General features: G+C 72.8%; 31 protein-coding genes and 1 pseudogene. 9 read left to right on the forward strand and 23 right to left on the reverse strand.

Annotation, left to right across the window (positions count from 1 at the left end; genetic code table 11):
- Positions 1-137 precede the first annotated feature (137 nt).
- The 4 genes from ACFY1P_RS33530 to ACFY1P_RS33545 form a co-directional block, all read right to left on the reverse strand.
- Positions 138-1,139 carry a helix-turn-helix domain-containing protein gene (locus ACFY1P_RS33530; RefSeq protein WP_390752784.1) on the reverse strand — a complete coding sequence of 334 codons (1,002 nt, stop codon included), beginning with the start codon at positions 1,137-1,139 and terminating at the stop codon, positions 138-140.
- Between the two features lie 373 nt (positions 1,140-1,512).
- The gene (locus ACFY1P_RS33535; RefSeq protein ID WP_390752785.1) at positions 1,513-2,733 is read right to left on the reverse strand and encodes an NADP-dependent isocitrate dehydrogenase; all 1,221 of its coding nucleotides are present in this window, start codon (positions 2,731-2,733) and stop codon (positions 1,513-1,515) included.
- A 259-nt stretch (positions 2,734-2,992) separates the two neighbouring features.
- Entirely contained in the window at positions 2,993-3,400 is a 408-nt protein-coding gene (locus tag ACFY1P_RS33540) for a DUF3017 domain-containing protein (protein ID WP_361534306.1), read from the reverse strand.
- Positions 3,390-4,259, reverse strand: a complete 870-nt coding sequence (locus ACFY1P_RS33545; RefSeq protein ID WP_361534303.1) for a bifunctional methylenetetrahydrofolate dehydrogenase/methenyltetrahydrofolate cyclohydrolase — start codon at positions 4,257-4,259, stop codon at positions 3,390-3,392. The genes ACFY1P_RS33540 and ACFY1P_RS33545 overlap by 11 nt, the downstream gene beginning before the upstream one ends.
- Before the next feature lie 163 nt (positions 4,260-4,422).
- On the opposite strand from ACFY1P_RS33545, the gene ACFY1P_RS33550 reads away from it, so the two are divergent.
- Entirely contained in the window at positions 4,423-5,103 is a 681-nt protein-coding gene (locus ACFY1P_RS33550) for an RDD family protein (protein WP_390752786.1), read from the forward strand.
- A 69-nt stretch (positions 5,104-5,172) separates the two neighbouring features.
- Here ACFY1P_RS33550 and purH read toward each other — a convergent pair whose 3' ends face one another.
- On the reverse strand, positions 5,173-6,753 hold the full coding sequence (gene purH, locus ACFY1P_RS33555; RefSeq protein WP_361534297.1) for a bifunctional phosphoribosylaminoimidazolecarboxamide formyltransferase/IMP cyclohydrolase: 1,581 nt from the start codon (positions 6,751-6,753) through the stop codon (positions 5,173-5,175).
- Complete coding sequence (gene purN / locus ACFY1P_RS33560) at positions 6,750-7,382, reverse strand: phosphoribosylglycinamide formyltransferase (protein ID WP_361534294.1); 633 nt, start codon at positions 7,380-7,382, stop codon at positions 6,750-6,752. The genes purH and purN overlap by 4 nt, the downstream gene beginning before the upstream one ends.
- Positions 7,383-7,680: 298 nt before the next feature.
- On the opposite strand from purN, the gene ACFY1P_RS33565 reads away from it, so the two are divergent.
- Positions 7,681-8,532: a hypothetical protein gene (locus ACFY1P_RS33565; RefSeq protein ID WP_390752787.1), complete on the forward strand. Its 852-nt coding sequence runs from the start codon at positions 7,681-7,683 to the stop codon at positions 8,530-8,532.
- A gap of 295 nt (positions 8,533-8,827) precedes the next feature.
- Here ACFY1P_RS33565 and ACFY1P_RS33570 read toward each other — a convergent pair whose 3' ends face one another.
- The 6 genes and pseudogenes from ACFY1P_RS33570 to ACFY1P_RS33595 form a co-directional block, all read right to left on the reverse strand.
- Positions 8,828-11,242, reverse strand: a complete 2,415-nt coding sequence (locus tag ACFY1P_RS33570; protein WP_390752788.1) for a DUF6350 family protein — start codon at positions 11,240-11,242, stop codon at positions 8,828-8,830.
- Between the two features lie 138 nt (positions 11,243-11,380).
- On the reverse strand, positions 11,381-12,265 hold the full coding sequence (sucD, locus tag ACFY1P_RS33575; protein WP_361532585.1) for a succinate--CoA ligase subunit alpha: 885 nt from the start codon (positions 12,263-12,265) through the stop codon (positions 11,381-11,383).
- A gap of 20 nt (positions 12,266-12,285) precedes the next feature.
- Positions 12,286-13,461 (reverse strand): ADP-forming succinate--CoA ligase subunit beta, encoded by a 1,176-nt coding sequence (sucC, locus tag ACFY1P_RS33580; protein ID WP_361532588.1) that lies wholly within the window; start codon positions 13,459-13,461, stop codon positions 12,286-12,288.
- Between the two features lie 240 nt (positions 13,462-13,701).
- The gene (locus ACFY1P_RS33585; protein ID WP_390752797.1) at positions 13,702-14,598 is read right to left on the reverse strand and encodes a VWA domain-containing protein; all 897 of its coding nucleotides are present in this window, start codon (positions 14,596-14,598) and stop codon (positions 13,702-13,704) included.
- A gap of 594 nt (positions 14,599-15,192) precedes the next feature.
- Positions 15,193-17,469: pseudogene (locus ACFY1P_RS33590) on the reverse strand (DUF5682 family protein); the annotation flags it as partial.
- Complete coding sequence (locus tag ACFY1P_RS33595; protein WP_390752789.1) at positions 17,427-18,554, reverse strand: AAA family ATPase; 1,128 nt, start codon at positions 18,552-18,554, stop codon at positions 17,427-17,429. The gene ACFY1P_RS33595 and the pseudogene ACFY1P_RS33590, both read right to left, overlap by 43 nt.
- A gap of 128 nt (positions 18,555-18,682) precedes the next feature.
- Here ACFY1P_RS33595 and ACFY1P_RS33600 point away from each other — a divergent pair, with 128 nt between their 5' ends.
- Positions 18,683-20,050, forward strand: a complete 1,368-nt coding sequence (locus tag ACFY1P_RS33600) for an SWIM zinc finger domain-containing protein (protein ID WP_390752790.1) — start codon at positions 18,683-18,685, stop codon at positions 20,048-20,050.
- Positions 20,051-20,057: 7 nt separating this feature from the next.
- On the forward strand, positions 20,058-21,740 hold the full coding sequence (locus tag ACFY1P_RS33605) for a DUF5691 domain-containing protein (protein WP_390752791.1): 1,683 nt from the start codon (positions 20,058-20,060) through the stop codon (positions 21,738-21,740).
- A gap of 79 nt (positions 21,741-21,819) precedes the next feature.
- Here the strand turns inward: ACFY1P_RS33605 and ACFY1P_RS33610 are convergent, their stop codons facing one another.
- Entirely contained in the window at positions 21,820-22,227 is a 408-nt protein-coding gene (locus ACFY1P_RS33610) for a cobalamin B12-binding domain-containing protein (protein WP_361533297.1), read from the reverse strand.
- Positions 22,228-22,620: 393 nt separating this feature from the next.
- Between ACFY1P_RS33610 and ACFY1P_RS33615 the strand changes: the two genes are divergently transcribed.
- Both ACFY1P_RS33615 and ACFY1P_RS33620 read left to right on the forward strand, forming a co-directional pair.
- On the forward strand, positions 22,621-23,499 hold the full coding sequence (locus ACFY1P_RS33615) for an esterase/lipase family protein (RefSeq protein WP_390752792.1): 879 nt from the start codon (positions 22,621-22,623) through the stop codon (positions 23,497-23,499).
- 252 nt (positions 23,500-23,751) lie between these two features.
- Complete coding sequence (locus tag ACFY1P_RS33620; protein WP_390752793.1) at positions 23,752-25,254, forward strand: M23 family metallopeptidase; 1,503 nt, start codon at positions 23,752-23,754, stop codon at positions 25,252-25,254.
- 394 nt (positions 25,255-25,648) lie between these two features.
- On the opposite strand, the gene pcrA is transcribed toward ACFY1P_RS33620, so the two are convergent.
- Together pcrA and ACFY1P_RS33630 are read right to left on the reverse strand one after the other, a co-directional pair.
- Positions 25,649-28,129: a DNA helicase PcrA gene (pcrA, locus tag ACFY1P_RS33625; protein WP_361533288.1), complete on the reverse strand. Its 2,481-nt coding sequence runs from the start codon at positions 28,127-28,129 to the stop codon at positions 25,649-25,651.
- Positions 28,130-28,228: 99 nt separating this feature from the next.
- The gene (locus ACFY1P_RS33630; protein ID WP_361533285.1) at positions 28,229-28,582 is read right to left on the reverse strand and encodes a hypothetical protein; all 354 of its coding nucleotides are present in this window, start codon (positions 28,580-28,582) and stop codon (positions 28,229-28,231) included.
- A 360-nt stretch (positions 28,583-28,942) separates the two neighbouring features.
- On the opposite strand from ACFY1P_RS33630, the gene ACFY1P_RS33635 reads away from it, so the two are divergent.
- Positions 28,943-30,025 (forward strand): C40 family peptidase, encoded by a 1,083-nt coding sequence (locus tag ACFY1P_RS33635; protein ID WP_361533282.1) that lies wholly within the window; start codon positions 28,943-28,945, stop codon positions 30,023-30,025.
- 276 nt (positions 30,026-30,301) lie between these two features.
- On the opposite strand, the gene ACFY1P_RS33640 is transcribed toward ACFY1P_RS33635, so the two are convergent.
- The 4 genes from ACFY1P_RS33640 to ACFY1P_RS33655 form a co-directional block, all read right to left on the reverse strand.
- Complete coding sequence (locus ACFY1P_RS33640; RefSeq protein WP_361529913.1) at positions 30,302-31,414, reverse strand: alpha/beta hydrolase-fold protein; 1,113 nt, start codon at positions 31,412-31,414, stop codon at positions 30,302-30,304.
- A gap of 145 nt (positions 31,415-31,559) precedes the next feature.
- Positions 31,560-32,243: a response regulator transcription factor gene (locus ACFY1P_RS33645; RefSeq protein ID WP_361529910.1), complete on the reverse strand. Its 684-nt coding sequence runs from the start codon at positions 32,241-32,243 to the stop codon at positions 31,560-31,562.
- Positions 32,240-33,508, reverse strand: coding sequence for a PspC domain-containing protein (locus ACFY1P_RS33650; RefSeq protein WP_361529907.1), 1,269 nt, complete (start codon positions 33,506-33,508; stop codon positions 32,240-32,242). The genes ACFY1P_RS33645 and ACFY1P_RS33650 overlap by 4 nt, the downstream gene beginning before the upstream one ends.
- Before the next feature lie 68 nt (positions 33,509-33,576).
- Positions 33,577-35,256, reverse strand: coding sequence for a protein kinase (locus ACFY1P_RS33655; protein ID WP_390752798.1), 1,680 nt, complete (start codon positions 35,254-35,256; stop codon positions 33,577-33,579).
- A 238-nt stretch (positions 35,257-35,494) separates the two neighbouring features.
- On the opposite strand from ACFY1P_RS33655, the gene ACFY1P_RS33660 reads away from it, so the two are divergent.
- A complete protein-coding gene (locus tag ACFY1P_RS33660; RefSeq protein ID WP_390752794.1) occupies positions 35,495-36,811 on the forward strand; it encodes a PspC domain-containing protein in 1,317 nt (438 codons plus the stop codon).
- Positions 36,798-37,037, forward strand: coding sequence for a hypothetical protein (locus ACFY1P_RS33665; RefSeq protein ID WP_361529898.1), 240 nt, complete (start codon positions 36,798-36,800; stop codon positions 37,035-37,037). The genes ACFY1P_RS33660 and ACFY1P_RS33665 overlap by 14 nt, the downstream gene beginning before the upstream one ends.
- A gap of 30 nt (positions 37,038-37,067) precedes the next feature.
- Here the strand turns inward: ACFY1P_RS33665 and ACFY1P_RS33670 are convergent, their stop codons facing one another.
- The 4 genes from ACFY1P_RS33670 to ACFY1P_RS33685 all read right to left on the reverse strand — a co-directional run bounded on the left by ACFY1P_RS33670 (position 37,068) and on the right by ACFY1P_RS33685 (position 40,685).
- On the reverse strand, positions 37,068-37,598 hold the full coding sequence (locus ACFY1P_RS33670) for a DoxX family protein (RefSeq protein WP_390752795.1): 531 nt from the start codon (positions 37,596-37,598) through the stop codon (positions 37,068-37,070).
- 127 nt (positions 37,599-37,725) lie between these two features.
- Positions 37,726-38,751, reverse strand: a complete 1,026-nt coding sequence (locus ACFY1P_RS33675) for a L,D-transpeptidase (RefSeq protein WP_361529892.1) — start codon at positions 38,749-38,751, stop codon at positions 37,726-37,728.
- A 184-nt stretch (positions 38,752-38,935) separates the two neighbouring features.
- Positions 38,936-39,724, reverse strand: a complete 789-nt coding sequence (locus tag ACFY1P_RS33680; protein ID WP_390752796.1) for a class II aldolase/adducin family protein — start codon at positions 39,722-39,724, stop codon at positions 38,936-38,938.
- A gap of 88 nt (positions 39,725-39,812) precedes the next feature.
- Positions 39,813-40,685 carry an alpha/beta hydrolase gene (locus ACFY1P_RS33685; protein WP_361529887.1) on the reverse strand — a complete coding sequence of 291 codons (873 nt, stop codon included), beginning with the start codon at positions 40,683-40,685 and terminating at the stop codon, positions 39,813-39,815.
- Positions 40,686-40,775: the final 90 nt, after the last annotated feature.

Consider the following 40,775-nt stretch of genomic DNA (forward strand, 5'->3'; position numbering starts at 1 on the left):
CCGGGCACGGGTCCGGGGCGGAGCCCCGGCCGCGGCGGAGCCGCGCATCAGATGCTGCGGGAAGGGGCGGGTAGGGGAAAAGCCCGCCGCAGGCGCCACGCACCCGCACCCGGGGGACGGGAGGGCGGAGCCCAGGGTCACCGCACCGGCTTCGTGCACCCCCGCGCCCCCGCCAGCAACGTCGCGCAAGCCGTCGCCTGATCAGGAGCCGAAACCGTCACCATGGGCGTGTAGCCATCAGCCGTATGGCCGGGCGTGGCCCCGACACGCCCGGCCTCCGTGCGGGCCGGGGAGGAAGCGGACGGGCGGGCGTTTATGCGGATGGCGTCGCCGCTCGCGGCCTGGGTGATGCGGCCCCACGCCGCCCGGCAGACCTCGCTGTAGCGCACCTCGACGTACGACGTGCCGACCGTCGCGGAGCCGGCCGTCGTCGCGCGGGCGCCGCCGCAGCCCATCGCCTCGGGGTCCTTGCCCGCGCAGCTGTCACCGGCGCACTTCACCCCGGCCGGCAGGTCCGTGGAGGCGACGGCGGCCGGCGTGGTGGCGGGCGGCGTCTGCGCGCCCTTGTGCTTGTCGCCGCCGCCCGCCCCGAGCAGCAGCGCGGCAGCGGCGACGACGAGGAGGGCGCCCACGACGCCGGTGACGAAGAGCGCGGCCCGGCGGCGCGGCCGCTGCCCGACGGGGATGGCCTTGGCGCGGTAGTCGGGCGGCCCGGGCGAGCGCGGCACGGACGGGGCACGGGGCTCCGGGGCCTCGCGGCAGAGCGGCGGCGCCGGCTTCGCGGGCCGCGCCGGCGGGCCGAACTCGCCCAGCGCGGCCCGCGCCTGGGCGATCCGGACGGCTTCCATCGTCACGTCGTGCCGCAGCTCGGAGCGGCTCCAGGCCCGTTCGGCCAGCTCCCACATGGTGCTCAGGTGCCCGACGTCGGCACCCGTCACGTCGGCGAGTGCCTCGGCGGCGCCGAGCGGCGGCAGCAGCCGCCCGTTCAGATACCGCTCCCAGGACGTCTTGCTGTATCCGGTGCGGTCGGCCAGGGCACCGAGGCCCAGCCCGCTGCGTTCGACGAGTCTGCGCAGCTGTTCGGTGAATTCGCCGACCTGCGGATCGAGTTCTTCCGGTAGCGCCCTCCAGCGAGGCATTGCCGTCCCCCTGTTCCCCCGATGCGTACGGTTGTCCCCCGCGGTCCCGGTGCTGGCTACCCAAGGGGATGCCACACATCAGCATGGCAGTTCCCAACGCAGGGGCGCACGGTGGCATTTGGGGCCAACGGGCGGGCGGTATGCACCCTTGTCACGCCGGGGGCGCAACTGGTACGGAACGGAGACGTCGTCCCAGAACCGTCACTTCCCGGCCACAACAGGCTTGAAGATCTTGCCCGGGTCCGTGCCGAACATGATTCTCGTAACGGGCGGTGTCCCGTCTTCCCACGGGGGTGGAAGACAGGGCACCGTGGCCGCTCACCAGCGGGAAGGCGGGCCGCACGGCGTGCGGCCCGCCTTCCGCGCGAGGGGTTCAGCGGGTGGCCATCCGGCCCCTGAGCTTCTCGTCCAGCGCGTCCAGGAACTGCTCCGTGGTCAGCCACGGGGTGTCCTTGGAGATCAGCGCCGCCAGGTCCCTGGTCATCCGGCCGCCCTCGACGGTCTCCACGCACACCCGCTCCAGTTCCTCCGCGAAGGCGGTGACCTCGGGGGTGCCGTCCAGCCTGCCGCGGTGGGCGAGGGCGCGGGTCCAGGCGAAGATCGAGGCGATCGGGTTGGTCGAGGTCGGCTTGCCCTGCTGGTGATGGCGGTAGTGGCGGGTGACCGTGCCGTGCGCGGCCTCGGCCACCAAGGTGCGGCCGTCGGGCGACATCAGGACCGAGGTCATCAGGCCCAGCGAACCGAAGCCCTGCGCGACGATGTCGGACTGCACGTCGCCGTCGTAGTTCTTGCAGGCCCAGACGTAGCCGCCGGGCCACTTCAGCGCGGCGGCGACCATGTCGTCGATGAGCCGGTGCTCGTAGGCCAGCCCCGCCCGCTCGAACTCCGCCCGGAACTCCGCGTCGAAGACCTCCTGGAAGAGGTCCTTGAACCGCCCGTCGTACTTCTTCAGGATCGTGTTCTTCGTGGAGAGATAGACGGGGTAGCGGCGGGCCAGGCCGTAGCGGAAGGAGGCGCGCGCGAAGTCGCGGATCGAGTCGTCGTGGTTGTACATCCCGAGCGCCACTCCCGGGCCCGGGAATTCGTGCACCTCCACCTCGACCGGCTCGGAGCCGTCCTTCGGGGTGAAGGTCATGGTGAGGGTGCCGGGGCCGGGGATCTTGAGGTCGGTCGCGCGGTACTGGTCGCCGAAGGCGTGACGGCCGACGACGATCGGCTCGGTCCAGCCGGGGACCAGCCGCGGCACGTTCGCCATGATGATCGGCTCGCGGAAGATCACCCCGCCGAGGATGTTGCGGATCGTGCCGTTGGGCGAGGGGTACATCGCCTTGAGGCCGAACTCCTCGACCCGCGCCTCGTCCGGCGTGATCGTCGCGCACTTCACGCCGACGCCGTGCTCCTGGATGGCCTTGGCGGCGTCGACGGTCACCTGGTCGCTGGTGGCGTCGCGGTGCTCGATCCCCAGGTCGAAATACTTCAGCTCGATGTCGAGGTAGGGAAGGATCAGCTTGTCCTTGATGAAGGACCAGATGATGCGGGTCATCTCGTCGCCGTCGAGCTCGACGACGGGGTTGGCAACCTTGATCTTGGCCATGGGGAGATCTTCGTCCCGAGGACCCGGCCAGTCACGCACCCCACGCGCGCTTTCCGCTGGGTGCGGCTCGCTCGACGACCGGACGGGGCAGGGTCAGGACCACATCAGCCACATCCAGCCCGTTGGGGGCACCTCTGGGGGCACCCCCGGACGGAGTCTGGGGGAGGTAGCTGGGGGAGATTGAGGACACCGCCGCGCAGCGGTGGTGCGGCACACGACAACCCGCGGACGACAACGCGCCGCCGCACAGACACACCGCTCACACAGTGAAGTGCAGGACGTCCTCCAGGAACGGGATCTTCACCCACGCGTGCGGCTGCGCCATCAGCGTGAGCAGGACGATCACCGTGCCCAGCCCGCCGTACGTGACCATGTCGGTGAACCGCGAGCGCACCGCCAGCATGCCCACCGACGGCAGCGCCCAGCGCAGCACCGCGCCGCCGATCATCGCCACGCCGATCAGCAGCGTCCCGACCCGGAAGACGTCGAACGCGACGAGCAGCAGGCCCAGGCCCGTCAGCCCCAGCACGGCGAGCAGCGGCCACTGGCGGGCGGGTGCGGGCGCGTCACCGGGGGCCGCGCGCCCGCCCCCTTCGGGGCGGGCCGTGTCCCGGGTGAGCTGGAAGCGGCGCGACTTGCCTGGGGCGGCGCTCATCTCAGCCCGCATTGCCGATCCCGGCGGCGCGCTCGGCGGCCTCCACGACGTTGACCAGCAGCAGCGCGCGGGTCATCGGGCCGACGCCACCGGGGTTCGGGGAGATCCAGCCGGCGACCTCGGAGACACCCGGGTCCACATCGCCCATGATCTTGCCCTCGCCGTCCCGGCTGACGCCCACGTCGAGCACGGCGGCGCCCGGCTTGACGTCCTCCGGCTTGATCAGGTGCCCGACGCCCGCCGCGGCGACGATGATGTCCGCCTGGCGCAGCTGGGCCGGCAGGTCGCGGGTGCCGGTGTGGCAGAGGGTGACGGTGGCGTTCTCGGAGCGGCGGGTCAGCAGCAGTCCGATGGAGCGGCCCACGGTGATGCCGCGGCCGACGACCACGACGTGCGCGCCGTTGATCTCCACCTTGTGGTGGCGGAGCAGCTCGATGATGCCGTTGGGGGTGCAGGGCAGCGGGCCCGGCACGCCCAGGACGAGGCGGCCGAGGCTCATCGGGTGCAGGCCGTCCGCGTCCTTGGCCGGGTCCATCAGCTCCAGCACGCGGTTGGTGTCGATGCCCTTGGGGAGCGGGAGTTGGACGATGTAGCCCGTGCACTCCGGGTTGTCGTTGAGCTCGCGTACGACCGCCTCGATCTCCTCCTGCGTGGCGGTGTCGGGCAGTTCGCGCTGGATCGACGCGATGCCGACCTGGGCGCAGTCGCGGTGCTTGCCGGCCACGTACCACTTGCTGCCGGGGTCGTCGCCGACGAGGAGGGTGCCGAGACCGGGCGTGACGCCTTGGGCCTTCAGGGCTTCCACGCGGGTCGTGAGTTCGGACTTGATCGCGGCTGCGGTGGCCTTGCCATCGAGAATCTGGGCGGTCATGACACCCATACTCCCGGATGGACCGGCGCTCGTTCCAATCAGGTCACGTCCTCAGGCGCGCCGTTCATCACGCGTTCGCTGTGCCTACGATGATCCGCGCCGTGGCGGACGCCGCGGCAGTCCCCATGCAACAAGCCCGGCACCACCGCTCGAAGGACCCCAGGTGACCCACCCGAACCCGTCCGGCCCGTACCCGTCCTACCCCCAGCAGCAGCCGGGCCAGCCCTACGGGCAGATCCCGCAGCAGCCGTACCCGGGCCAGCCCTACCCCGGCCAGCCCTATCCGGGGCAGCAGCCCTACCCGGGCCAGCAGTACCCGGGCGCGGGCTACGGCTACCCCGGGCAGGACCCGTACGCCATGCAGCGCCCGCCGCTGGCCGGCTGGGGCTCGCGCGTGGGCGCCTCGCTGCTCGACGGCCTGATCAGCGGCGCGGCCCCGATGCTCCTCTTCATCATCGGGATGGTCATGACGGTCTCCTCGCAGACCGACAGCAGCTGCTCGCAGTTCAGCGCCGACCAGGGGCTGTGCACCCGGAGCACCGGCTCGCCGATGGCCGGTGTGATCCTGGTGCTCCTCGGCGCCGTCCTGGGCATCGTGCTCGGCTTCTGGATGCTCTACCGCCAGGGCAAGACCGGTCAGACGCTCGGCAAGAAGATCGTGGGCATCAGCGTCGTGCGCGAGCGCGACGGCATGCCGACCGGCTTCGGCATGGCCTTCGTCCGCAACCTCTGCCACATCGCCGACGGCTTCTTCTACCTCGGCTACCTGTGGCCGCTGTGGGACGAGAAGAAGCAGACCTTCGCCGACAAGATCGTCAGCACGGTCGTCGTCCGCACCAAGTGACCGCCTGATCACGGCAGCACGAGGCCGCGCCCCGGGTCTTCCGGGGCGCGGCCTCGTCATTCATCGGGATCAGTGGAAGAAGTGCCGCGTGCCCGTGAAGTACATCGTCACGCCCGCCGCCTTCGCGGCCTGGACGACCTGCTCGTCACGGACCGAACCGCCCGGCTGCACCACGGCCTTGACGCCCGCCTCCAGGAGGACCTCCAGGCCGTCCGGGAAGGGGAAGAAGGCGTCGGAGGCGGCGTACGAACCGGCGGCGCGCTCCTCGCCCGCGCGCTGCACCGCGAGCTTCGCCGAGTCGACGCGGTTCACCTGGCCCATGCCGACGCCGACCGTGGCACCGCCCTTGGCCAGCAGGATCGCGTTGGACTTCACGGCGCGGCAGGCGCGCCAGGCGAAGGCCAGCTCGGCCAGCTCGCCGGCGGCGAGCGCCTCGCCCGTGGCGAGCGTCCAGTTGGCGGGGTCGTCGCCCTCCGCCTGGAGGCGGTCCTTGGCCTGGACGAGCGCGCCGCCCTCGATCGGGCGGTACTCGCCGACCGCGCCGGGGGCGTCGGGGCAGCTCAGCACGCGGATGTTCTTCTTGCGGGCCAGCACCTCGACCGCGCCGTCCTCGTAACCGGGCGCGACGATGACCTCGGTGAAGATCTCCGCGACCTGCTCGGCCAGCTCCACCGACACCGGGCGGTTGACGGCGATCACGCCGCCGAACGCGGAGAGCGAGTCACAGGCGTGCGCCTTGCGGTGCGCCTCGGCGACGTCCGAACCGATGGCGATGCCACAGGGGTTGGCGTGCTTGATGATCGCGACGCAGGGCTCGTCGTGGTCGTACGCCGCCCGGCGCGCGGCCTCGGTGTCGACATAGTTGTTGTACGACATCTCCTTGCCGTGCAGCTGCTCGGCGACCGCGAGACCGGTGCCCGTGCCGTCGGTGTAGAGCGCGGCGGGCTGGTGCGGGTTCTCGCCGTAGCGCAGGACCTGCTTGCGGCTGAGGACGACACCGGCGAAGTCCGGCCAGGGGCCCTCGTCGGCGGCGTAACCGTCGGCGAACCAGGCGGCCACCGCCACGTCGTACGCGGCCGTGTGCTGGAACGCCTCGGCCGCGAGCCGCTTGCGCGCGGTCAGGTCGAAACCGCCCGCGCGCACGGCGTCGAGCACGTCGGCGTAGCGGTCGGGGTTGACCACGACGGCGACGGAGGGGTGGTTCTTGGCGGCGGCGCGGACCATGGAGGGGCCGCCGATGTCGATCTGCTCCACGCACTCGTCGGGCGAGGCGCCGGAGGCGACCGTCTCCTTGAAGGGGTAGAGGTTGACGATCACGAGCTCGAAGGGCTCCACGCCCAGCTCGGCGAGCTGCTCGCGGTGCGAGGCGAGCCGCTGGTCGGCGAGGATGCCGGCGTGTACGCGCGGGTGGAGGGTCTTCACCCGGCCGTCGAGGCACTCGGGGAAGCCCGTCAGCTCCTCGACCCTGGTGACCGGGACGCCCGCGGCGGCGATCCGCCCGGCAGTCGAACCGGTCGACACGAGCTGGACGCCGGCCGCGTGCAGCCCCTGGGCCAGCTCCTCCAGCCCCGTCTTGTCGTAGACGCTGACCAGCGCGCGGCGGATGGGCCGCTCAGTGCCGTTCGTACCGTTGGTGCCTTCGGCGGTCACGGGATTCTTACCTTTCGTCCCTCTATGCGGTAGCCGTTGTGGGCCAGACGCCCCACGACATCGACGAGCAGCGCTCGCTCGACTTCCTTGATCCGCTCGTGCAGCGCGGATTCGTCGTCCTCGTCCCGGACCTCGACCACGCCCTGGGCGATGACCGGGCCGGTGTCGACGCCGTCGTCGACGAAGTGGACGGTGCACCCGGTCACCTTCGCGCCGTACGCGAGCGCGTCACGCACGCCGTGGGCGCCGGGGAAGCTGGGCAGCAGGGCGGGGTGCGTATTGATGATCCGCCCCCCGAAGCGGGCCAGGAACTCCTTGCCCACGATCTTCATGAAGCCGGCGGAGACCACGAGGTCCGGGGCGTACGCCGCCGTCGCCTCGGTCAGCGCCCGGTCCCAGGCGTCACGCGTCGGGTGGTCCTGCACCCGGCAGACGAACGTCGGCAGCCCGGCGCGCTCGGCGCGCTCGAGGCCGGCGATGCCGTCCCGGTCGGCGCCCACGGCCACGATCCGCGCGCCGTAGCCGTCCGGGTCGGCGGCGATCGCGTCGAGCAGGGCCTGGAGATTGGTGCCCGAGCCGGAGACCAGCACGACGAGCCGGGCGGGCAGCGCGGGAGGCGGGGAGGCCACGGTGGGGCCCTTTCTCGCGGGTGATGCGGTTTGTATGGTCGTACAAGCCGGAGGGGTCCCCGAATACGGGGGACTCTACGAAGCCGCCGACCGCCAGCAACGATACCGGCACACGGAACGGCCCCCACGGGACGGGGGCACGCGCGGGAGGTAGCGTCTGGAAGCAGCGCACGGAAAGCGCGGGCCACGCGCATGGAATCCGCGCGCGACGCCGTACGTTCGGTGTGCAGTACGTCATGGCGTGCGGGACACGCCTGCGACGTGCGGGACGACGACACAAGGGGAAGACACACTCCACATGCCGGACCGACGCCTCCACGCGGCTCACCGCTTCCCGCTGTCCACCGAGTCCGCCGAGGACTCCCGGGGAGCGGCGGCGCGGTACGCCCGCATGGCGCACGAACGCCCCTCGTCGCCGTCCCCGGACGGGCGGCCGTCCCTGGAGAAGCGGCCGCCGTCGCCCTCGTCCTCGCCTTCGTCCTCGGACGATCAGGACAATCCGTTCGCGCCGCCGCCTGAGGACCGGCCCGACCGGCCCTGGGAGCCGCGCGAGCGGCCCGAGGGGCGCGGCGGGGAGGACGAGGACTCCAAGGAGGGCGGACAGCCGCCCGCGTGGGGCAGCCAGTGGAGCAGCCGGCAGCCCGGCCCGCACGGCGGCGGCTTCGGCGGCGCTCCCGGCGGGCAGGGCCAGCGTCCCCAGGCCGGGCCGCCGGGCGGCGGCGGCCTCCGCTGGGACCCGACGGACCCGGCGCAGCGCCGGGCGCGCTACGCACTGCTGGCCGGCCTGTGGGGCTTCTTCTTCGCCCTCTTCAGCATCCCGCAGGTCGCGCTGCTCCTGGGCGCCCTGTCCGTCTACTGGGCCATCAGCTCCCTGCGCGCGAAGCCGCAGCAGAAACAGCGCACGGACCCGGACATCCCGCCCCCTCCCCCGCCGGCCCCCGGCTCTCCCCGCCCCCAGACCACGGCGGCCGTGAGCGGCCTGGTCATGGGCGGCCTGTCCCTGGCGATCGTGGCGGCGACGTTCGCCTTCCAGATCGTCTACAGCGACTACTACACGTGCGTGGACGACGCTTTGACGCAGACGTCCCGGCAGGCGTGCGAGTCGCATCTGCCGAAGCAGTTGCGGCCGTTGCTGGGGGCACAGGACTGACCTCGCCGCGGGTTCGTCGGCTGACGCGCAGCGCCTGCGGCGCTGGTCCTCAAACGCCGGACGGGCTGATTGTGCTGGTTACGGTCAGCACAATCAGCCCGTTGGGGGCACCTCTGGGGGCACCCCCGGACGGAGTCTGGGGGAGGTAGCTGGGGGAGTTTGAGGACAGCGCGCGAAGCGTGCTTCGGGGGTCTGGGGGCTTGCCCCCAGTTTCGGGAAGGGGCGGGGTAGGGGAACAAAGCCCGCCGCAGGCGGCAACCGAGCCGCACCGGGGGCCTGGGGCCCGGGCCCCAGGTCAGGGACCCTCCGACGGCCGCCCCAGATCCCGCGGCTCGAACTCCGGCACCAACCCGCCCCCCGAATCCCGCAACGCCGCCCACCGAACCTGCCGAGCCCCCGTCTCGTGCCAAGCCGCCACCCCCGCCGAGTCGTACGCCCCCACGACCACCCCCTCCACCGGCACCCCGTCCGGCGCGGCCGCCGCGTGCTCCCTCGGTCTCCGGCCCCGCCCCTTCCGCGCCGTGGCCCGGCACCACCAGCCGCGCGCCCGTGACCACTTCGGCTCGCGTACGGCGTCCAGCAGGGTGGTCGCGGCCCGCTGCCGGACGGCGGGTCCGGGCAGCGGCAGGGGCGCGGGCGACAGCCCGGTCCGGACCGGCAGTTCCTCCACGGCCTGAACCCCCTCGGGCTCAGCCGCGCCGGTCCCGCACACGCCGGGCCGCCGGGTCTCCGGTCCACTCACCCCACGCCGACGAGCCCGGGGCTCGGGACCGGCCGCCTCACACGCCGCGGCCCCACCCTCACGATCCGCAGGTTCAAGAACCCCGGCCTCACACCCCTCAGCCTCACGATCCACAGGCTCAACCCCCTCCCCCTCACGAACACCCGCACCCTCACGCCGCCCCCGCCCCCCGCGTCCCCGCCGTTCGCGCCTCGCGGTCCCGCGGGCCGCCGACACCGACACCGCCCGCCGCGCGGCCCCGCCCGCCGCCGGCTCGCGATCGGGCACTTCCTCGACCGGAGCCTCACGCCGTACGGCCGGCACATCCTCGGCGGCGATCCCGGAGGACGCGGAAGCCGCATCCGCCCCCTCCGCGGACTCCTCGCCCTCGTCCCCCGCCTTCTCGGGCGCGGCGAACCCCAGCCACGCCCCCGCCGCCCGAACCGCCGCCCCGCCCGGGACCCGGCGCGGGCGCGGCTCCGGCTCCTGCTCCGGCTCCTGCTCCGGGACCGCGGCCGGCTGCTCGCCGGAGCCCGGCGGGACCAGGCCCAGCGCCGCCACGGGCCCCTTGCACCACGTCGGCACCAGCTCCGGCTGTCGTGTCCGGCGCGGCGCGCTCGTCGTCGCCACCACCGCGCGCGGGGCCGGCTTCGGGCGGGCGCGGCGGCGGACCCAGCGCAGGATCAGCGCGCCCGGCACGCCGAGGCCCGTCGTCCAGACCAGTGCCGCGCCGCCGACGAGCCACCAGGGCGGGCCGAAGTCGGCGAGCGTTTCCTCGCCGAGCGGGCCGGACGCCATATAGGACAGGGCGGACATCAGCACCGCGCAGAGCACCCCGCCCAGCGCCGCGGTCGCGGCCGTGCGGCCGGCCTTCGAGCGGCGCAGCGCCTTCGGCTCCCGGGGGACGGTGGCGTACGCGATCGCCACGCCCGCGCCGGCCGACAGCGCCGAAGCGAACGCCAGCGCCACGGGCCCGGAGGGGCCCGGTGGCGGCAGGGCCGCGAAGAGCGGGAAGCGGGGCAGCAGCGGGTAGTCGGCCACCCCGAGCGGGCCGACGACACCGTCCACACCGACCATGAACCCCGGCCCCAGCCCGTACGCCGCCGCCCACACGACCGCGTTCGGCAGCAGTGCCACGCACAGGAGCAGCACGGCGACGCGGCCGGACCACGCGACGGTCATCTGGAGCAGCGACTGCTGGGCCACGGTCACGTGCAGGACGAGCGAGCCCGCCAGCAGCAGCGCCCCACCGCCGAGCAGCGCGCCGGTGCCGACGGCCCCGGTCCGTACGACCTCCGTCAGCCGGGGGCGCGTGAACCAGCGCCGTACGCCCCTGGGGAGCCCCTCCAGCGTCCGGCGCGCGAAGGGCGGCGGTGTCATGCCGGGGAAGCCCGCCGCCGCCCACGCGCCCGCGCCCACGGCCACGCCGGCGAACAGCGGCAGGTGGAGCAGGGCGCTCAGGGCGTCGACCGGGAGGGGTCCTGAGGAGGCGTAGAGCGCGGCGGCCGTGGCCACGGAGAAGTAGCCGCCGAGCAGGGCCGCGATCGCCTTGCGCGGGGTCAGGACGGCGTGGCCGGCCGCGCCGTCCCGCGCCGGGGCGTCGGGCGTGTCGTCCGACGGCTGGTCCTCCACCGGGTCGAGCGCGTGCCGGGTCGCCCGGTAGAGCAGCCAGCTCGGCAGCACGGTGAAGAGCAAGGGCGTCAGGCCGATCGGCGCCGGGGCGCCGGTGAGCGTCTCGGCGCGGACGAGGTGGGCGCCGTGCGCGAGCAGCCACAGGGCGGCGGCGACGCGCAGGGCCGTCGCGGGGCCGCTGTCGGGATAGGGCGAGGAGATCCAGAGCGACAGGACGACCACGGCGAGCGTGCCGAGCCCGAGACCCGCGGCGACCATCCCGCCGAGGAACACCGCGCCCGCCATCGGTGGTGGCCCCGCGGCGGTGGACCTGCTCCGCGAAGGCAACTGCGGGCTGTGATCGGCAAAAGAGGTCACGGCCCCATGCTGCCAACAAGATGGCTTTCGTACGGGTAGCGGGCAAATAGCCGTCGTGTCGCCCGCATTCGCTTATGCACCTTTTAAGCCTGACGAGTGGACGGCTTCACCCGGACGGGCCCGCGGGAACCGTACGGCTCAGGCGGACAGCGCCTCGCGCGCCAGCAGAGCGGTCTCGGACGGCGTCTTGCCGACCTTCACGCCCGCGGCCTCGAGGGCCTCCTTCTTCGCCTGGGCGGTGCCGGACGAACCGGACACGATCGCACCGGCGTGGCCCATCGTCTTGCCCTCGGGCGCGGTGAAACCGGCCACGTAGCCGACGACCGGCTTGGTGACGTTGGCCTTGATGAAGTCCGCGGCCCGCTCCTCCGCGTCGCCGCCGATCTCACCGATCATGACGATCAGGTCGGTGTCGGGGTCGGCCTCGAACGCGGCGAGCGCGTCGATGTGCGTGGTGCCGATGACCGGGTCGCCACCGATGCCGACGGCCGAGGAGAAGCCGATGTCACGGAGCTCGTACATCATCTGGTAGGTCAGCGTGCCCGACTTGGACACCAGACCGATGCGGCCGGGCTTGGTGATGTCGCCCGGGATGATGCCGGCGTTGGACTGGCCCGGGGTGATGAGACCGGGGCAGTTCGGGCCGATGATGCGGGTCTTGTTGCCCTTCGAGCTCGCGTACGCCCAGAAGGCGGCGGAGTCGTGGACGGCGATGCCCTCGGTGATCACGACGGCCAGCGGGATCTCGGCGTCGATCGCCTCGACCACGGCGGCCTTGGCGAACGCCGGCGGCACGAAGACGACGGTGACATTGGCACCGGTCTTCTCCATCGCCTCGGCGACGGAGCCGAAGACGGGCACCTCGGTGCCGTCGAAGTCGACGCTCGTGCCCGCCTTGCGCGGGTTCACGCCACCGACGATGTTGGTGCCGTCGGCCAGCATGAGCTTGGTGTGCTTCATGCCCGTGGCGCCGGTCATCCCCTGGACGATGACCTTGCTGTCCTTGGTGAGGAAGATAGCCATGGTTGTGGAGTCCTCGTCCCTTACTTCGCAGCCAGCTCGGCGGCCTTGTCGGCCGCGCCGTCCATGGTGTCCACGCGCTGCACCAGCGGGTGGTTGGCGTCGGACAGGATCTTGCGACCCAGCTCCGCGTTGTTGCCGTCGAGGCGGACGACGAGCGGCTTGGTGACGTCCTCGCCCTTGGCCTTGAGCAGCTCCAGGGCCTGGACGATGCCCTTGGCGACCTCGTCGCAGGCGGTGATGCCACCGAAGACGTTGACGAAGACGGACTTGACGTCCGAGTCGCCGAGGATGATCTCAAGACCGTTGGCCATGACCTCGGCGGAGGCGCCGCCACCGATGTCGAGGAAGTTGGCCGGCTTGACGTTGCCGTGCTTCTCACCGGCGTACGCGACGACGTCCAGGGTGCTCATGACGAGACCCGCGCCGTTGCCGATGATGCCGACCTCACCGTCGAGCTTGACGTAGTTGAGGCCCTTGGCCTTGGCGGCCGCCTCGAGGGGGTTGGCCGCGGCCTTGTCCTCGAGCGCCTCGTGCTCCGGCTGGCGGAAGTCGGCGTTCTCGTCGAGCGAGACCTTGCCGTCCAGGGCCAGCACGTCGCCGCTCGCGACCTTGGCGAGCGGGTTGACCTCGACGAGGAGCGCGTCCTCGGCGACGAAGGTCTTCCACAGGGTCACCATGACCTCGGCGACCTTCTCGGCGACCTCGGCCGGGAACTTCGCCTGGGCGACGATCTCGCGGGCCTTCTCGATGGTCACACCCTCGTTGGAGTCGACCGGGACCTTCGCGAGGGCCTCGGGGGTCTTCTCCGCGACCTCCTCGATGTCCATGCCGCCCTGCACCGAGGCCATGGCCAGGAAGGTGCGGTTGGTGCGGTCGAGGAGGTACGAGACGTAGTACTCCTCGAGGATCTCGGGAGCGGTCTCGGCGATCATCACCTTGTGGACCGTGTGGCCCTTGATGTCCATGCCGAGGATGTCCGTCGCGCGGGCGACGGCCTCGTCCGGGGTGGCGGCCAGCTTCACGCCGCCGGCCTTGCCGCGGCCGCCGACCTTCACCTGAGCCTTGACGACCGACTTGCCGCCCAGCCGCTCAGTGGCCTCTCGCGCCGCCTCAGGCGTGTCGATGACTTCACCGGCCAGCACCGGTACACCGTGCTTGGCGAAGAGGTCCCTCGCCTGGTACTCGAACAGGTCCACGCGCGTCCGTCCCTTTTCCATGGATATCGCGGTTCAGTGTCTGCGCGGGCGTGCCGCAGGCCAGCGTGACGACGCGATCTTTTACGAGGGCGGCACACGTTCACCGTTGACGCGGCATGTCCGTCCCGCAGGTTATCCCCGAGGGACGGAGGTCCCTAAATCGCAGGTCACACTCCGGCCGTGATTACCCTCACAGATCACACACCGATCGCTCACTGATCGCACCCGGGACCCCTCCGGTCAGGGCTCCGGGACGGGCAGCGGGCGCTTCTCCAGCGCGGCGGCCATCACCTCCGGGAAGAGGTCCGGTGTGCAGGCGAAAGCGGGCGTGCCCAGGGCCGCGAGCGCCCCCGCGTGCTCGCGGTCGTAGGCGGGAGCGCCCTCGTCGGACAGCGCGAGCAGCGTCACGAACACCACTCCGGCCGCCTTCATCGCCGCGACGCGCCTCAGCATTTCGTGGCGTATCCCACCCTCGTAGAGATCACTGATGAGGACGACGACGGTCTCCGCCGGGCGGGTGATGCGTGACTGGCAGTAGGCGAGCGCCCGGTTGATGTCGGTGCCGCCGCCGAGCTGGGTGCCGAAGAGCACGTCGACGGGATCGGCCAGCCGGTCGGTGAGGTCGGCCACCGCGGTGTCGAAGACGACGAGCCGGGTGTCGAGGGACCGCATGGAGGCGAGGACCGCGCCGAACACGGCGGCGTGGACGACCGAGGCCGCCATCGAACCGGACTGGTCGATGCAGAGGATCACCTCCTTGCGCACCGCCCGCGCCGCCCGCCCGTGGCCGACGAGCCGCTCCGGGACGACCGTGCGGTGAGCGGGCAGGTAGTTCTTGAGGTTGGCCCTGATGGTGCGGTCCCAGTCGATGTCGCGGTGCCGGGGGCGCGCCACGCGGGCCGCCCGGTCGAGGGCGCCGCCGAGCACGGCCCGGGTCCGCTGCGTCAGGCGCTTCTCCAGGTCCTGGACGACCTTGCGGACGACGGCCCGCGCGGTGGTCCGCGTGGTCTCCGGCATGGCCTTGGCGAGCGACAGCAGGGTGCCGACGAGCCGTACGTCCGCCTCCACGGCCTCCAGCATCTCCGGCTCCAGCAGCAGTGCGGCCAGCCCGAGCCGGTCGATGGCATCACGCTGCATCACCTGAACGACGGACGCCGGGAAGTACGTACGGATGTCCCCCAGCCAGCGAGCGGCATACGGCACGGACGCCCCGAGCCCCGCGCTCCCGCCCGCGTCGCCGTAGAGCGCGTCGAGCGTCCGGTCCAGGGCGATGTCGACACCGCGGAGCGGGGGGCCGCTGTCGCGCCCGTCGTCCCCGAGCACGAGCCGCCAGCGCCGGAGCCGCTCGGGGGACGAGGGGGGATGAGGTGGCGGTGGTTCAGATGGAGGTGGTTCAGATGGAGGTGGTTCAGGCGACGGTGGTTCAGGTGGCGGGGCATCGGTCCGGTGGGCGGCCGGAGAGTACGGCCGGGCAGCGCCTGGGGCGTGGGGGTCCGCGTCCGGCAGGGGCCGGCTCGCGCCTGCGGCCTGGGGACCTGCGTCCGGAGGCCCGCTCGCACCCGCAGCCTGAGGGCCCGCGTCCGGAAGGAGCCCGCTCGCGCCCGCGGCCTGGGGACCTGCGTCCGGAAGCCCGCTCGCACCCGCGGCCTGAGGGCCCGCGTCCGGAAAAAGCCCACTCGCATCCGGCCCCCGAAGCCCCGCTTCCGGCAGGGCCGGCGCCCCGCCGCCCGCCCCCAGCAGCACGTGCAGCACCGGCAGCACCGCCGCCGCCCGCTCCTCGTCCGTCCCCGCCCCGAACCCGGGCACGCCCCGTGAAGCGGCCACAGAACCCCGGCGGATCAGCTCGCCCAGCGTCCGCCGCACGCCGGGCCCGTAGGCGGAGAACGTACGCCGCAGCAGGGGCAGCACCCCCGTGAACTCGCGGTCGGGCACGGACACGAGCCAGGAGTCCACCAGCGTGCGCAGCCGCTCGTCGTGGACGAGGAGCATGCCGCCGGAGTCGCCCTCGCCGAGGAATCCCTCGATCCACGCGGCCGCCTCCGCCGGTGCGACCGCGCCGGAGAGCGCGAGCCCCATGAGCCGGGCGGTCCGGTCCTCCGTCAGGCGGCCGTCGTCCAGGAGGAGTCGCGTGGCTCTCCCCCGGATTCCGCCGGGCAGGCCGTCCCGACCGGCGAGCAGCCGCAGCACCGCGGACCAGCGCTCGCGTACGCCGGCGGGTGGCCCCTGCGCCCCGGCGAGCAGGCCCACCGCGTGGTGCACCGCGTCCAGGTGGCCGCGCATGTCCGCCGCCGCGTCCGTGTCCAGGCCGGCGCAGGCGGCGGGCAGGCCGACGAAGACCCGCTCGGCGAGGCCCGCAGCCACCTCGCCGAGGGCGGCGGTGTCCGTACGGCGCACGTCGCCGTACCGCAGCGCGCGGACCAGTGCGGGCAGGGCCGCGGCCAGGTGCGCGACGTCCGCGTCGAGCGCCGCGCGGTCGGCGAGGGCGCGCATCACGGTGGGGAGGGCGTCGGGCAGCCCCGCGAGCAGGCACCTCTCGGCGAGGGCCGTGAGACCGGCGAGTGCCGGGGTGCCGACCGCCTCGGAGCCGGCCTTCGCCGTCGCGGCGGCCTCCACGGTCGTGCCCCACGCGGCCGCCTCGGCGACCCGCACGGACAGCTCGGGCTCCCAGCGCAGCCGCCAGGTCTCCCGGAAGGTGCCCGTGCCACCGCGGGAGGGCACCGGCTCGCCCCAGTCGACGCCGAGGAGCCGCAGCCGGTGGAGCAGCCGGCTGCGGGCGGCGTCGGTGTCCGTACGCAGGTCGAGCTCGCGGTCCCGGGCGGCCGCCTCCGGCTTGAGCCGGAGGGTGCGCTGAAGGCGGGTCAGGTCCCGTCGCAAGGGGGTGGCCGGTGCGGAGTCGGGCACCTCGCCGAGGTCTTCCCCGATGACGAGGCGCTCCCGCACCAGGCCGAGGGGCACGTCGGAGCCGTCGCACATGACGGCCCGGACCGCGTCGAGCGTCTCGGTGAGCCCGGCGAGCGGGCGGCCGCGCAGGGCGGCGAGGGTGTCGGCGAGGCGTACGGCCTCGATGACGTGGGCCGGTGAGACGGGGTGGTCGTCGGCGCGCAGCAGCCGGGCGACCTCGGTCATCCAGCGCTCGACGGGCCGGTCGGGGGCGTGGAAGAGGTGGCCGTACCAGCCGGGCGAGTCGATCCCCGCGCCGTAACCGCTGTGGCGGGAGAGGCGCCGGTGGGTCCAGGGCACCCAGCTGAGCTCGGCCTTGACCTTGGGCAGCCCCTTGAGCTCCGCGCGGTCCGCGGCGAGGGTCCGCCGCTCCGCGAGCGCGGGCACGTGCCAGGCGCCGCAGACCACGGCGAACGCGTCGCCGAACTCCCTTCGCGCGTCCCGGATCCGCAGCCGCATGTGCGCTTCGCGCGCGGCGTCCGGGCCGTCGTCGCCGCCGTGGGCGGTCCGCAGCTCCGCCATCGCCTCGGCGAGTGCGTGGAACGGCGCGAGCGCGTCGTCCGCGCGGGGCCCGCTCCGGTGCTCGACGGCGTCCTCCCACCACCGCTCGGGGTCGTCGTGCCCGGCGGCGGCCGCGAGCACGGCCAGCGGGTCCGCCCGCTCCTTCCGGCTTTCCGGGTCGGGTGGTTGTGCCCGGCCCCCGAGGGCGAGCGTGTGGGCCGCGGGCAGGTCGACGAAGCGTACGGGCACGCCGTGGGCGAGGGCCCAGCGGATCGCGGTCCACTCCGGGGAGAACGCCGCGAGCGGCCAGAACACGGACCGCCCGGGGTCGTCGACGGCGTGGGCGAGGAGGGCGACGGGCGGCCGCATGCCCTCGTCGGCGGCGAGGTGGACGATCGGCCCGGCCTCGGGCGGCCCCTCGATCAGCACGGCTCGCGGCGCGCACCGGTCGAGCGCCGCCTCGACGGCGCGCGCCGAGCCGGGGCCGTGGTGGCGGATGCCCAGCAGGGCCGGGCCGGTCCCGGTCACGCGGCGGCCTCGCGGCACGCGCGGTAGAAGTCCTTCCAGCCGTCCCGTTCGCGGACGACCGCCTCCAGATACTCCTGCCAGACCAGGCGGTCCGCCCCCGGGTCGCGGATCACGGCACCCATGATCCCGGCGGCCACGTCGCCCGCGCGCAGCACGCCGTCACCGAAGTGGGCGGCCAGCGCGAGCCCGCCGGTGACGACGGAGATCGCCTCGGCCGTGGAGAGCGTCCCGGAAGGGGATTTGAGCTTGGTGCGGCCGTCGGCGGTGACGCCGTCGCGCAGCTCGCGGAAGACGGTGACCACGCGCCGGATCTCGTCGGTGCCCTCGGGGGCGGCGGGCAGGTCGAGGGAGCGGCCGATCTGGCCGACGCGCCGGGCGACGATGTCCACCTCGGCCTCGGCGGTGGCGGGCAGGGGCAGGACGACGGTGTTGAAGCGGCGGCGCAGGGCGCTGGAGAGCTCGTTGACCCCGCGGTCGCGGTCGTTGGCGGTGGCGATCAGGTTGAACCCGCGCACCGCCTGCACCTCTTCCCCCAACTCGGGGATGGGCAGCGTCTTTTCGGACAGCACGGTGATGAGCGTGTCCTGCACGTCGGCCGGGATGCGGGTGAGCTCCTCGACGCGGGCGGTCGCGCCGGTGGCCATGGCGCGCATGACGGGGCTGGGGACGAGCGCGGCGCGGCTGGGGCCTTCGGCGAGAAGGCGGGCGTAGTTCCAGCCGTAGCGGATGGCCTCCTCGGGGGTGCCGGCCGTGCCCTGCACCAGCAGGGTGGAATCGCCGCTGACCGCGGCGGCCAGGTGCTCGGACACCCAGGTCTTGGCGGTGCCGGGCACGCCGAGCAGGAGGAGGGCACGGTCGGTGGCGAGGGTGGTCACGGCCACCTCGACGACGCGGCGCGGGCCCACGTACTTGGGGGTGATCACCGTGCCTCCCCCGGACTTCGTCCGGGAGGTGCCCCCAGGCAGGGTGCCGCCGAGCAGATAGGTGGCGACGGCCCACGGCGACAGCCGCCAGCGGGCGGGGCGGGGCCGGTCGTCGGCGGCCGCGAGCGCCTTGAGCTCCCCCGCGAAGGCGTCCTCGGCGTGCGGGCGCAGCACTTCGGTCTCGATTCCGGGCACGGTCACAAGTCCCCCTCGTTCGTGCGGTTCCGGGTCACGTGCACAACCCTGCACCACACCACTGACAATCGGCCCCGGCGCCAGGATTCCGCAGGTCAGGGCGATTGTCAGTGGGGGGTCGTAGCGTTTGTGGCATGAATCCGCAGGGGGAACGCCGGACGGAGGACCAGGTGCTCGCGCTGGCACCTGACGATCAGTCACGCAGGGCGGGTGGCAGGCTCGCGGTGCCGGGCCGGTGGTCGGGCGCGGGGGCGCGGGGCACGGGCGCGGTGTGGGGGGAGTGCGAGGGCAGCGGCGGCTCGCCGTACCGGACGGTGGTGGATCTCGACGGGCCCGGTGGCCCCGCGTTCCACTGCTCGTGTCCGAGCCGCAAGTTCCCGTGCAAGCACGCGCTCGGGTTGCTGCTGCTGTGGTCGGCGGGCGAGGAATCCGTCCCGGAAGGCCCACCGCCCGACTGGGCCGGGCAGTGGCTGGACCACCGGCGGCGGCGAGCGGAGCCCGGCGCACCGCCTTCCCCTTCCACCGACGTCGACGCGGCGCGGCGGAGAGCGGAGCGGCGCGCACAGCGCATGGCATCAGGCGCAAGGGAGTTGGAGCGAAGACTCGGCGATCTGCTGCGGGTCGGCCTCTCGGCCGCCGACGGCTCGGAGCACGGCCAGTGGGACGAGACAGCAGCCCGCATGGTCGACGCCCAGGCCCCCGGACTGGCGGCACGGGTGCGGGAGTTGGCGGACGTCCGCGGTTCCGGCGGCGACTGGGCGTCGCGCCTGCTGGCGGAGTGCGCCCTGCTGCACACGCTCAATCAAGGCTTCCTGCGCCTCGATCACCTCCCCGCTCCCTTGGCCGCCACGGTGCGCACGCGGGCCGGCATCACCGCGGACTCCGCCGCCCTGCTCGCTACCGCCGCCCCCGTCCGCGACCACTGGCTGGTCCTGGCGCAGTCGGACAGCGACGACGGCCACTTGATCACCCGTCGGATCTGGCTCCGCGGCCGGAGCACGGGGCGGATGGCACTGCTCCTCTCCTACGGAGCGGCGGGCCGGGCACCGGAGTTGTCGCTTCCCGCGGGCCTCTCCCTGGACGCGGACCTCGCCTATCACCCGGCGGCCCGGCCACTGCGCGCCGTCCTGGGGACCCGGTACGCGGCCTCGGAGCCCGACCCCGCTCCCCCGCCAGGCGGCGACGTGGGCCAGGCCCTGGCAGCGTACGGCGAGGCCCTGCGCGACGACCCGTGGCTCGACGCCTGGCCGGTGCTCCTCGACGCGGTCGTCCCGATACCGGACCAGGAAGCGGGCTGGCAACTGGCGGACGCGCACGGCGATTCGGCGCTTCCGGTCGACTCCCGGCACCGGGACCGCTCCGGCCTGTGGCAGCTCACGGCGCTGTCCGGCGGCCGGCCGGTCACGGTCTTCGGCGAATGCGGCCACCGGGGCTTCACGCCGTTGTCCACATGGGCCCCTGAGCTGGTGCAGCTCCGAGAGCCGACGAGCCGCGCCCGCTGAGGACCGGATGCGGCGCGTGGAACCCGTACGGCACTTGAGGGCGCCCACCGCAGGCAGCACCGGCGCCGCCCCTGACAACGATCCGCTCGGCACAGCGCAGCGAAAGGGCAAGCGTATGAACACCACCTGGGACGACCTGGTCTCCGCCGCCCTGCTCGGCACCGAGCGGCGCACACCGCCCGTGCCGCCGCGGGACGGCCAGGACGCCGCCATGGCGCTGCTGGACGCGGCGGCGCTGCACACCGTCCAACGGCGCGCCGGGCTCGTGCCCACCGCCGCGCGGGCACGGCCGGAGCCCGCTCCCGAGGACCCCCGGCCCGCCCTGCCGGCCGCGGCGCGGCGCCGGCTGGCGCTGCTGCTCGCCGACCGCTCCGGCGGGAGCGGCGCGGGGCGGCGGCCCGGCGCGCCCGATCTCACGGAGCTGCTGCCGCAGTGGCTGGCCACCGCCAACCAGTACGGCTACCAGGCCCCGGCCGCCCTGCTGCCCGCGCTGCTGGAAGCGGCCCGCGCCCGTACGGATCTCCGGCCCGCGGCGCTCACGTTCGGCGGCTCCCGGGCGCGGTGGCTGGCCGGGCTCAACCCGCAGTGGAAGTACGCGCTCCGCGCCGGGCCCGCCACGGCACCGGGCCACGCCGTCGCCGGCACGCCCGAGGCCCGCCAGGTGTGGGAGGAGGGGCTGTTCGCCGAGCGGGTGGCCCTCCTCACCGCCGTACGGCGCAGCGACCCGGCGGCCGCCCGGGAGCTGCTCGCGGAGACGTGGCGTACGGAGCGCGCGGAGGACCGGCTGATGTTCCTGGACGCGCTGCGCGAGGGGCTCTCCCCGGACGACGAGCCGCTCCTGGAGCAGGCGCTGGCCGACCGGAGCCGCAACGTCCGGGCCACGGCGGCGGAGCTGCTGGCCGCTCTCCCCGACTCCGCGCTCGCCCGGCGGATGGCGGAGCGGGCGCGTACGTGCGTGGCCCTGGAGCGCACGGGCGGTGCCGCCCGGATAGCGGTCGAGGCGCCGCACGAGTGCGACGGGGACATGCGGCGGGACGGCGTCGTCGCCAAGCCGCCGCCCGGCCGCGGCGAGCGGTCGTGGTGGCTGAGCCAGGTGGTGGAGGCGGCCCCGCTGGCCGTGTGGCGCGAGCGGTTCGCGGGTCGCGCGGCCGGAGAGATCGTGGCCCTGCCGGTCGCCGACGGCTGGCAGCCGGAACTGCACGCGGCCTGGAGCCGGGCCGCCGTCCGGCAGCGGGACGCGGAGTGGGCACGGGTCCTGCTCGGCCCGCCGACGGCGCCCCCGGAGGGCTCGTCGTGGCGGGACCCGGCGAAGCTGCTGTCCGCGCTGCCCCCGGAGGAACGGGCCGAGTGGGTGGCGCGCTTCATCGGGGCGCACGGGCTGTCGGAGGCGTTCCGGCTGCTGGGGGTGTGCGCGGTGCCGTGGGCGCGGCCGCTGGGCACGGCCCTGGTCGACGCGCTCGACGCCGCACGCGACGCGGGCGGCTATCCCTGGAGCTTCAGCGGCGTGATGGGCCTGGCCGAGCGCTGCCTTGACCCGGCGCAGGCGGACCGGCTGGAGGAGCTCACGGCGCTGCCGGACGAGCAGCTCGCCGCGTCCGGCGGTGCGGCCGGCTATTGGGCGGAGGCGTTCCGGCGGCTCGTCGGCACGTTGCGCCTGCGCGCGGTGATGGCCGCGGAGTTGGCGGGCTGAGGCGATGGCACGCCGGCTGAGGGCGGTGGCGGACCGGGGCCGCGGGGGCGCGGCCGGGCCCGCCGCCGTGCCCGGCCGGCTACGCCGCCCCTCGTACGTTCTCGTTGACCCACTCCACGATCGACGCCGTCGTCGCGCCCGGGGTGAAGATCGCGGCCACTCCCTGCTCCTTGAGCGGGGCGATGTCCGCCTCGGGGATGATGCCGCCGCCGAAGACCTTGATGTCCTCCGCGTCGCGCTCCCGCAGCAGCTCGATGACCTTGGCGAAGAGCGTGTTGTGCGCGCCGGAGAGGATGGACAGGCCGATCGCGTCGGCGTCCTCCTGGATCGCGGTGTCCACGATCTGCTCCGGCGTCTGGTGCAGGCCGGTGTAGATGACCTCCATGCCCGCGTCGCGCAACGCCCGGGCGATGACCTTGGCCCCGCGGTCGTGACCGTCGAGCCCCGGCTTGGCCACCACTACACGGATCGGACCGGTCACTCCCATCACTGCCTCCAAGTACGACAAGTACAACAAGTACGGCGCCGGCGACCGGCCGAGAGGATGCCCCGCGCCCTGGGGGGCGGGGATGTGAACGAACGTTATCGCCAGCATCCCGCACCCGGCCGTTTCGCGGTGGAGAGGGAGGGGGAAATCACACGTGGGACAACACGTTCGCTACGCACCGCCCTCCCGCTTCCGTATCCCAGGGGCCTCGAAGCCCCTCGCGTCACCGGAGCGGCGGGATCGCGGGCGGTCGCGAGGGGAGCCGCTGCGACCTCGCCGCAGCGCTGTGCCGACAGCCGCGCGGCACAGCGATGCGACCTGCGGCGCACAGCTGCCCGTGAATGCGCACGGGGGGAGAGAGCCGCCTTCTGTGTGCCGTTCAGGAGGTCGGCCATGGCGGCCCTGCGTTTGATCAGCATCCTCTCCGCCCTGCTGGGCCCCTCGGCGCTGCTCGTCCGGTCCACGCTGCTGGAGCTGGCGATCCTCACGGGCCACGCGCTGCTCTATCCCACCGGCCTGACGCAGGAGCGCCGCCCGCCCCCGCTGCCCCCGCCACCCACAGGGCGCAACGACACGCCCGAAGCCGAATCGGAATCGGGAACAGAAGGCGAAACAGAACAGAAAACAGAACACGCGCCCCGCCCGCCCGTTCTCCTTCTCCACGGTTTCATCGACAACCGCTCCGTCTTCGTCCTGCTGCGCCGCTCCCTCCGCAGGCACGGCTGGCAGCAGATCGAGTCCCTGAACTACTCCCCGCTGACCTGCGACGCCCGGCTCGCCGCCGAGTCACTGGCCCGGCACGTGGAGGAGTTCTGCGCACGGACGGGCCGGGCGGAGATCGACGTGGTGGGCCACAGCCTCGGCGGGCTGATCGCGCGCTATTACGTCCAACGGCTGGGCGGGGACGCCCGGGTGAGGACGCTCGTCACGCTCGGCACCCCGCACGGAGGCACCCGCGTCGCGCCTTTGATGTCCGCGCACCCTCTCGTCCGGCAGATGCGCCCGGGTTCGGAGGTCATAACCGAACTCACCGCCCCCGCCCCCGATTGCCGGACCCAATTCATCAGTTTCTGGAGCGACTTGGACCAGATAATGGTGCCGGTCGAGACGGCGCGGATCGATCACCCGGATCTGATCACCCGCAATGTCCGCGTGACCGGCGTCGGCCATCTCGCGCTGCCGGTGCACTGGGCGGTGGCCGCGGGCGTCCGCCAGGCCCTGACCACGGAGGAAACCGCAGCTGAGGCGTCCGGCGCGGCATCGGTCGCCTGATCCGCGGCCGCGCCCGCAAGGCGCCGCGCACCCCGGCCCGTTCACCCCTGGGGGTAACAAACTCGATTCCGCTCGCCAGAAAACCGAACAACCTTCGAACGTCAAATCGGTTTCCCGGGGTTCAGTCCACCGAAAGGCGGCCAAATGCCCGCCCCAGGGCCACCTGAAACGTGACGAAGATTGTCGCCATCCCGAACCGCCGGGTACAGTCGCCGCTAATTCTCCTGCTCCCGAGGCGAAAGAGAAGTGGTGGTGAACGACCGTCACCCGTCGGCGGGCTCCAGCCCGGCCGGTCCCGCTCAGGACATCTCCTACGGGCACTACACGTCGTACGAGCAGCAGGGCACCCCGCACGGCTACCCCGGCTACGAAGGCCAGGACTCCGGCCAGTGGGACACCTCCGGCTGGGGCCACTCCCCCGACGCCTCCTGGGGCGGCAACACCTCGGGCTGGGGACAGTTCGCCGACGGCGGCTGGGACCAGGGCACCGCCGGACAGACCCAGACCTGGGAGTTCACCGGTTACGACACCGGGCAGACCGGCCAGTGGGACACCTCCGCCTGGGGCCACCCGGGCGGCGTCCCGGCCACGGACACCGGCACCTGGAACACGGCCGGGCCGTACGACACCTCCACCGGCTCCGGCTGGGGACAGCCCGCCGACGGCGGCTGGCAACCGGACGCCTCCGTCCATGCCCAGAGCTGGGACACCCCCGGAACGCAGGCGACCGGCTGGGAACAGCAGCAGAACGCCGGATGGGGCGACGTCAGCGAGCAGCAGACGCAGACCTGGGACACCAGCGCGTACGCGAACGCCGAGGCGCCCGAGGCGCAGCACACCCCCACGCTCATGGTCGACCTCTCCGGTGCCGGCCTCGGGCCCGCTCCCTCACCCGGCGCGCAGTACGTCGCCGACGCCGAGACCCGGACCATGTCCGTGATCGAGCAGCCGGAGCCCGTGGACGAGCAGGCCGCACCGGCGGCACCGGACATTCCGGCGCAGAGCCGCAGCCGCCGCAAGGGAGCCTCCTCCCGCACCGGCCACCGGCCCCACCGCAAGGCCCTGTTGACCGTCGCCGTCCCTTCGGTCGCGGTCATGGGCGTCGCGGGCATCGCCGCCGCCTCCGTCTCCGGCGGCAAGAGCGACGCGAAACAGACGCAGGCCGCCGCCGCTCCGGACACCGCGGCCGTCCCCTCGATCGCCAACAGCAAGCTGGACACCCAGCTCGCCGGCCTCAGCCGGGGCGCCGACGACTTCGCCACCCGCGCCACCCGCACCCAGGAACGCCTCGACCTCAAGGCGCGCCAGGAGGAGGAGAAGAAGCGCAAGGCGGAGGAAGCGGCGCGCAAGGAGGCCGAGCGCCCCAAATTCGCGCTCCCCGTCAACCAGCACGGGCTCAGCGCGTACTTCGGGCAGGCCGGCGTCAACTGGATGTCCGTGCACACCGGCATCGACTTCCCCGTCAGCTACGGGACGCCGGTCATGGCCGCGACGGACGGTACGGTCCGTACGCAGTACAACGTCGCCTACGGCAACATGGCCATAGTGACGTCGCCCGACGGCACGGAGACGTGGTACTGCCACCTCAGCAGCACGAAGCTTCGCTCCGGGCAGGTCAAGGCCGGTGACGTCATCGCCTATTCGGGCAACTCCGGCAATTCCACGGGGCCGCATCTCCACTTCGAGGTCCGGCCCGGCGGTTCGGCGGTCGACCCCCTGCCGTGGCTCAGGGCGCACGACCTCGACCCGACGTAGGGCTGCGCCTCGGCCGGGGGCGCGGGCGCCTGCGGCGGGCTTTTTCCCCAGCCCCGCCCCTTCCCGAACTGGGGCGCGTGCCCCAGACCCCCGACTGCGGGTCCGTTGCCGCCTGCGGCGGAGAGCGCCCTGCTGGGGGTCCCCCCGGACGAAGTCTGGGGGAGCGTCCTCAAACGCCGGACGGGCTGGATTTGCGGACCGTAGTCCGCCTCCCTGCGGCCCGCAGGCAACGAACCCACGATCCGTGCAATCCAGCCCGTCCGGCGTTTGAGGACACCGCGCGAAGCACGGTCCGGAGGCCCGGGGTCTCCCCGGTTTCGGGAAGGGGCGGGGTAGGGGAACAAAGCGCCGCAGGCGAAAGCAACCCGCACCCCAACCCCACCGCCCCGCAGGGCTAAAGCTTCTCCACCGGCGCATACCGCAGAAGCAACCGCTTCGGCTTCTCCGAGCCGAAGTCGACCGTCGCCTCCGCGTTGTCGCCGCTGCCCTTGACGGCGACGACCGTGCCCAGGCCGAAGGAGTCGTGCGTGACGCGGTCGCCGACGGTGAGGGCCACGACCGGCTTCTCCTTCGCGCGGCGGGTCGCGAAGCCGCTCGGGCCCGCCTTCGCGCTGCCGCGCGAGGACGAGAAACCGGGCGTGAGCCCCGAGACCGCGCCCATCGACGCGGACGGCGTCGCGGGGCCCGTGCGGCGCCACTGGAGATACTGCTCGGGGATCTCCTCCAGGAACCGCGACGGCGGGTTGTACGAGGGCTGGCCCCAGGCGCTGCGCATGCTCGCCCGGGTCAGATACAGCCGCTCGCGCGCCCGGGTGATGCCCACGTAGGCGAGCCGCCGCTCCTCCTCCAGCTCCTTCGTCTGGCCGAGGGCGCGCATGTGCGGGAAGACGCCGTCCTCCAGACCGGTGAGGAAGACGACGGGGAACTCCAGGCCCTTTGCCGTGTGCAGGGTCATCAGCGTGATGACGCCGGTGCCCTCGGTGTCCTCGTCGGGGATCTGGTCGGAGTCCGCGACGAGCGCGACCTTCTCCAGGAACTCGGCCAGCGTGCCCTGGTCCTCCTCGCCCTCTCGCTCCTGCTCGAATTCCAGGGCGACGGCCGCCAGCTCCTGGAGGTTCTCGATGCGGGTCTCGTCCTGCGGGTCGGTGGACGCCTGGAGCTCGGCGAGATAGCCCGTGCGCTCCAGCACCGCCTCCAGCACGGTCGCGGGCCCGGCCCCCGACTCGACGACGGTGCGCAGCTCCTCCATCAGGACGTTGAAGCGGTTGACCGCGTTGGCCGAGCGCGCGGCCATGCCGTACGCCTCGTCCACGCGCCGCAGCGCCTGCGCGAAGCTGATCTTCTCGCGGAGGGACAGCGCGTCGATCATCGCCTCCGCGCGCTCGCCGATGCCGCGCTTGGGGACGTTGAGGATGCGCCGCAGCGGCACGGTGTCCTCGGGGTTGGCGAGCACCCGCAGATACGCGAGGACGTCGCGGACCTCCTTGCGCTCGTAGAACCGCACGCCGCCGACGACCTTGTAGGGCAGGCCGACGCGGATGAAGATCTCCTCGAAGACACGCGACTGGGCGTTGGTGCGGTAGAAGATCGCGACGTCGCCGGCCTTGGCGTCGCCGGCGTCCGTCAGCCGGTCGATCTCGTCGGCGACGAACTGCGCCTCGTCGTGCTCGGTGTCGGCCACATAGCCGGTGATGGACGCGCCCGCCCCGGCCTCGGTCCACAGGTTCTTCGGGCGGCGGTTCTGGTTCCGCTCGATCACGGCGTTGGCGGCGCTGAGGATCGTCTGCGTGGAGCGGTAGTTCTGCTCCAGCAGGATCGTGGTGGCGTCCGGATAGTCCTCCTCGAACTGGAGGATGTTGCGGATCGTGGCACCGCGGAAGGCATAGATCGACTGGTCGGCGTCACCGACGACGCACAGCTCGGCGACGCCGTCCTCGGGGGCGTTGTCCGGGGTGCCGACCAGCTCGCGCACCAGGGTGTACTGCGCGTGGTTGGTGTCCTGGTACTCGTCGACCAGCACGTGCCGGAAGCGGCGGCGGTAGTGGTCGGCCACGTCCGGGAAGGCCTGGAGCAGGTGGACCGTGGTCATGATGATGTCGTCGAAGTCCAGCGCGTTGGCCTCGCGCAGCCGCGACTGGTACATCGCGTACGCCTGGGCCAGCGTCTTCTCGAAACCTCCCCCAGACTCCGTCTGGGAGGTGCCCCCAGCCGCCTGCCCGGCGAAGGTCTCCTCGTCGATGAGCTCGTTCTTGAGGTTGGAGATCTTCGCGCTGAAGGACTTCGGCGGGAACTTCTTCGGGTCGAGGTCGAGATCCCGGCAGACGAGCGCCATCAGCCGCTTGGAGTCGGCCGCGTCGTAGATCGAGAAGGACGAGGTGAAGCCGAGCTTCTTGCTCTCGCGGCGCAGGATCCGCACGCACGCGCTGTGGAAGGTCATCACCCACATCGCGTGGGCGCGCGGGCCGACGAGCTCCTCGACGCGCTCCTTCATCTCGCCCGCGGCCTTGTTGGTGAAGGTGATCGCGAGGATCTGGCCGGGGTGGACGTGGCGGGCGCCCAGCAGGTGGGCGATGCGGTGGGTGAGCACGCGCGTCTTGCCGGACCCGGCGCCCGCGACGATCAGCAGCGGCGAGCCCGTGTGCACGACGGCGGCGCGCTGCTGGTCGTTCATCCCCTCCAGCAGCGCGGCGGGGTCGACGGCGGGCCGGGCCGCGCCGTCGCGGTAATACGCCTCCCGGGGCACGGGCGCGTCGAAAGCGCCCCCGAAGAGGTCGTGCGGCACCGGCTCGGGGGCCGCGTCCTCCGGGGGCGGCGGGGGCTCCTCGCCGCTGGGGCCGAGATCCGCCAGGAAGCTGTCGTCAAAGAGGCTGCTCATCGCCTCCCGAGTCTAGGCCGCCCCACTGACAGCCGGTCCCACTTCCCCGGGCACCCCGCGAATCGGCCATGATCCGTGCGGGGCCCGGGGTTCGGGGGGCTACGTCCAGAGCAGCGCGATGAAGATGTTGGCCACGGTCAGCGCGCCGACGGTGCCGAAGGCGGCGGCCTCGACCTTCTCGTCGTCCCGCTTCACATAGACCAGCCCGAGGATCACGATCAGGAACGCGAGCTTCACGCCGATCTTGAAGGTGTTCAGGGTGTAGCCCTCGGCCTGGTTCAGGCCGACCAGCGCCATGCCGGTGACCAGCATGGTCAGGGCCCCGTGCAGCATCGCCGGGACCATGCGCGCCTCGCCCTTGCCCATGGCCTTCATCTGGGTCATGAAGCCGCCGAGCAGGGCGGCGATGCCGATGATGTGGAGGCCCACGACGGCGTGAATCAGTACGTCCATGAGGCCGACCCTAGCCGGGGTCATAGCACCCCTCGACAGTGAGGTAGGGCTCAATCGTCACTTCGATCACGCACGGCATATATCCATCCGTACTGACGCGTTCCGCTCGATCAACGGCAGTCGCATCATGGCCGATTCACGCCAGTAGCGGTCATGTGCGTTCTCGGGCGTGACCCCTCGGTTTAGCGTCCTGCCCCAGACAGCGGCGGTCCGCGTTCTCTCCCTCCCCGCGGGCCGCCGCCGTCTGCGCCGCAGGGCCGGACGAGGCCGTACGGCAGGACCGGGACAAGCCAGCACCACCAGCGCGAACCGCACCACCAGCACCATCAGCCGGTGTGGAAGAAGGAAGTGACGGCCGACGTGGCATCGCACCGAAAGCCCAAGCAGCACCCGCTCGCCAGCAGCACCGTGCGGACCGCGGCCACCCTGGCCCTGGCGGGCGCGGCCACCGCCACCGTCCTCGACGGCACCGGCCAGGCCGCGCCCCGCCCGACCACCGCCCAGCTGCGGGAGCAGGTCGACCGCTTCTACCAGCAGGCCGAGGTCGCCACCGAGCGCTACAACGGGGCGAAGGAGAAGGCCCGCGCCGCGGAGACCGCCCTCGGCGGCCTCCAGGACGAGGCCGCCCGCAAGACCCAGAAGCTCAACGCCGCCCGCGACGCGCTGGGGTCCGTGGCCACCGCGCAGTACCGCGACGGCAGCATCCCCACGAGCGTGCAGCTCCTGCTGTCCTCCACGCCCGGCCAGTATCTGGACCGGGCCTCCCTCGCCGACCAGGCGGGCAGCCGCGAGGCCGTCGCCGTCGACCGCTTCCGGCACGAGCTGCGGGACGTCCAGCAGGTGCGGACCACCGCCGACCGCCGGCTCGCCGAGCTCAAGCGCCAGCAGTCCTCGCTCGCCCGCGACAAGCAGACCATCGAGGCGAAGCTGAACGACGCCCGGCAGCTGCTCGACCAGATGCCCGCCCCGGACCGTACGGCCGTCGAGCAGGGCGACATCACCTCCGCCCCGGCGCCCGACGTGGCGGCCGTCGTGCCCACGGCGGCCCGCACGGTCCACGCCGTCACCCAGGACGGCGGCGCCCAGGCCCCCACCGAGCGCGCGGCCAAGGCCGTGGCCTTCGCGTACGCCGCGCTCGGCAAGCCGTACGTCTGGGGCGCCACCGGCCCGTCGGCGTACGACTGCTCCGGCCTGACGCAGGCCGCCTGGCAGGCGGCCGGGGTGTCCCTGCCGCGCACGACCTACACCCAGATCAACGCCGGGCGGCGCATCGCGCGCAGCCAGCTGGAGCCCGGGGATCTGGTGTTCTTCTACTCCGGTGTCAGCCACGTCGGCATCTACGTGGGCGGCGGCCAGATGATCCACGCCCCGCATCCGGGGGCGCCGGTGCGGGTGGCTCCGGTCTCCGAAATGCCGTTCGCCGGGGCGGCGCGGCCGGCTTGAGGGTGCGGCTTGTTTGTAACGGGGGGCTACGCCCCCAGACGCCCGGACCGCGCTCCGCGCGGTGTCCTCAAACGCCGGACGGGCTGAATTCGCTGGTTACAGTCCGCACATTCCAGCCCGTCCGGCGTTTGAGGACGCTCCCCCAGACTTCGTCCGGGGGGACCCCCAGCAGGGCGCTCTCCGCCGCAGGCGGCAACGGACCCGCACATCGGGGTCTGAGGCAGCGCCCCAGTTTCGGGAAGGGGCGGGGCTGGGGAACAAAGCCCCGGCACCCGCCTACTGAACCCGCTTCGTAAGCCACCGGAAGACATCCGGCACCTGCCGCTCCCACACCGCCGTGCCGTGGCCGCCCGCCCCCGCCGGCACCTTCACCACGTCCACCGTCGTCGGCGCCTTGGCCGCCTGCTTGAGGGCCATGCCCGCCTGGTAGCCGTCGTCCTCCGCGCCGGAGACGAAGAGGGCCACCCGGGGCGGCGTCTTCGCCCGCTGGAGCATCTTCCAGGGGTTGTTCTCGTCGCGCAGCTCGGGCGTCTTGGCGGTCAGGGAGGCCGGTTCGCCGGCGGGGTCGTTGTAGCCGGACAGGCTGACGCCCGCGCGGTAGCGGTCGGGGTGGGCGACGGCCAGCTTCGCGGCGCAGTGCGCGCCCGCCGAGTAGCCCGCGACGGCCCAGCCGTCCGGCTTCTCCTCCGCGCGGAAGTTGTCGACGACCATCTTGCGGACGTCGACGCTCAGCCAGGTGTCGGCGTTGACCTTGCCGGGGATGTTGGCGCAGCCGGAGTCCACGTCACCGAGCAGGGTCGTGCGCGGGGCCACGATGATGAAGGGCGCGACCTCACCCTTCTCCATCATCGGCTTGAGCTGTGTGTTGACCTCCAGCGAGCCGAACCACGCCTTCGCCGACCCGGGGAAGCCGGGCAGCACCTCGACGACGGGGAACTTCTTGTCCTTGTAGGCGGGGTCGTCGTACTGCGGCGGCAGCCAGACGTAGACCTCGCCCTCGACGCCCGATATGTGCCCCTTGAGCTCGGTCTGCCGCACGCCGGCGCCCATGCGCTTGTCCGAGACGGGCGTGAACTTCTGGAGCACCTTCGGCTCGTCCTGCACGGCCTTGCCGCCGGTGCCGTCGGGGCCGAGGTCGGCCGCGGCCCGGACGTGGTTGCCGGTGCCGAGGAGGTCGGCCCAGTTGTCGAAGAGCCCGTTCTCGTTGTTGACGATCACGAACACCAGCGTGATCGCGGTCGCCTGCGCGAACAGCAGCATGAGGAAGCGGGTGACGTGGCGTACGGCCTTGGGCCCGCCGATCCGGCCCCACAGGGTCAGCGGCAGGGCGAGTGCCAGCACGACCAGCACGATCGTGGTGAGGAGGAAGGGCGTCCCCGTCAGGCTCATCGGGCTCTCGTTTCGGATCGGAGGGCCCGGTTCGGGCCCCGGCCCTACGGGAGTGAGAGCCTCTCGCCCGTTCTAGATGGCCTGGGGGCCGCGCAGGTTCCCGCCCGCCCGGCCGCCGGGCGCGGCGGACGGGCGGGCGGCCGTCTCAGACCAGCCTGCGGGCGGTGGCCCAGCGGGTCAGCTCGTGGCGGTTGGACAGCTGGAGCTTGCGCAGCACCGCCGACACATGGGACTCCACCGTCTTCACCGAGATGAAGAGCTGCTTGGCGATCTCCTTGTAGGCGTAACCGCGCGCGATCAGGCGCAGCACCTCGCGCTCGCGCTGGGTGAGGCGGTCCATGTCCTCGTCGACCGGCGGGGCGTCGGTGGAGGCGAAGGCGTCGAGGACGAAGCCCGCGAGCCGCGGGGAGAAGACCGCGTCGCCGTCCTTGACCCGGAAGACGGCGTCGACCAGGTCCGTGCCGGTGATGGTCTTGGTGACGTAGCCGCGCGCGCCGCCGCGGATGACGCCGATGACGTCCTCGGCGGCGTCCGAGACGGACAGCGCGAGGAAGCGCACCGGGCGCTCCGGGTCGGCCATCAGCGGGGCGCTGCGGCGCAGTACCTCGACGCCGCCGCCGCCCGGGAGGTGGACGTCCAGGAGGACGACCTCGGGGCGGGTCGCGGTGATGACCGTGATCGCCTGGTCGACGTCGGCGGCCTCCCCGACCACCTCGACGCCCGTGCGGTCGGTGGCCCCGATCTCCGCCTGCACGCCGGTGCGGAACATCCGGTGGTCGTCCACGAGCACCACCCGCACATGGCGCTCCGCCGTCTCTTCGGTCGTCATGACGCCCTCTCCATTTCCAGCTCCACTTCGGTTCCCCCGCCGGGCACGGACCGCAGTCTCGCCGTGCCGCCGTTGCGCTGCATCCTGCCGATGATGGACTCGCGGACGCCCATCCGGTCGTCCGGCACCGCGTCCACGTCGAAGCCCGGGCCGCGGTCGCGCACGGAGACGAAGACCGTACGCCCCTCGACCTCGGCGTAGACCTGGACGGCGCCGCCGTCGCCACCGTACTTGGCGGCGTTGACCATGGCTTCACGGGCGGCCTGCATCTGCGCGGCCAGCCGCTCGTCCAGCGGGCAGTCGCCGACCACGACGACCTCGATCGGGACGCCGTGGTGGTCCTCGACCTCGGCGGCGGCGGCCTTGACCGCGTCGGCGAGGGTGGTGGGCTCCTCCGCCTCGTCCTTGCCGCGGCCCTCGGGGCGGTAGAGCCAGGCGCGCAGCTCGCGCTCCTGCGCCCGCGCGAGGCGGGCGACCTCGCGGGGGTCCTCGGCGTTGCGCTGGATCAGGGTGAGGGTGTGCAGGACGGAGTCGTGGACGTGGGCGGCGACCTCGGCCCGCTCCTGGGCGCGAATGCGCATGGTGCGCTCGGCGGAGAGGTCCTGGGTCATCCGTACGACCGAGGGTCCGGCCAGCAGCGCTATGCCGACCAGGACGGCCAGCGACGCCTGGAGGACCGTGCCCAGGTGCTCGGCCGAGCCCTGGAGCACGACGATGCCGGTGACACCGACGCCCGCGAGCACGACGCCGGCCGCGCCGCGCGCGAGCGGCAGGACGCGCTTGCGGCGGCTGACCTCCATCCAGTGCGCGCGCCGGGCGTTGTCGGCCTGCCGCCATACGAGGGCGACGCCCGCGCCGACCAGCAGCATCGGCCAGATGTAGGCGTTGGCGCGGCCGAGGTGGAGGTTGTCGACGAAGATCGCGGCGCCGATGACGAGCGCGAGCAGCGCGAAGACCTGCCCGCGGTCGGGCTTGCGGGCGAAGAGGCGCCGCGGGCCGCCGGGATAGGTCTCCACGGGCGCGGGGCGGGGCGCGTCGACCCCGCCGACGCCGAGCGGGACGACGAACCAGAAGACGGCGTAGAGCACCGCGCCCATGCCCTGGGCGAGCAGTAGCGCCAGGAAGACGATGCGCACCCACGAGACCGGCACCCCGAGGTGTCCGGCGAGGCCGCGCGCCACGCCGCCCAGCATCCGCCCCTCAGCGCTGCGGTAGAGCTTGCGCAGGGGGCGGTCGTCGGCGGTATGGGGGGTGGCGGTGGTCATGGTCCGATCGTCACACGGGGAAGCGGGCGGGAGCATCAGGGTCGACCCTGACAAGACCCGGGGTCGGGCTACCGCTTGGGGCGGAAGCCCTCGCTCACCACGTCGAACACGGGCCGGTAGCGGTCCCAGTCGGCGGACGGGGCCGAGAGGTAGATCGCGTACTCGTTGCCGCCCTCCCGCCCGAAGCCGAGGTCGATCGCGCGGTACTCGCGCGCCCGGCCCTGGAAGGTGAACTCCCAGACCGCCGCGGGCTCCCCCCGGAAGGACGTCTCCTGCATGCGTCCCCGTTTGTAGCCGTTGAGCTCGGTCTTGAGCTGGCCCTCGACGTCCTTCCAGTGCTGGAGGTGGTCGGGTCCGGCGAAGTCCAGCACGTTGATCTTGAGGCCGACGCGGGTGGTGCGGTCGAGGTAGTCGACCTCCACCGCCGACTTCTCCTGCCGGGTCCAGCCGTCGGGCACGGGGAAGGACACGCCGAGCTTCTTCTCCTCCACCAGGTGGTAGCCCGCCGGCACCGGCGGCGGTGAGAACGACGAGGCGGACGGGGAGGGTTTCGGCGTCGTCGGCCGGGGCCCGCCGGACGCGGCCTCCTTGCCGGGCTCGTCGCGGGCCACGGTGTCCTCGGGGGTTCCGCCGTCCTGGAGGTAGACGTACGCGCCGCCCGCGATCCCCGCGAGGGCGACCACGGCCACCGCGCTCCACAGCAGCGCACGCCCCTTGCGGGCCTTGCCGCCGGAGGACGCGGGCGGTCCGGTGGAAGCGGGCGCTCCGGCGGCAGCCGGCTCCGTCCTCACCTCGGTCGCCGCCTCGCTCGCGGCGCGTACACCATCCGCACGGGGCCCGGCCTGCGTACGCGCCGTGCCGTCCGTGCGGGGCCCCGTCTGCGTACGTGCCGTGCCGTCCGTACGCACGCCGGGCGCGGTGGCGTCCTCGGGCGGCGGCTCCTCCTGGCGGGCGGGCGGAACCACCGGCTCCGAGACGGCCGGGTGGGTCGCGGTCTCCGACTCCGCGGCCGGCTCCCGCAGGATCTGCTCGGCCAGCTCGGCCGGGGGCCGCAGCGCCGGGTCCTTGGCCAGCAGCGTCTCGACGAGCCTGGTGAGCGGTCCCGCGTTGCGCGGCGGCGGCAGCGGGTCCATGGCGATCGCGTAGGCCGTCTCGACCGCGGTGTCCTTGCGGAACGGCGGCCGGCCCTCCAGCGCCTGGTAGAGCGTGGCGCCCAGCGCCCACAGGTCGGAGGCCGGGCCGGGCTTGGCGCCCTTGACCCGCTCGGGGGCGATGTAGTCGATGGAGCCGACCATCTCGCCGGTCTTGGTCAGCGTCGAGGTGCCGGCGGACTGCGCGATGCCGAAGTCGGTGAGCACGACCCGCCCGCCCTCGCCGAGCAGGACGTTGCCGGGCTTGACGTCGCGGTGCAGCACCCCGGCGGCGTGGGCGGCGCGCAGGGCGGCGATCATGCCGCGGCCGATCCGGGCGGCCTCGTCGGGGGTGATCGTGCCGCTCTTGAGGACGTCGCCGAGCGTCGTCGACGGCACGTACTCCATGACGATGCAGGGCAGGCCCCGGTCCTCGACCACGTCGTGGACGACGACCACGTTGGGATGGTTGATCCGGGCGGCACTGCGGGCCTCGCGCCGGGTGCGCTCGTAGAGCGTGGCGAGCTCGTCCTCGTCCAGATAGTGCGCTACGTGCAGCTGCTTGAGGGCGACCTGGCGGTCCAGCAGCGAGTCCTCGGCGCGCCAGACGGTGCCCATGCCGCCCCGGCCTATCCGCTCGAGCAGCCGGTACCGGCCGGCGACCAGCCGTCCCCGGTCCGCCCCCGGCCCGGCCGCCGCGGACCCGGACGCTGACTCAGACACCGTGCACCCCTCCGCTTCCCCCATACGCGTTCGATGCGCCACGATATCCGGCGCGGTCTCAGGGGTGATCTCAGGGAACGGCCAGGGTTGAGAGGTGTGCCGAAAGCGCGTTCCGGTTGACACCATGTTCTGTATGACCGACACACCCACCACCGAGGACGCGCAGCAGGGCGGCGCGGTTCACGGCTCCCCGCCGGAAATCCGGCCACCGCTGCGGCGCAGCCGTGAGCACAAGGTGGTCGCCGGCGTGTGCGGCGGCCTCGGCCGCTGCTTCGACCTCGACCCCGTGATCTTCCGGGTGGTGCTGGGCGTGCTCGCGGTCACCGGCGGCCTCGGCCTGATCGTCTACGGCTTCGCGTGGCTGCTCATCCCGCTGGAGGGCGAGGAGGAGAACGAGGGCAAGCGGCTGCTGTCGGGGCGCGTCGAGGGCCCGGCCCTGACCGCCGTGCTGTGCGCCCTGGTGGGCTGCGGCCTCTTCCTGTCCATGCTCAACAACAGCGCGGTGATGTCCTTCGCGCTGATGCTGACCGTCGCCCTGGCCGGCGCGGCCTACTGGTCGAGCCACCGCCACCGCCCGGAGACCCCCGAGGAGGCGGCCGCCAGCGCGCAGAAGCCGTCGAAGCCGCCGAAGACCGTGGAGGCTCCCCCGGAGACGAAGGCGCCGCCCGCCCCGGGCACGCCGTCCTGGTGGCGCGACCCGATCGTCAAGGACGGCACCACGGGCCCCATGGGCACGCGGACCGGCTATCTGTGGGGCCCGGACGACGGCCCGTACGACAAGGAGACCGCCGAGCGCACCCGCTCCCGCCCGGTCCGCCGCCCCCACCCGCTCGGCGGCTGGATCTTCCTGCTGGCCCTCCTCCTCTTCGCCCTCGGCACCGGCCTGACCTGGCACCACCAGCCGCTGGGCACCAGCCTGGAGACCGGCCTGGCGCTCGCCCTCGGGGCCTACGGCCTCGGCATCGCGATCAGCTCGCTGTACGGCCGCACGGGCGGCGGCACGGTCGTCATGGCCGTGCTGACGGCGGTGCTGCTGTGCGGGGCGGCCGCGCTGCCCAAGTCGGTCACCTCCGACTGGACGCGGTCCACCTGGCACCCCGAGAGCGCGGCCTCCGTGCGGGACACCTACCGGCTGGGCAGCGGTGTGGGCGTGCTCGACCTGACCGGCCTCCAGTGGCCGAAGGACACCCCGGTCCGCACGGCCGCCGAGGTCGGCGCGGGACAGATCAGGCTGGTGGTCCCGGAGGACGTGACGACGAAGCTGACCGTCGACGTGGGCGTCGGCGACGTCCGGATGCCCGGCGAGGGCCGCGACAATGTCGACATCAGGCCGAACCAGAAGCAGCACCTGACATTGGAGCCCCGCGTCGGACAGACCTCGCGCGGCACCTTGGAGATCCGGTTGAAGGTCGGCATCGGCCAGGTGGAGGTGGACCGTGCGACGGCATGAATTCGAGCCGGGCAAGGTCGTCGTCGGACTGGTGCTGCTGGGCGGCTGCTTCGCCTATCTCTCCTTGGCGCACGGCTCGTGGCACTTCCCCTCCTACGCCCTGCTGCCCGCCCTGGGCATCGGCTTCAGCGTGGCCGGCCTCGTCTCCTCCCTCGCCTTCGCGGTGCGCCGCCACCGGGCCCGCGGCGGCGACGCTCCCGACCCCCTGGACCGCTCCCCGCGCTGACCCCACCCCACGCGAGGAACTGACGCCCCGTCAACTGAAGAGCCTCCCCCGCCGCGCGTGGTCCCGGCGGCCCCGGGCCCCTATGGCGTCCAGCGACAGATACGGCGCGCCCGCGAGCACCAGGGGCAGCCAGGCCATCAGATAGGCGAGGTCGTTGCCGTAGTAATACGGCGTGGACGACCAGCTCACCGTCAGCCACAGGCTCAGCGAGATCAGGGCGCCGCCCGCCGCCGCAACCCGGGCGAGCAGGCCGAGGAGGGTGCCTATGCCCACCGCCAGCTCGCCCAGGGCTATCGCGTAACCGAAGCCGACCGGGCTCTTCAGCGCGAGGTCGACCAGGGCCGGGACCGCGCTCGAATCCCGCACCGAGTGCAGCAGTTCACCGAGGGAGCCCGGCCCGCTGCTCGCGAGGAAGGCGGAGTCGGTGAGCTTGTCGAGTCCCGCGTAGATGAAGGTGACGCCGAGGAAGATCCTCAGCGGCAGCAGGGCATACCGCGAGAGCGTGGAGCGCCGCCGCTCGCCGGCACCGCCCACCGCCTCCCCGCGACCCAGGAATGACATACCGTCCGCCGCCTCTCCGTCTCTGTCGTCATCCGACCATACGTACGGGAGGCGGTGCGTGTTCAGCCCTGTGGACAACCTACCTGTGGACAACGCATCGGCGTCACCCGAAGGGCTGGCGGATTTCTCAGCCCGCGCGGACGCCCAGCGCGCTGCCGTCCAGCCACTCCTGCCAGCTGAGGTTCCAGTCGCCGTAGCCGTTGCCGAAGCGGTCCATCGGCTTCGGCTTGGAACTGCCGGTGACCTGCACGACGTCGCCCTTGAGGCTCAGCCCGTACAGCCACTTGGCGTCCGCGGTCGACATGCCGATACAGCCGTGGCTGACGTTCTCCTTGCCGAAGGACTCGGCGTTGTCCGGGGCCGCGTGCACGTACTCGCCACTGATCGTCTCGCGCATGCTGAAGTCGTACGACCCGTAGAACCCGTCGGGATGGCTGCGCGGGATGCCGATGGACAGCGAGTCCATGACGACCCGGCCCTCCTTGGCGAGGATGGTCTTGATGCCGTCGCGGGTCTGGAAGTTCTTCGACTCGTCGCCGCCGCTGATGGGGATGGTCCGCAGCGTCTCGCCGTTGCGGACGACCGTCATCTTGTGGGCCTTGAGGTCCACGGTGTTGATCATCGAGTCGCCGACGGTGAAGGAGACCGTGCGGTCGCCGCCGCCCGCGGCCGTGCCTTCGGCGAGCTTGACGCCCGCCAGGCGGGCGTCGAGCGTGACCTTGGTCCCGGCCGGCCAGTATTTCTCGGGACGGAAGTGGACGCGGGTGTCACCCTTGGTCTCGTTCCAGTGCCAGGCACCGGGGACCTTCGGCGAGGTGGAGACCTTCAGCCGGCCCTCGATGCCCGCGCGCAGTTCCTTGGCGATCTTCTGCTGCTTGAAGACCAGCGCGATGGGCTGGCCCACGCCGACCTTCTCGCCGTTGGCCGGGGCTATCTCCGGGCGTACGACCTTCGCCGCGTTGGTCAGCAGCTGGGCGGCCGGGGCCGGCCTCTCCGTGACGGGCGTGGCGGAAGGGGACGGCGAGGCCGGTGCCTGCGAGGAGGACTTCGCGGCGGGCCGCTCCTCGGCCTCGGCGCCGCTGCCGCAGCCGGTGACGGCCAGCCCGGCCAGGGCCAGGGCGGCGGACAGCCCGACGGAACGGGAGAGGCGCATGGTTCTCCAACCGGTTCATTGCTTCCAGGCACGGCGGAGCCGAGGCGGCAAAGCCCCGGCTCCCGACCATCGTAAGCAGGGCGAATGCCCCGAAAAGGCGCCCGGAAGGACGAGCGACCCCCACCTGTCGGCGGGGGTCCGGCCACTGGCCACCGGCATCGACGCGGGCCGGCGGCCGGCGGGCTCAGCTCAGCAGCTCGGGCTCGCTGCGCGTGATCTGCTCGTAGAGCGGCTGGTAGTTGATCCACGCGGCCAGGTCGTTGCCCAGCCTCTCCCGGGTCTCCTCGGCGTGCGCGGCGTCGATGTGCACCGGCTTCCCGGCGGCCTTGGCCAGGAGCTGCACCTGACACGAGCGCTCCATGGTGATGAACCACCAGGCCGCCGCGTCCACGGAGTCCCCGACCGTGAGCAGCCCGTGGTTCCGCAGGATCACGGCCTTGTGCGACCCCAGGGCGGTCGCGATGCGGCGGCCCTCCTCCAGGTCCACGACGACGCCCGTGTAGTCGTCGAACAGCGCGTGGTCCTGGTAGAAGGGGCAGACGTCCTGCGTGATCGGCTCCAGCAGCTCCCCGAGGGCGGCCAGCGCCCGTCCGTACGTGGAGTGGCTGTGCGCGGCGGCCACGACGTCCGGGCGGGCCCGGTGGATCTGCGAATGGATCGCGAACGCGGCCTCGTTGACGTGGTGGCGCCCCTCCACGACCTGCCCGTCGTGGTTGACCATGATCAGATCGCTGACGGTGATGTGCTTGAAGGACATCCCGAAGGGGTTCACCCAGAAGCAGTCCGTGAACTCCGGGTCCCGCGCGGTGATGTGCCCCGCGACGCCCTCCTCGAAGCCGAACCGTCCGAAGATCCGCAGCGCGGCGGCCAGCCGCTCCTTGCGGTGCTGCCGCTCGTCCTCGACGCTCTCGTGCTTCGGCGGCAGCGCGAACCGGAGCTGATCCGCGGGTACGGGCTCGGGCCTTGGCGACATGAGCTTCTCCTTACGATGCGCGCGGTTCCGTACGCCTCGGAAGCTACCTCCGGGTAAGCCAGGGGAACAGGGTCACGACACCACGGGATCACACGCCCGCCGTGTGCTCCAGGATCGCTCCGGCGAGCGGCGCGAGGCACTCGCGCGGCAGCGCGTGCCCCATGCCCGGCATCCGCACCAGCCGGGCGGCGCCGATGACCTGCTGGAGGTGGCTCGGGTGCGGCGGCGGGAAGACGGGCTCGGCCGGGGCCTCCACGACGAGCGTGGGGACAGTGTTGCGCGCCAGCTCCTCCGTGCGCAGCATGCCGGAGTGGTCGGCGCGCCCGTGGGCGGTGGAGACGTCGTAGCGGCCCGCGTGCTCGATGATCCGGCGCTCGCGCTCACGCATCTCGTCGGCGTGGAAGGGGAGTTCGGTGCCGCTGAGCATCCGCCAGTGCTCCACGCGCCGGTCGAGCTCGGCCTCCAGGCCGTGGTCCTCGACGGGCCGCGCCCACATCTCCAGCACGCGGGGGTCGATGCCCGGCAGGTCGGCGACGGCGGTCTCCGTGCCGTCGGCAGCGGTCAGCGACTTCTCGCTGAGCGCGCAGGTGCTGAAGACGGTGGCGCTGAGAATGCGCTCCGGATGGTCGGCCAGTAGCAACTGGGCCAGCATGCCGCCGAGTGACATCCCGACGATGTGGGCGCGTTCGACGCCGTACGCGTCCAGGACGGCGAGCGCGTCGTCGGCGAGGTCGGTGATGCGGTAGGGGTCCGTGTCGTACGACCAGGTCGAGCGCCCGGCGTCGCGGTGGTCGTAGCGGATCACCCGGTGCCGCGCCGCCAGCGCGTCGACCAGTTCCTCGGGCCAGCCGAGGCCGGACGCCTGCGCGCCCATGATCAGCAGCAGCGGGGGCGCGTCGGCGGCACCGCGCTCCTCGCTCCACAGCCGCACACCGGGGGAGATGTCGAGGGTTCGCTGCATGGCGGTCCTACCTTTCAGGTGTGGGTCTGACTCTGGTCATTCGTAAGATCGGAGGGCCCAGGGGCTCTGGGTATGGCTGGCATGGCGGAG

Origin of the sequence: Streptomyces sp. NPDC001407, assembly GCF_042895325.1 — a bacterium.
Lineage (GTDB): Bacteria > Actinomycetota > Actinomycetes > Streptomycetales > Streptomycetaceae > Streptomyces.

Bases quoted from the DNA above. Each gene is read 5' to 3' on its own strand.
- ACFY1P_RS33530 (WP_390752784.1), bottom strand. From the start codon at position 1,139: ATGCCTCGCTGGAGGGCGCTACCGGAAGAACTCGATCCGCAGGTCGGC.
- ACFY1P_RS33535 (WP_390752785.1), bottom strand. From the start codon at position 2,733: ATGGCCAAGATCAAGGTTGCCAACCCCGTCGTCGAGCTCGACGGCGAC.
- ACFY1P_RS33540 (WP_361534306.1), bottom strand. From the start codon at position 3,400: ATGCGGGCTGAGATGAGCGCCGCCCCAGGCAAGTCGCGCCGCTTCCAG.
- ACFY1P_RS33545 (WP_361534303.1), bottom strand. From the start codon at position 4,259: ATGACCGCCCAGATTCTCGATGGCAAGGCCACCGCAGCCGCGATCAAG.
- ACFY1P_RS33565 (WP_390752787.1), top strand. From the start codon at position 7,681: ATGCCGGACCGACGCCTCCACGCGGCTCACCGCTTCCCGCTGTCCACC.
- sucD (WP_361532585.1), bottom strand. From the start codon at position 12,265: ATGGCTATCTTCCTCACCAAGGACAGCAAGGTCATCGTCCAGGGGATG.
- ACFY1P_RS33585 (WP_390752797.1), bottom strand. From the start codon at position 14,598: ATGCAGCGTGATGCCATCGACCGGCTCGGGCTGGCCGCACTGCTGCTG.
- ACFY1P_RS33600 (WP_390752790.1), top strand. From the start codon at position 18,683: ATGAATCCGCAGGGGGAACGCCGGACGGAGGACCAGGTGCTCGCGCTG.
- ACFY1P_RS33605 (WP_390752791.1), top strand. From the start codon at position 20,058: ATGCGGCGCGTGGAACCCGTACGGCACTTGAGGGCGCCCACCGCAGGC.
- ACFY1P_RS33610 (WP_361533297.1), bottom strand. From the start codon at position 22,227: ATGGGAGTGACCGGTCCGATCCGTGTAGTGGTGGCCAAGCCGGGGCTC.
- ACFY1P_RS33615 (WP_390752792.1), top strand. From the start codon at position 22,621: ATGGCGGCCCTGCGTTTGATCAGCATCCTCTCCGCCCTGCTGGGCCCC.
- pcrA (WP_361533288.1), bottom strand. From the start codon at position 28,129: ATGAGCAGCCTCTTTGACGACAGCTTCCTGGCGGATCTCGGCCCCAGC.
- ACFY1P_RS33630 (WP_361533285.1), bottom strand. From the start codon at position 28,582: ATGGACGTACTGATTCACGCCGTCGTGGGCCTCCACATCATCGGCATC.
- ACFY1P_RS33640 (WP_361529913.1), bottom strand. From the start codon at position 31,414: ATGAGCCTGACGGGGACGCCCTTCCTCCTCACCACGATCGTGCTGGTC.
- ACFY1P_RS33645 (WP_361529910.1), bottom strand. From the start codon at position 32,243: ATGACGACCGAAGAGACGGCGGAGCGCCATGTGCGGGTGGTGCTCGTG.
- ACFY1P_RS33650 (WP_361529907.1), bottom strand. From the start codon at position 33,508: ATGACCACCGCCACCCCCCATACCGCCGACGACCGCCCCCTGCGCAAG.
- ACFY1P_RS33655 (WP_390752798.1), bottom strand. From the start codon at position 35,256: ATGGGCACCGTCTGGCGCGCCGAGGACTCGCTGCTGGACCGCCAGGTC.
- ACFY1P_RS33660 (WP_390752794.1), top strand. From the start codon at position 35,495: ATGACCGACACACCCACCACCGAGGACGCGCAGCAGGGCGGCGCGGTT.
- ACFY1P_RS33670 (WP_390752795.1), bottom strand. From the start codon at position 37,598: ATGTCATTCCTGGGTCGCGGGGAGGCGGTGGGCGGTGCCGGCGAGCGG.
- ACFY1P_RS33675 (WP_361529892.1), bottom strand. From the start codon at position 38,751: ATGCGCCTCTCCCGTTCCGTCGGGCTGTCCGCCGCCCTGGCCCTGGCC.
- ACFY1P_RS33680 (WP_390752796.1), bottom strand. From the start codon at position 39,724: ATGTCGCCAAGGCCCGAGCCCGTACCCGCGGATCAGCTCCGGTTCGCG.
- ACFY1P_RS33685 (WP_361529887.1), bottom strand. From the start codon at position 40,685: ATGCAGCGAACCCTCGACATCTCCCCCGGTGTGCGGCTGTGGAGCGAG.